A 42113-nucleotide genomic window follows, 5' to 3' on the forward strand; every position below is an offset into this window, starting at 1 on the left:
CCAATAATCAGCGCCCACATGATACCGTTGAGTAAGCCGATCGAAGCTTCTTTCATTAACAGTTCGCGTTTGTTTGAGTCACCGATATGACCAAGAGCAAGACCACGAATCACTAGTGCGACGGTTTGGTTACCAGCGACACCACCCATGGACGGAACAATCGTCATCAATACTGCAATGGCCGCCATTTGATCTAATGTGGCCTCAAACATATTAGAAACGGAAGCAGCAGCAAGGGCGGCTAATACGTTAGCGCCAAGCCAGATACTGCGTTTGCGAGCTGATTTTACAACAGGCGCGAAAGTATCTTCGTCATCGTCCATACCCGCCATACTCATCATCGAGTGTTCCGCGTCTTCACGAATAACATCAACCACGTCATCGATGGTGATACGACCGACCAAATGCAAGTTTTCATCAACAACAGGTGCAGATACCCAATTACGGCGTTCGAACAGACTCGCAACATCTGAGTCGCTAGTATCGACGGTGATGGCCTCGTCCGCGTCTTCCATTACATCAATGATTTTTACGTCTGGCTGAGTGGTAATAAGCGTCGTGATCGGCAGTTCACCGATGAGCTTACTCTCTTCATCGATCACATACAGGGCATCCGTAGCTTCTGGAAGCTCGCCTTTCATACGTAGATAACGCAAAACTACGTCCACATCGACGTCACCACGAATTGTGATGACGTCGGTGTTCATCAGTCCACCCGCAGTGTCTTCTGGGTAGGATAGGGCGGTTTCGACCCGTAGACGGTCAGAGGAGTCCATTTGCGACAGGACTTCGCGTGACAGGTTGTCAGGCAAGCTACGCAGTACGTAAGCCACGTCATCGGTATCCATGCCTTCTGTCGCTTCTGCAAGCGCTTCTGGTGCCATTTTGGATACGAGGCTGTCTTTGACGTCTTCGTTCAGCTCGTCAAGGATTTCACCATAATCTTCAGGGTCGGTGAGTTGCCAAAGAACTTCACGGCTCTTCCGTGGGGAGGCTTCTAAAAGGTGAGCGATATCCTCAGGTTCCATGTCCTGTAATTGACGACGAACATGGACGAAGCGACCATTTTCTAGCGCTTCTGTGACTTCTTGGAGGGCTTGGTGAGCTTGGTCGAATTCAATTTGCTCTGCCATTCATTCCTCCCAATTCCTGATATTTACAATGCGTTGAATAATAACTTAATTCTAGGCGCCTTTTAATAACAACTTATGATACTAAGCAAATTTATTTATTAGGTCAGGGAAGAGAAAGATAATGGGAGGTAAGAAAAAAGCGAGTAAACTACTCGCCTTCATCAAATTTATCTTCGATCAAGTGGCAAACGGCATCCAGTGCTTCTTCCGCTTGCCCACCCGTTGCGTGGATCGTGACGTATTGTCCTTGAGCGGACTCTAGCATTAACAGGCCCATTACGCTGTCTGCTGTGGCGGTTTTGTCTTCTTCATTGTCGATGGTGATGACCGCTTCAAAGCTCTGTGCCAGTTCGACCAGTTTGACTGCTGCACGAGCATGTAAGCCAAGGCGGTTTTGAATCAATACTTTACGACTTAACTCCACGGCTACTCCTTAGCGTTTTTCTCTAGTGAGGTATGGCGAATTTGTACTTGGTGTCCTTTGTTGGCGAAGTATTCACCGATTTGCTGAGTTAAGTACACCGAGCGGTGCTTACCACCAGTACAACCGATTGCAACGGTCAGGTAGCTGCGGTTGTTTTTCTCAAGCAGAGGTAACCAATTCTCTATAAAGCTTTCAATTTGATATTTCAAACTTAACACCGATTGGTGTTGCTCTAAAAATGCGGCGATAGGAGCATCCAGACCTGTAAGCGGGCGTAGTGCTGGTTCCCAATGTGGGTTAGGTAAGAAGCGAACGTCAAATACGTAATCGGCATCGGAAGGCAGGCCGTATTTAAAACCAAAAGACTCAAATACCATAACGAGCCCTTTGCGATCTCTGCCTTCAACGCGCATACGCACGGTTTCACTCAATTCATGCAAAGACTGCCCACTACTATTTAGGACCAGATCTGCATGCGCTTTGAGTGGCGTCAAAATTTGTTTCTCACGCTCGATGGCTTGATCGAGCGAGAGGGAGGTGCCACCTAAAGATAACGGGTGAATTCGGCGTGTTTCGCTGTAGCGTTTGAGTAGCGTTTCTTTATTGGCGTCCAAGAAAAGCATGGTCACATCAAGCTCAGTTTTTAACTGTTCTAGTGTACTCGTCAGTTCTTTTAGCTTTTTAGGAATATTACGAATATCAATGCTGACTGCAACATTCTGTTTGCTGTCAGCAACAGAATGAACAAATGCGTCCAGCAAGTTAACTGGCAGGTTATCAACACAGTAGTAACCTAAGTCTTCCAGTACACGAAGCGCAATACTTTTACCGGCACCTGAGTGCCCGCTAACAACGATTAGTCGCATGGAGTTAGTCCTGCTTATTGGTGAATCATGATGTCGTAAAGTTCTTCATCACTCTGAGCATTACGCAGTAGTTTTAATACTTGCTTATCGCTCAGACGTTCTGCCATAGAGGATAGAGTCTTGAGGTGCTCTTTGCACTGTTCTTCTGGTACAAGGAGCGCAAAAAGAAGATCGACAGGTCGATTGTCAATCGCATCAAATTCGATTGCTTCATCACATTGCAGTAAGACAGCAATGGCCTTGTCGCTTGATTGCATTCTCGCGTGAGGGATCGCAATACCGTTTCCGATACCGGTACTGCCCATTTTTTCTCTATTGAGCATGCATTCGAACAGCTCGGTAGAATCTTGGCCCGTTTGATCAGCCACGATACGGCTGATCATTTCAAGGGCGCGTTTTTTACTCGTGCAGTGGACCGCACTTTTGGTGCAGTCCAATGACAGTATTTCGCTCAGTTGCATGATTAATGACTGTTTAGTTTTTCTTTGTGCTTATTAAGTTGGCGAACCAATTTATCTACCAGCGAATCGATCGCGGCATACATATTTTCGTCATCGGCTGATGCGTGGATTTCGCCTTGATTTATGTGAAGCGTAGCTTCCGCGATTTGAGTAATTTTTTCAACTTTTAGTACAACATGCACTTGATTGATATGGTCGAAGAACCTTTCGAGCTTCTGAAACTTAGAATTTACATAGTCTTGCATTGAATCGGTAAGATCAACGTGATGGCCTTGAATATTGATTTGCATAGACTTTCCTTTTCAGTTAGTGCCTTATAATAGGCGTTTACGCTGACTTGAAGGGGCAATTCCCAAGGATTCGCGATATTTGGCTATCGTACGTCTTGCGACCTGAATCCCTTGGTCAGCCAGAAGAGCAGCAATCTTGCTATCACTCAGTGGTTTGGCAGTATTCTCTGCTGCGACCAGTTTTTTAATGAGTGCACGAATTGCTGTTGACGAACATTCTCCGCCGTTGTCAGTACTAACATGGCTAGAGAAGAAGTACTTCAATTCAAAAATACCACGTGGTGTATGCATAAATTTTTGCGTTGTTACACGAGAAATCGTGGATTCATGCATGTCCACAGCCAAAGCGACATCATTGAGTACCATTGGCTTCATGGCTTCCTCACCATACTCGAAGAAATCTTGTTGATGTTCAACAATACATCTTGCAACTTTGAGTAGCGTCTCGTTTCTACTCTCTAAGCTCTTAATTAACCATTTTGCCTCTTGCAAATTGCTGCGGATGTACTGGCTATCCGCGCTATTCCCTTTGCCTAATTGAGCATATTGTTGATTTACTTTTAATTTTGGCACGCTATCCGGGTTTATAGAAACGGTCCATTTGCCATTGTCTTTAAAAACGGATACGTCTGGAATTACGTACTCGGTATCATCAGGAGTGATGCGACTACCTGGACGAGGATCTAACTGTTGGATAAGCTTTAAGACTTCACGCAGATCGGCTTCTTTCAGCTTAGTCTCTTTGATGACGAGCTTGTAGTCACGGTTGCCTAGGTGATCAATATGATCCGCAAGTATCATTTTGGCTTCAGCAAGCCATGGCGTGTCTTCTGGGAAGGTCGTCAGTTGCAGTAACAAACATTCTTGTAAGTTACGCGATGCAACGCCAAGAGGATCGAATTGTTGAATGCGTTTACGAACGGCTTCTACTTCGTCTAACTCTATCTCTTCATTATCGAAGCTCTCATGAATCTCTTCAGGCGACAAAGTTAAATAGCCGTAGTCGTCAACAGCGTCAATAATCGCTAATGCAATCGTGCGGTCGGTTTCACTGAATGGTGTTAGGTCAAGCTGCCACATGAGGTAATCATGTAATGATTCAGTGGTTTCGCCCTGGTAGACGGGCATATCATCATCAAGAGCTAAGCCAGTGCTACCAGTATTCGCGCTGTAGACGTCATCCCAAGTCGTGTCGATTTCAAGTTCAGAGCTAATTTCTGATTTCTCTATCACATCGGAGCTATCTGGAACGTCAATTTCTGTTGGTTCGCTAGCACTGTTGCTATCAGCAGCCTCGACCGCTGACTTATCTTCACCGTTTGCTAGAGGCTCGTCTTGGCCTTCTTCAACTTCCAATAATGGGTTTGAGTCCAACGCTTCTTGGATTTCTTGTTGAAGATCGAGTGTCGACAATTGCAATAAGCGAATCGCTTGCTGCAACTGTGGCGTCATGGCTAACTGCTGACCTAGCTTGAGTTGTAATGAAGGTTTCATTCAGTGTTACTTACCTTGTAATGCTCAGAATCTTACCGTTCCTAATATAATCATAGACGGAATTGTTCGCCGAGATAAACTTGTTTCACCTGTTCATTATTGAGAACTTCTGCCGGAGTTCCCGATGCAATTAGGTGCCCTTGGCTCACGATATAGGCTTTTTCACATACGTCCAGTGTTTCACGTACATTATGGTCAGTGATTAACACTCCGAGACCACGATCGCGCAGATGCTCAATGATTTTCTTGATGTCATTAACCGAAATTGGGTCAACACCAGCGAAAGGTTCATCCAATAAAATGAACTGAGGGTTGGCCGCTAAAGCTCGAGCGATTTCCACCCTGCGTCGCTCACCCCCTGATAGTGCCATACCAGCACTGGTTCTGATGTGCTGGATGTGGAATTCTTCCAACAAATCTTCCAGTTTATCTTGGCGCTCTTCCCTCGTCATTTCTTGACGAGTTTCAAGTACGGCCATGATGTTATCTTCTACTGAAAGCTTACGGAAAATCGACGCTTCTTGCGGAAGATAGCCAATGCCAAGTCGTGAACGGCTATGCATCGGCAAAATACTGATGTCATTGTCGTCAATGGTAATGGTGCCTTCATCGCGAGGTACTAAGCCGACAATCATGTAAAACGAGGTGGTTTTACCCGCACCGTTTGGACCGAGCAGCCCAACAATCTGACCAGATTCAACTTCTAAGCTAACATCAGTGACGACTTTGCGTTTTTTGTAGCTTTTCGCCAAGTTTTTCGCACTCAGTACTGCCATATTAGTTCTCTATCTGATTGGGTTGCAAAATGGTCGTAACGCGCTCTTCCTTAGAGCTATCTGCGACTAGCTTTTGTTTACCAATTTGGTAACGAATCGAAGAACCTTTGATGGTGTTGTTGTCTTGCGCCAGCTGCGCTTGACCTTTCATGGTCAGTTCGTCTGTAGAAATACGGTAATCCAACTCCGTAGCTTGACCACTAAGTGTTTTACCATCGTCCATCAGCTGAGAAAACTTCGCAGGTTTACCAAATGCTTGAATCTGTTTAATTGCTTCGGTTTTAGGATCGCGAGTTACCACGATTCTATCAGCATCGATATTGATGCTCCCTTGCTTAAGAGATACATCGCCTTCAAAAACAACCTGGTTACTCTTCATATCCACCTGTTGGGTGTCAGAGTTTATGTAAACCGGCTGTTGAGTATCCGACTTGAGTGCCAGCGCTTGAGGCGCCGCCAATACCAGTGCCAGTAGGCTAAGGTGTAACGGTTTCATATCGACCTTGAACTTCATCTGTCAGAGTCGCAGTATGCTGTTTTAAGTTGCCTTGCATTGCGCCTCCAGTAGTTTCAAATTGTGGTCCAACCAACATCACTTGTTGGTCAGCTTTAAAATCACGATTGGTTAGATTAATGACCAATTTGTCTGTTGCCATGGTATCAAAACTCGCACCAGGCAGAAGATTTTGCATTAAGACTTTGTCATATAAAGTCAAAACTTGGTCTTCATCTAACACTGCTCTTGTGGCAGTCACCTTCCATTCAATGACGCTACCTTCACGGTAAACCATCAAAGTCGGGTTATTAAAAATAGTATCTCCACTCTTAGCATAATGGTCTAAGTTAGTGGAGCGAATGATGTAACTGCGGACACCATCTTCACCGTAGGTGATGTTTTCTAATCCAGAACCACTGAACATGGGCAGTTCAGAATCTGGTGCTACTTGAATTGCGTCGTTGCCTTTAGGGGTTAGTAGGTAATAACCGCACCACGCTACAACGAAGATCAAGAGCAAATAAATAAGGCGAGTAAAACTCATATAATGAAGGCCTATCGTTTAGCTCAGTACTTCCCTGACCATTGCCTTTATTCGTCTAATAAATGATTTAAATGTTTGTGCTGATATTACATCACGCCAGCTTTTAGTAAATCGTGCATGTTCAGTGCACCCACAATTTTTTCGTCTTTACATAAAATCAGAGCGTTAATGTTTTTATTCTGCATCAAGTTCAAACCTTCAACCGCCAGCATATCAGGGTGTGCTGTGGTTGGGTTTGTCGTCATGACCTCGCCAATTGCCGTCGTATGAATATCGATACGCTTGTCTAAGGTACGACGTAAATCACCATCGGTGAATATACCAAGCATAGCATCGTGCTCATCGACGATGGCTGTCATGCCTAACCCCTTTTCTGAAATTTCAAGAAGGGCATCGCGAATTAATGCGTCAGGAGAAACTTTAGGTAACGCTTCTCCAAAGTGCATAATATCAGACAACTTAAGTAGCAGTTTTCTCCCCAGTGCACCACCTGGATGAGATAGGGCAAAATCTTCGGCAGAAAAACCACGAGCTTGAAGCAGAGCTACGGCTAATGCATCTCCCATCACTAATGTGGCAGTCGTACTGCTAGTTGGTGCCAGGCCTAACGGACAAGCTTCTTGAGGTACCGTAATTTGCAGGTGTAAGTCAGACAGCTTGGCCATATTTGATTCTGGCTTACCTGTCATGCTGATGATCTTAATATTCAGGCGCTTTAATACTGGAAATAGAGACAGAATTTCGTTTGATTCACCAGAGTTAGAAATTGCCAGCACGATGTCACCAGGGCTGATCATACCCAAGTCACCATGTGCGGCTTCGCCTGGATGAACGAAAAACGCCGAAGTTCCAGTGCTTGCCAGAGTGGCGGCAATCTTGTTACCAATATGGCCTGACTTGCCAATACCCATAACGACAACTTTGCCGTTGTTGGAAAGGATAAGTTCACACGCTTTTTCAAATTGATCATCAAAGTAGGTATCTAGCTCTTGCAGAGCAGCAACTTCGATATCAAGAACTTGTTTAGCAGCAGCGCGAAAATCAAATTGATTGGACATATCAGATCTCTACTTATTGATCGTGGTAATTAAGCGGTCATGTTTGCGAATAAGTACACTTGGTAACCTAAGAAGCACACAAACAAGATGGCACCTTCAATACGGTTAATACTGCGTGATTTACCCAAACACATCGCGACAAGTAACAATGAAACGCCTAACATGACCCAGAAGTCACGTCCCATCGCGTACTCACTGAGCACCGATGGATTAATGATGCCAGGAATCCCCATTACCGCCAGAATGTTAAACACATTCGACCCGATAATGTTACCGACAGCCATGTCGTCTTCACCCTTTAAAACTCCCGCAAGTGATGCGGCTAGTTCAGGCAGGCTAGTGCCAATGGCGATAATAGTTAGGCCGATAACAAGGTCGCTCATACCAAAGTGTTTAGCAATGATTACCGCGTTATCAACCAGCATGCTGGCTGCCAAAGGAAGCAGTATCAAGCCAATAACCACCCACATGATTGCTTTAGGGTTACTGACGCCTTCTGGGATCTCTGACTCTTGGTCATCAAGAAAAACATCACCTGATTTTTGCTCTTTGCGGCTGATTTGCAACATAGCAAATAAAAATGCCCCAAAGAGTACAAACAATAAGACACCCTCATAAAAACCGAGATGGCTATTCCAAAGCAGAATACCAGCGAGTACGGTTACGGCTATCATGAGTGGAAGTTCTCGGCGGATGACGGCGGAGCTAATCGACAAAGGCTTGATCAGCGCTGTAATACCTAGGATTAACGCAATGTTCGCTATGTTTGAGCCTAATACGTTACCCACCGCTGTATCTGTTTTGCCATCCCAAGCGGCGGTTGCAGATACCATCATCTCAGGGGCGGATGAGCCCATCGCAAGGATTGTCATGCCGATGACAAGCGGGGAAATACCGACGTTGCGGGCTATCGCTGCAGAGCCAAAAACAAGTTTATCTGCACTCCAAACAAGCAAAACAAGACCGACTATAAGCAACGCAACGGCTTCGAGCATGAGAATTCCTAAGTATTAAATAAGTAAAATGAATAACCGCTAATTTTGACCTTTTGCGGCCTAAAATGGAAGATAAACGAAGAATAAATTAAAGGTTAGTAACGAAAATGTATGTAAATCTCACTCATTTAAATGAGCAATTCTGGTCTAGGATTTAAACACTTCGTGCTAATTAGGTCATAAACCATGAGAAATTGCAGGGATATAGTCGACTTTATTTAATTGAACAGTGCTTTAAATTCAACGCCAATGTGCTTATGATTGCAGCCTAATAAATGTACCGACGTTACTTTATTAAACGTAGAATTCAACTCCGATTAGTATCTGCTTGATGATTCCGTGAGTTGCAACGCTCCTACAGTAGAAGAGATGATATGTCGAACAACGATTTAGTCACCGTGAACAACCTCACTTTTTCACGGGGAGAACGCATGATCTTTGATGATATTGATCTGCATGTTCCTGAGGGCAAAGTGACGGCCATTATGGGACCATCGGGAATTGGTAAAACAACACTGCTGCGTTTGATTGGTGGTCAGTTGTATCCCGAGCAAGGAGAGATCTGGTTTGATGGCGACAATATTCCCTCTCTCTCGCGTAAAAAACTCTACCATGCTCGAAAGAAAATGAGCATGTTGTTCCAGTCAGGGGCTTTATTCACTGATTTGAATGTTTTTGATAATGTCGCCTTTCCATTGAGAGAGCATACCGATTTATCGGAAGATTTGATTCGCACCATGGTGTTACTCAAGCTCGAAGCTGTCGGTCTACGCGGCGCGGCGCAATTAATGCCGAGTGAGCTTTCAGGTGGTATGGCAAGACGCGCTGCTTTGGCTCGTGCAATCGCACTTGATCCTGACCTGATCATGTACGATGAGCCGTTTGTGGGGCAAGACCCAATCACTATGGGCGTTTTGGTTGAGCTAATTAGCAATCTAAACCAAGCGTTAGGTTTGACCTCTATTGTGGTTTCTCACGACGTACCTGAAGTCATGAGTATTGCTGACTGGGTATACCTGATGGCCGATGGAAAAATCATCGCCTATGGTACGCCAGAAGAGCTGACTCAAAACTCTGATCCTCGTGTCCAGCAGTTCTTACAAGGTGATGCCGACGGTCCTGTACCGTTTCGTTTCCCTTCTCAAAGTATCGAAAAGGACTTATTTGATGGTCGATAACTTCATTCACTTTGTCGCCTCGCTGGGTCGACGCACGCTTTCTATTTGCGGAGCATTTGGTCGTGCGACTTTCATGTTGATTGGGGCGCTATTTTCTAAGCCACAACCGATCAGAAGCTTTCCTCTGCTTGTTAAGCAACTTTATTCTGTTGGTGTTCAGTCGCTGGCGATCATCGTCGTATCTGGTCTGTTCATTGGAATGGTTTTGAGTCTACAAGGCTATGTTGTGTTGGTGGATTACGGCGCAGAAGGCAGTTTGGGGCAAATGGTAGCGCTTTCGTTACTCCGTGAATTAGGACCCGTTGTTACTGCACTTTTGTTTGCTGGTCGTGCCGGTTCTGCGTTAACCGCAGAGATAGGTCTAATGAAAGCAACGGAACAACTGTCTAGCCTTGAAATGATGGCGGTAGACCCATTGAAACGAGTGATTGCACCACGGTTTTGGGCTGGGGTTATCTCAATGCCTTTACTGGCTATGATTTTCATGGCTGTGGGAATTTGGGGCGCTCAGCTTGTTGGTGTTGACTGGAAAGGCGTTGATCACGGCAGTTTTTGGTCAGCGATGCAGTCCTCTGTTGAGCTAGGACAAGACATTGGTAACAGTATGATCAAATGTTTTGCGTTTGCAATTACGGTTACTTGGGTCGCTCTATTTAACGGTTATGATGCTATTCCAACATCGGAAGGGATCAGCCGAGCAACTACGCGCACTGTTGTGCATTCTTCTTTAGCAGTACTAGGATTAGACTTTGTACTGACCGCATTGATGTTTGGGAATTAATCATGCAACAAACACGTAAAACTGAATTATGGGTTGGCAGCTTTGTATTAGCGGGAATTTGCGCGATTCTTGTGATGATTTTTCAAGTTGCTGACGTAAAAAGCATTGGCTCTGGTGATACTTATACCCTCAAAGCCGAGTTCGATAATATTGGCAGTTTAAAAGTTCGTTCTCCCGTAAAAGTGGGGGGCGTTGTGATTGGTCGAGTAAGTAGTATTTCGCTTAACCCAGACAACTTATTGCCAGTTGTAACACTATCTATCAATAGCAAATACAATCAGTTCCCAGAAACGTCGAGCGTACAAATTTTGACATCTGGCCTGATTGGTGAGCAATACATTGGTTTAGTACCTGGCTTCGTTTTTGATGATGAAGTCATGCTGGTGGATGGTGATACCATCGAAGACACCAAATCGGCGCTTGTGCTTGAAGACTTAATTGGTCAAGTACTATACAGCGTAGGTGGTTCAGACGACTCAAGTAAGGAATAACTATGTTAGCGAGATTACTACTTTCAGTTTGTGCTGTGTTTAGCGTTTTTGGAGCAACAGCAGCAGAGGTGGATAAAACTGAACCTTATAAGATGATGAAGCAGGTAGCTGAAGTCACGTTCGAAAGATTGAAAGCCGAACAGCCGAAAATCAAACAAGATCCAAATTTACTTAAAGTGATCGTTGAAGAAGAGCTAATGCCTTACGTCAACTACCGCTATGCAGGGTTAAAACTTCTTGGTCCAAACTTAAAAGGTGCTAAGCGTGAAGATGTACTTGAGTTTATCGATGCATTTCGTGCGTACCTGATTGCGTCTTATGCACAAGTGTTGACGCAATACTCTGACCAAAAAATTGAGTTTGGTCCTGAGCCTAGCATTGATGACTCTAAGCGTATTACAAGCATTAAAGTTGATATCATCGATACTCCGCGTCCAAACATCAAACTTGAGTTTAAACTGCGTAAAGACAACCAGTCTGGTGAGTGGGAAGCATTCGATATGATTGCAGAGGGCATTAGTTTGCTTTCTAGTAAACAATCTGAATGGAACAGTAAAATTCGTCAAGAAGGTATTCTATCTGTTGCTAAAGACCTAGAAAAATTGGCCGCAGAACCGATCCGCTTCGAGGCGAAGAAATAATGGCCCAGACTCCCGCTCAGTGGCAATTGGATCAAAACATTCTTAAGCTAACAGGGGCACTTGATAGAGATACAGTGCCTTCATTGTGGGCGTATGCACAGCAATGGCAACCTGCTCAATCGGAGCTGGAATGCTCGCTAAAAGAGATAGAGCGCGTCGACTCTGCAGGAATGGTGATGTTAATCCACTTATTAGAGCATGCAAAAAAGCAAAACTGTCATATAATGCTCAGTTTCGTGCCGGCGCAACTGCGCACTTTGTTTCAACTGAGCAATGTTGAATCTTTAGTGGCCAAACACATACAGAATTATCAGGGGTAAATTGTGGATAGCGCAAAAGTACAACAGTTATTAGAAGAAGCACTAAACCTTCAAGAAGTGCATGTGAAAGGTGAAGGTAGCCACTATGAAGTGGTTGCTGTTGATGCTTGTTTCGATGGAATGAGCCGCGTTAAGAAGCAGCAGCTAATTTATGCTCCTCTGATGGAATACATCCAGCGTAACGACATTCACGCATTATCAATCAAAGCGTTCACACCAGAAGAGTGGGCTCGTGATAAGAAATTGATGTCGCTTTAAGGTTTATTGATGGAAAAGTTTCGAGTTATTGGGTCAGATAAACCACTAGTTGGTGAAGTGACCATTTCAGGTGCAAAAAACGCAGCACTGCCGATTTTATTTGCGTCTATCTTGGCGGAAGAGCCAGTAGAAGTGGCAAACGTACCACACCTTCGTGATATCGATACAACCATGGAATTGCTTAAGCGTTTAGGCGCGAAAGTAAGCCGCAATGGCTCTGTTCATGTTGATCCAAGCAGTATTACAGAATACTGTGCGCCTTATGACTTGGTGAAAACCATGCGTGCTTCTATTTGGGCTTTGGGTCCTTTGGTGGCGCGCTTTGGTCAAGGTCAGGTTTCTTTACCAGGCGGTTGTGCTATTGGCGCTCGTCCTGTGGATCTGCATATTTCTGGTTTAGAGCAGCTTGGCGCAACCATTACATTAGAAGATGGTTATGTGAAAGCAGAAGTGGATGGTCGTCTAAAAGGCGCGCACATCGTGATGGATAAAGTCAGCGTAGGCGCGACGATTACCATCATGTGTGCCGCAGCGCTGGCGGAAGGCACAACAACACTAGATAACGCTGCGCGTGAGCCTGAAATCGTCGATACCGCTGATTTCCTAAATAAGCTTGGCGCAAAAATCTCTGGCGCTGGCACAGATACCATTACGATTGAAGGTGTTGAGCGCCTAGGCGGTTGTAAACACAACGTGGTTGCTGACCGTATTGAGACGGGAACATTCCTTGTCGCAGCAGCAGTATCTGGCGGTAAAGTGGTATGTCGCAACACTAATGCTCATTTGCTTGAAGCGGTTCTCGCCAAGCTGGAAGAAGCTGGCGCGCTTGTCGAAACGGGTGAAGATTGGATCTCCGTTGATATGACCGACCGCGAGCTAAAAGCGGTAAGTGTACGTACTGCGCCACATCCTGGTTTTCCGACGGATATGCAAGCTCAATTTACGCTTCTGAATATGATGGCGAAAGGTGGCGGCGTGATCACAGAGACTATCTTTGAAAACCGCTTTATGCACGTACCAGAACTCATGCGTATGGGCGCTAAAGCTGAGATCGAAGGCAATACGGTTATCTGTGGTGATGTTGAGTCACTCAGCGGTGCGCAAGTGATGGCAACCGATCTACGAGCTTCGGCTAGTTTGGTTATTGCAGGTTGCATTGCTAAAGGCGAAACCGTCGTTGATCGTATTTACCATATCGACCGTGGTTACGACAAAATCGAAAATAAACTGGCTGCACTTGGCGCAAATATTGAGCGAGTGAGCTAGGCAAGTTAAACTGCACCGCAGGTAACTTGGATATCAAGAGAGCCGAAACCTGAGTTTCGGCTTTTTTATATCACTCTCATGACCATATTTTCCCTTTATGGAAAGAGAGATATTAATAGCTGTATCTGGCAAAAGCCGGTTCCTGGAGAACAAGAATGATTGCACTGTTACGTGTATTTGCTGTCGCTATCTTTGCGATTGTTATGTTTATTGGTGGTTGTGGTTACTGCCTATTAAGCCCTAGAAACCCTAAGCACGTTTTCACTTTTGGCCGTTTGTTTGCCAAGATGTCTCGTGTGTTTGGGATTAAGTTAGAGTTGCGTATCCCTGAAGATGCGTATTCACGCGGCCAACATGTTTACATTGCTAACCACCAGAACAACTGGGACATGTTTACTGTTTCTGCGGCTGTGACTCCGAAAGTTGTGACAGTAGGTAAAAAGAGCTTGGCTTGGATGCCACTGTTTGGTCAGCTTTACTGGCTTACGGGTAACATTCTGATTGACCGAGCGAATCGCTCTAAAGCAAAAGGTACTATCGATCAGGTCGTGAGCAGCATGAAAGAAAGTGATGTTTCGGTGTGGATGTTCCCAGAAGGCACGCGTTCTCGTGGGCGTGGTTTGCTGCCATTCAAAACAGGTGCTTTTCATGCGGCAATTGGTGCAGGTGTGCCAATCATTCCTATCGTATGTAGCTCGACGAATAAAATTAAGCTGAACCGTTGGAACAATGGTCATGTGATTGTTGAAATGCTACCTCCAATCAGCACTGAAGGCTATGGTAAAGAGGGCATTCGCGAGTTAGCGAATATCTGTCGTGAACAGATGAAAGAGAAGCTTGAATCGTTAGATGAAGAAGTCAAACAGCGCAACGCTGCTTAAGTTTTACTGCGATATCATCACGAGAAAACAATAAAAAACGGGTAGCCTGAGCTACCCGTTTTTTTATGTTTGTCAGCAAGTGCAATTATTTGCGAACAGCGATTGCTTCAATCTCGATGCCAACATCTTTTGGTAGGCGAGCCACTTCTACACAAGAGCGTGCAGGGTAGTTTGCTACGCCGTGCTCATCAAAGAACTTGCCGTAAACTTCGTTCACTGTGCCAAAGTCATTTAGGTCTTTAACAAAAACCGTTAGCTTTACAATATCAGATACTTTAAGACCTGAAGATTCAACTACAGCCTTTACGTTTTCTAGAGACTGACGAGCTTGTTCTGCGATATCAGCAGACACTTCACCTGTCGCTGGGTTTACTGGGATTTGGCCTGAAGTAAGAACCATGTTACCTAGATCTACGCCTTGAACGTAAGGACCGATTGCTGCTGGTGCAGACTCAGTGTGAAGTACTTTCGTCATTTGATTTTTTCCATCAGTTGTAGGGAATAAAGATTCTCAGTTTGCCTCTAAACCCTCGGTAGGTAAAGAGCAAAATACCCCGACATTGCAGGGTATTTTAAACGTATCAAAGCCTAGTCGTGCGGCGTGTTTATCGCTCGGTTACGATCTCGCGTGAGAACACTTTCTCGCAGTATTTACACTTTAGGCGGATTTCTTGTTTCTTCTCGAACACGCTAAAGCTGCTTTCTACTGGTTCATTATGAGAAATACAGTTTGAATTCGGGCATTCAAATACATCATTGATGCGCTCAGGAAGCTCTAACGCTAGCTTTTTCACCACTTCATAATTCTCGATTTGATTCACGGTCGCGTGAGGAGCATACAACGCTAGCTTGCTCGCTTGCTCTTCATTGATAAACACATTTTCGATTTTGAGTAGATCTTTATGACCGAGTGCTGATGATGGCAAGTTCAGTCCAATCGTTACGCGTTGTGATGAATTGTGCATATCGAACAGTCTTAATACTTTGATACCGAATTGCGCAGGGATGTGGTCGATGACCGTACCATTTTTGATTGCTTCTACCTGCAATTGAGTTTCTTTAGCCATGATTTTTCCCCTCGATTACAGTGTTTCGTTTAGAACAAGCGCCAGCAGTGCTTGGCGAGCATACACGCCATTTTGAGCTTGCTGGAAGAAGTAAGCATGAGGCGTTTTATCAACATCAGTTGTGATTTCATCCACACGTGGTAGTGGGTGCAGTACTTTCAAGTTCTCACGCGCGCCTTCTAGTAGTGCCGCCGTTAGGATGTAAGCCGACTTAATATGTGCGTATTCCGATTCGTCAAAGCGTTCTTTCTGTACGCGTGTCATGTACAGAATATCCAGTTCAGGAATCACACTTTCCATGTCTGTGTGTAGGCTATATTGAATGCCAGCTTCGTCTAGTTCTTCGCAGATGTAATCTGGCATTGCCAGCGCATCTGGTGCAACAAAGAAGAAGCGGATGTTGTTAAACTTTGCTAAGGCTTGAGTCAGTGAGTGCACTGTGCGGCCATATTTTAGGTCACCTACGAATGCGACGTTCAGGTTGTCTAGACGCCCTTGTGTTTCCGCGATGGTGTATAGGTCGAGTAGCGTTTGAGTTGGGTGTTGGTTTGCACCGTCGCCCGCGTTGATCACTGGCACGCCATTTGAAAATTCAGATGCCAAGCGAGCGGCGCCTTCTTGTGGATGACGCATCACAAAGGCATCGACGTAAGAAGAGATGACTTGTACTGAATCTGCGAGTGTTTCGCCTTTCTTCGCCAGAGAGGTATTACCATCATTATCAAAGCCAATCACGTCACCACCAATGCGCTGAATCGCTGTTTCAAACGATAAACGTGTACGTGTTGATGGTTCAAAGAAACAACTTGCAACGACTTTGTTTTTAATCAGTTCTGGTCGAGGTGCTTTTTTAAGGCTACCTGCTGTTTCTACGATAAGTTCCAGTTCTTCGCGTGAAAGCTCTGGAATAGAGATGATGTGCTTCTGGTAAAGCGAGTTCGCCATGATCTTCTTCCCTATAACATTGATGACTACATCCAAATAACCGAAAGGAATTTTGGACATAAAAAAACCTCCCCAATGGGGAGGTTTTAAAATTCAATAGAATTAACGAAAATAACACCACGTAAGCGTAGTCGCTTAGCGAGAGCAAATCGCGTTTTTACGTCAGCAATCAGCGTGGTCATTTCTTAATCCTCAGACAAATTGCCGAGCATTATACGCTTAACTTTCGTGAGCGCAAGCGATTACATCATGGTTTTTATCGGCTGTTTTTGCGCGCTGGTTTAGCTTCCTAGCGTCGCAACCATCACGGCTTTGATGGTATGCATACGGTTTTCAGCTTCGTCGAATACGATGGAGTATTCCGATTCAAATACCTCTTCTGTTACTTCAAGGCCTTTCATACCGTATTTTTCAGCGACTTCTTTGCCGACGGTGGTTTCATCATTGTGGAAAGCTGGAAGGCAGTGCATGAATTTCACATGTGGATTACCCGTTTGCTTAATCACGTCCATATTGATTTGATAAGGTGTCATTAACGCTACACGTTCATCCCATGCCTCGGCAGACTCACCCATAGACACCCAAACGTCGGTGTATAGGAAGTCACAACCTTTCACACCTTCCTCAACGCTTTCTGTTAACGTGATTTTTGCACCGGTTTGTTGCGCGATAGTTTGACAAGTTGCCACGAGATCTTCTTCAGGCCAGAACGCTTTTGGCGCGACAAGGCGAATATCCATGCCCATTTTCGCTGCGCCCACCATAAGTGAGTTACCCATGTTGTTGCGCGCATCACCTAGGTAAGCGAAGGTTACTTCATGTAGCTGTTTACCACGGCCGTGCTCTTGCATGGTCAGGAAGTCAGCAAGGATCTGGGTTGGGTGGAACTCATCCGTTAAACCATTCCACACTGGAACACCAGCATAAGTACCAAGCTCTTCAACAATGGATTGGCCAAAGCCTCGGTATTCAATCCCGTCGTACATACGACCAAGGACGCGAGCGGTGTCTTTCATCGATTCCTTATGACCGATTTGCGAGCCAGAAGGGCCGATGTAAGAGACTTGAGCACCTTGGTCAAAGGCAGCGACTTCAAACGCACATCGGGTACGAGTCGAAGATTTCTCAAAGATTAGTGCGATGTTTTTACCTTGAAGTTTCTTCTGCTCTGTTCCTGCATATTTAGCTTTTTTTAGCTCTGCAGACAGTTCGAGCAAAAACTGGATTTCTTTGGTTGAGAAGTCCAATAGCTTCAAAAAGTTGCGGTTACGTAAATTGAAAGCCATAGCTCGTCCCTTAGTACATGTGATTAGATTAATAGAATTCATTAAAACATATAAATGCTTTTATTGTGAATAATTATTTTTAATTAAAGCTAAAAAAGGTTGATGTATTCACATCAACCTTAGTTTTGATTCACCTAATGTAAAGGGACGAGTAAGTTATATATCGTCTCGTTCTATTGGACAGCTCATACAGCGAGCGCCACCGCGACCACGACCAAGCTCGTTACCAGGTACTGTCAGTACTTTGATGCCAGCTTTATCGTATTTTTCGTTGGTGTATACATTGCGTTCGTAACCAATTACTACGCCCGGTTTTACAGTTAGAACGTTATTGGCATCATTCCATTGTTCGCGTTCCGCTTCATAGCTGTCACCACCCGTGGTGATGATTTTCAGCTGATCTAAGCCAAGAGCGGACTCAATCGCGTGCAGATAGTTATGTGAGGCTTCAACATGCATTTCACCGTTGCCTTTTGGTGTTAAGCGCCATGTGTCGAGATCTTTGCGCATGATCTCTGGGTAGACAGAGAAAGTATCTACATCCATATGGGTCATCACAGTGTCTAAATGCATACATGAACGGTGTTTAGGCAGATCAATTGCAATAACTTCGGTAGCTTGGCCTGCTTTAAATAGGCTCGCTGCAAGGTTCTCTACACCTTGAGCAGTCGTACGCTCAGACATACCGATAAGAACTGCACCTTTACCAATAACCAACACATCACCGCCTTCGACATTCGCATTATCATAATGCAGATCATCGTCACCGAAGTATTTGATAAAATCTTGGCCAGCAAAAATTGGGTGCCAACGATAAATCGCACGTAAGTGGTTTGTTTCACGTTGGCGTGCAGGCATCATCATTGGGTTGAGCGATACACCACCATAAACCCAGCATGAGGTATCACGAGTAAAGAGGTGATTAGGCAGTGGCTCAATAACAAAGTCGAGAGGACGCTTCATTTTTGGCAGCATAGAAGATGAGGAGATCGGTAGCTCTGAGTAAGCTAAGCCACCTAAAAAGATGCAGGCAAGGTGTTCATCATCCATTTCTGAAAAGTATTGGCGTAGGTCTCGCGCAAAGGTTGGCCCGTAACGAAAGTCAGAAATCTGAGTGTTCAGCAGCCATTGTTTTGCTTCTGGAACGGCGAGGGTTTCGACCAGTAAATCGTGGAGGAGAAGCACTTCAACGTCTTGCTCGCGCAGCGTACGTGCGAATGCATCGTGCTCTTCACCTGCCGCTTCTACAGCAAGAACGTCATCAAATAGCAACTCATGACAGTTTGACGGAGTTAAGTGGGTTAGGGCGCGTTCAGGGCGATTTAATAGAACTCGTCGAAGTTGACCAACTTCTGATCCAACGTACAGCTTGCTCATTTTGTATCCTTACAAATTTTCCAGCCATTAGTTATGACAAGCTTCCTAGAAAGATGCAAGTTATCAAGCTTTGTTTATATTCTGGTGTTTCTGGTTTTGTGAGTTTTTTATTTTTATTTTGATTCTTATTAAATTTATTATTAGATATAAATGCTATTTTGCTAAAATTAGAGTGCGTGCGTTTTTATTCTAATTTTCCCGTTGAGAAAGAATACACGCACAGTGCATAAAACGTGCATTTTTATTCTAAATTATGCATTATTAAAGTGAATTTATTCGTTATGCTTCTTCGTTTTACACGTGAGTGTATTCAAGAAAGCATCATAAACACGCATAGAAAGAGAAAATAACCACATTAAGTGTCAATTAGGATGTTCTGAATATTAAAAAATGCCATTCTTTGTTAATTTTTTGTTTCTTTGTGTGGTCGGTTTAATATTTAGATTCAAATAACCGATAAGAATCGCAGTGGTATGATGTTTGTTTGTGGCTTTTCATCGCAATCCATGCCATATTTCACCGGATCAGCATACTCAGTATCGGGTATTGTGTTTCCATCAAGTAACTAATCTGGAGCCAAAACATGTCTCACGAAGATGAATATCTATCAGTAGAAGAATTAATTGAGATTCAAAAGGAAGAGACTCGCGATATCATTGCAGCATTGCTAGAAGATGGCAGCGATCCAGATTCGCTATACGAAATTGAGCACCACCTGTTTGCCGAAGATTTTGACACGCTAGAAAAAGCGGTAGTTGAAGCATTCAAGATGGGCTTTGAAGTTCTTGAAGCAGAAGAAACTGAAGATGAAGATGGTAACAAGTTGCTTTGCTGTGATGCGACTATGGAGTCCGCACTAGACGCAGAAGCGATTGATGCGCAAGTTGAAAAATTGATTCACTTGGCAGAAAAATACGACATCATCTATGACGGTTGGGGTACGTACTACGAAGGCGAAGATGCGCTTTACCCTGAAGAAGATGAAGACGACGAGTAATCAAAGCTCACTACTTTTGGAAAAACCAGCGTTTAACGCTGGTTTTTTTATACCTTGAAAAACTGACGAATGTGGAGGCGATAAATAATTCACATTGAGTTTATAGGGGGTTTCTCCCTATAATGCGTGAAAATTGATCTAGCTCAAGGTGTATATGCAACTCTCACTCGCCGGTTTATGGCAAGTCTCTCCACTGACGGACCTTTCTATCCCACAGGATGACATTACTTTCCCTGCTCCTTTGAGTCAGGTATTGCCAGCTGAACTGACAGAAGAAGCAATTCGTCAGCAAGAGTGGCACCTGATGCATGACATTGAAGTGGACGAATCCATGATGGCATTCCCAGCGGTAGAAATGGTGTTGGGTGGTGTGGATTACCATGCAGAAGTGCGTTTGAACGGAGTAGCATTGTTTGACTGTGACGGTTCTCAAAATGTCTACAAGAAAGACATTCGCCCGTTCATGCAGATGGGGCGCAACCGTTTTGAGATCCTATTCCTTGAGGAAGAAGAAGATCTTCTGTTGGATGAGGATAAACCGGAGTTGTGCTCTCTGTCCGATCATGAATATAAAAAAAGTGATGAGCGCTTAGGGGTATGGCAAGAACCGTATCTGCAGTTCATTCGCAATGTACGTTTAGACCGCGTGGCAACCGAGCAGATTTGGCACCACGGTGGTGGTTGCGAGTTTAAAGTAGACTTGTACTATCAAACTTTTGCGCCGGGTCTGGTCTCTGCATCGGTTAAGTTTAAGGGTATGACTTACCATATTCCTATTGATGTCCGAGCGGAGCATGCGAGCGCTTTATTCCAGATCGAAGCGCCAAAGTATGCCGATCTTACTGATCCTGATCCAAGTGATCTCTACCAGTTGTCTGTTGAGTTGGATGGGCAGCACCAAAACTTCACTGTTGCCTTGAGCCAGGAGCTTTGTGTTACCCATGTTGTGCTTTAACGTCTAATAATATTATCTATTACAGCATCTTAAGCATTACGACTTCACATGCATCATGCCCTGTTTGTCCAAGCGGGGCATCAAGATGCTCAAAGCCTAGCTTTTCATACAAGCTTACCGCTTCTCTCAGACATTCAGTTGTCTCTAAATAGCACTGCTGATACCCAAATTGTTTCGCCAATTGTAAGCTCAATGCGACGATGCGTTTGGCTAAACCGTGTCCTCGTGTTTGAGGTAAGAAGTACATCTTTTGTAGTTCACACACATTTGGCTCGCCAGCTAAAGGGGCAAAGCCACCGCCACCAACGATCTCTCCGCGATGTTCAATGACCCAATAGGCGGCCCTGTTTTGATTGTACACCGAATACATATCATCAAGCGTTGGATCGGCCACACCATAACCTTTGTCTGCGGTTAAGCCGTATTCAGCAGAGACTTTACGAATCACATCTGCGACTTGCGGGTTGTCTGCTTTAGTAAGAGGTCGAAGAACGTATTCCTCAGACTGACACACTTTTGTTAGCCCTTTTAGGTAAGTCTCTAGACCAAGTTTGAGTTGCTCTTGCTCGCTGTCATCGAGTTGGGTAAGCAGTTGTTCAAAGAAGTGGTTTTGCTGTTGGTCCAGTTGCGATAACGCCAGTTGGCCTTGCTCTGTAATCGCGACGAGTTGACTACGTTTGTCTTTTGGGTTTTCGATGCTCTCGACCAAACCTAATTTAATCAAACCAGTAACGGTTCGGCTCGCGTTGGACTTGTCGACATTAAGCTGCTGTGCCAGCTGATTGATGGTCAATGGCTGCAATTGGATTTCACCCAATGCGTGCGCTTGCACTGGAGTGAGAGCGACATCGCCGCATTGTTTATCAAGCATACCAAGCAATCGGACGGCTTGACGGGAGTAGTGTCGAAGTTGACGAGCGTTCATTATCACTTACCTCTAAAAATAAAGTTGCGTACCGCAATTAAATTAATTGCGGTGCGCAACCTTGTCAATGGTAAATGTCATTTTGCTCGTTAGGAGACGTAGTGAGCCTCCATGTTTAAGCGTGGTGATGTAAACAAAACTGCGGTGCTGGAGTTTTTTCTGATGATTTACGCATCCATACTTTCTCGTGGAAGTAGTAAGCCACCGTGTTCAAACTTGGCTCTAACATCGCCATTACGCCGCCGACAAATGCATCACCTGTTAGTAAGTAAACCACGGTAAAAGCGACGCTGAAGTGCACGGTCGCAAAGCTTGCGGTTTTTAATTTGGTCATCCACTGACGAGCTTTAAGTGCTGGGACTTTTGCCCATGCCTTTTCATGAAAGTAGAAGGCTACGGTGTTCACTGAAGGCTCAATCATGGCAATTAAACTACCAATTAGAATGTCGCCTGTGAGTACGTAAGCGACACTAAATGCGATAGTAAAATGCAGTGCTGCGAAAGTTAGTGTCTTTTTCATGATAATTACTCAATCGTGTTTGTTTCGATGAGCTTATTATCGATAATAATTCTCATTAATGCTAATGGGTAATGAGTATTGTTGTGATAGGGGGAAGCTATTGATGATGGTTTTGGTGAAATGTATACAAAAAAGGTTGGCCATGATGACCAACCTTTTGAACCAAAAAGTGAGAAGTGCTAATTCTTCTCTTTCACTGAGGCTTAAAGCGCAGCGATCGTTGTCTTCTGCTCTTCTAGCTTAGCTAGCGTTTCTTTGTAGCCTTCAAGCTTCTCACGCTCTTTAGCAACAACTGCTTCAGGTGCTTTCGCTACGAAGCCTTCGTTACCTAGTTTGCCTTCGATACGCTTGATTTCGCCGTGAGTCTTCTTGATTTCGCCATCTAGACGAGCAAGCTCAGCATCTTTGTCGATCAGACCTGCCATTGGGATCATCAGCTCAGACTTACCAACCAGTGCTGTCGCACATGCAGGAGTTTGTTCGCCAGCTTCAAGCACGCGTACTGCTTCTAGCTTCGCTAGTGACATCAGTACTTGCTTGCTTGCTTCTAGACGAGAGGCATCTTCTGCATTTGCTGCTTTCAGCATAACGTCAAGCGGCTTACCAGGGTTGATGTCGTATTCAGCACGTAGGTTACGGATGCTGGTAATGAACGCCTTCACCCATTCGATATCATCTAGCGCTTCTTGGTTGAAGTTTGCTTCGTCGAATTGAGGCAGTGCTTGAAGCATGATTGTCTCACCTTCTACACCTTCAACTAGTGGCTTGATGCTTTGCCAGATAGTTTCAGTGATGTAAGGAATCACAGGATGAGCCAGACGTAGAGTCTTCTCAAGTACCGTGATTAGTGTACGGCGAGTACCACGCTGTTGCGCTTCAGTACCTTTCCATAGAACGGGTTTAGTTAGCTCTAGGTACCAGTCACAGAATTGGTTCCAGATGAATTCGTAAAGCGTGTTCGCAGCCATATCTAGACGGAAGTTGTCGATATGGTTGTTGAACGCTTTCGCTGCAAGTTCAAACTGAGACTCGATCCATTTGTCTGCTAGTGAGTATTCAATCTCACCACCGTTGAAGCCACAATCTTGCTCTTCTGTGTTCATCATTACGTAACGGCTTGCGTTCCATAGTTTGTTACAGAAGTTACGGTAACCCTCAAGACGCTTCATATCCCAGTTGATATCACGACCTGTTGATGCCATTGCTGCAAGAGTGAAACGTAGTGCGTCTGTACCGTATGCTTCGATACCGTTTTCAAACGTCTTACGAGTGTTCTTCTCGATCTTCTTCGCTAGCTGAGGTTGCATCATGTTGCCACAACGCTTCTCTACTAGAGACTCTAGGTCGATACCATCGATCATGTCGATTGGGTCAAGTACGTTACCTTTCGACTTAGACATCTTGTCGCCGTTTTCATCACGGATTAGACCAGTAACGTAAACCGTCTTAAATGGTACTTGTGGTTTGCCGTTTTCGTCTTTCACGAAGTGCATGGTCATCATGATCATGCGCGCAACCCAGAAGAAGATGATGTCGAAACCAGTTACTAGAACGTCTGAAGGGTGGAATACTTTCAGGTCGTCAGTTTGCTCTGGCCAACCTTGAGTACCGAACGTCCATAGTGCAGAAGAGAACCACGTATCCAGTACGTCTTCGTCTTGGTGCAGTTCAATGACTGACTCTAGGTTGTTGTTCTTACGAACTTCTTCTTCAGTGCGACCTACGTAAACATTACCTTGGTTGTCGTACCAAGCTGGGATGCGGTGACCCCACCATAGCTGACGAGAGATACACCAGTCTTGAACGTCACGCATCCAAGAGAAGTACATGTTTTCGTATTGCTTAGGAACGAATTGGATGTCGCCGTTTTCTACTGCTTCAACTGCGGTTTTCGCTAGAGGCGCAGTACGTACGTACCATTGGTCAGTTAGCATTGGTTCGATAACTACGCCACCACGGTCGCCGTAAGGAACTTGTAGATCGTGATCTTTCACTTCTTCAAGTAGGCCTAGCTCGTCGAATTCAGCAACGATAGCTTTACGAGCGGCAAAACGTTCCATACCGTGGTATTTAGCTGGTAGCTCAGTGCTGTAAGCGTCGCTTGCTTCGCCGTTAGTGTTGAATACTTCTGCTGAGTCGCGGATGTTCGCGTCGAAAGTCAGAATGTTGATCATTGGTAGCTGGTGGCGCTTACCTACTTCGTAGTCGTTGAAGTCGTGCGCAGGTGTGATTTTCACACAGCCAGTACCTTTTTCCATATCTGCGTGCTCATCGCCCACGATTGGGATGCGACGATCAACGATAGGAAGGATGATTTCTTTACCGATAAGATCTTTGTAACGTGGATCTTCTGGGTTAACTGCAACACCCGTATCGCCTAGCACGGTCTCTGGACGAGTCGTTGCAACAACGATGTAGTCTTTGCCATCCGCTGTTTTAGCGCCATCTGCTAGTGGGTAGCGGAAGTGCCACATGTGGCCTTTAGTGTCTTTGTTCTCTACTTCTAGATCTGAAATCGCTGTGTGTAGCTTTGGATCCCAGTTAACTAGACGCTTACCGCGGTAGATTAGATCGTCTTCGTACAGACGTACGAACACTTCTTGGACGGCGTTAGATAGACCATCGTCCATCGTGAAGCGTTCACGATCCCAGTCTACAGATGCGCCAAGACGACGAAGCTGCTTAGTGATAGTGCCGCCAGATTCGCCTTTCCATTCCCAGATTTTGTCGATGAAAGCTTCACGACCGTAATCGTGTTTTGTTTTGCCTTCTTCTGCAGCGATCTTACGCTCAACAACCATCTGAGTTGCGATACCAGCGTGGTCAGTACCTACTTGCCAAAGGGTGTTTTTACCCTTCATACGTTCACAACGGATAAGCGTATCCATGATCGTATCTTGGAACGCGTGGCCCATGTGTAGGCTACCAGTGACGTTCGGTGGCGGGATCATGATGCTGTATGATTCTTTAGTAGTGTCACCGTGTGGCTTAAAGTAGCCTTTCTCTTCCCAAGTCTGATACAGAGCTTGTTCGATTGAAGTTGGGTTGTATGTCTTTTCCATAGCGCTCTTTTAATGGATACGTTGATGGTTGAATCTTAGTCAATCTTTATAAGTGAGGGATCTTAACAAGATCGCCTTAACTATAAGGATTGACCGTTAAGGATATTGAATTTCGATCGTTTGCAGCTGGTAACCTGCTTGACGGTAAATTTTATATCTTTCTCTTGCGAGTTGTTTAGCTTTTTCTTCGCAGGGCACGAAGTCTACCACTTGAGCAAACTTGTTCGCAAAGGTTGTCTCATTTTCCGCCAAATTAATTACCAGCTGGCGGTTCCAATTAGGTTTTACACCTTCATGGCCGATTTCAATATTGGTGGCGTATTTCGGTCCTTCGCCTACAAGATTATGTGCCATGAACTTGTCTGCATCAATTTGCCAAAAGGCTTCAGCGAGCTGCTCGGCATGCGGTTTGTCTTGGCAGTTCAGATACACTTTTGCGCCTTGACGAGCAAAGTGCTGAGCCAAAAACACGATGTATTCTTCAAAGCCAGTCACCGTTGCTTGCGGGCTCTCTTCATTAATGATGTAGAAGGTTGCTGTTTGCATCATTCTCTCACTTGCCGATGGTCTCTTCCAGAAACCATATTAAATCCGATTTTCAATCAAGAAAATCGAGGTAATAAAAAAGGGCCTTGCGGCCCTTTTAGATTCTGTTCAGAAATTACTCTTCTGTCTCTTGGCCGCTGCGGTTCAAAAGGAATTGGACAAGCATTGAGACAGGACGGCCCGTTGAGCCTTTCGCTGCGCCTGATTTCCACGCGGTACCTGCGATATCGACGTGTGCCCAGTTGTACTTCTTCGCGAACTTAGATAAGAAGCAACCCGCAGTAATTGTGCCACCAGGGCGACCACCAATGTTTGCCATATCCGCAAACGGGCTCTTCAACTGTTCGTGGTACTCGTCTGCCATTGGTAGACGCCATGCACGGTCACTCGCTTGCTCAGAAGCGTTTACTAGCTCATGAGAAAGAGGGTTGTGGTTAGAGATTACGCCGCTGATATGGTGGCCTAGTGCGATAACACAAGCACCAGTTAGCGTTGCAACGTCTACTACGCAGTCTGGTTCGAAACGCTCTACGTAAGTCAGTGCGTCACAAAGAACGAGACGACCTTCCGCATCCGTGTTCAGAACTTCTACAGTTTGACCAGACATGGTTGTAAGGATGTCACCTGGACGGTAAGCGTTGCTGCCAGGCATGTTTTCACAGCCCGCTAGAACACCAATAACGTTGATTGGTAGGTTTAGCTTCGCCAGAGCTTTCATTGTACCGAATACCGATGCCGCACCACACATGTCGTACTTCATCTCATCCATACCTTCGCCCGGCTTTAGAGAGATACCGCCTGAGTCGAAGGTTAGACCTTTACCTACGAGCACAATCGGTTTTGCATCCGAGTCAGGGTTACCTTTGTACTCGATGATAGACATCATAGATTCGTTTTTAGAACCACGGCCTACTGCTAGGTAAGAGGTCATACCCAGTTTTTCCATCTCTTGCTCACCAATGATTTTGGTGGTTACGGTTTCGTAATCGTCCGCTAGACGACGAGCTTGAGAAGCAAGGTAAGCTGGATTAGCTACGTTTGGCGGCATGTTGCCAAGGTCTTTTGAGGCTTTGACACCTGATGCGATAGCAAGACCATGAGTGATTGCTTTTTCACCCAAGTTCAATTCACGACGCGTTGGTACGTTGAAAACAAGCTTGCGCAGTGGGCGGCGAGTCTCAGGTTTCACGCTCTTGAATTGATTAAATGTGTATAGACCATCTTTAGTCGCTTCTACAGCCTGGCGCACTTTCCAGTATGTATCACGACCCTTAACATGCAGTTCAGTTAGGAAACATACTGCTTCCATTGAGCCTGTCTCGTTAAGTGTGCTGATCGTCTTTTGAATGATTTCCTTGTACTGGCGCTCGCCAAGTTCACGCTCTTTGCCGCAACCGACAAGTAAAACGCGCTCTGACAAAACACCTGGTACTTGATGCAGTAGCAGCATCTGACCAGGTTTACCCTCTAGATCACCACGGCGAAGTAGTGAACTGATGTAACCGTCACTGATTTTATCAAGTTGTTCGGCTACTGGAGAAAGGCGACGTGGTTCAAACACACCAACAACGATACATGCGCTACGTTGTTTCTCTGGACTGCCACTTTTTACACTGAACTCCATGCGTACTCCTACATCCTGAAGACAAATTGCTCTAAATGTTAGATAATGATCGCTTACTTGTTGAATTTTAGCTCCAAGCTTACATGCAGAGCTGATTAAGCGACTAACATCTAGTTTATAATTTTTAAAAAAATAAATGGTTCAACGGGAAACTATAGTGATTCGACCAAAAAAACAAGTTTTGTATAGGTAATTTCAGCGTGATTATTGTTAGATATTTGATCCGCGAAACACTCAAGAGCCAATTTGCGATTTTTTTCGTGCTTTTTTTGGTGTTTGTAAGCCAGAAATTCATAAGTGTTCTTGCTGATGCTTCTGATGGGGATATTCCTGCTGGATTGATTTTCTCTATTGTTGGTTTGAACATGCCAGCAATGGGTCTGTTAATGCTGCCTTTAAGTCTGTATATCGGCATATTGATCACATTTGGTCGTCTGTATGCAGAGAGCGAAATTGTCGTAATGAACGCGACAGGTATTGGTAATAAATTCTTGGTTCAAGCGGCCTTATACCTAGCGTTGATTACTTCAGCGGTGGCGGCTTTCAATGCGTTGTGGCTATCGCCGTGGTCTCAAGACCGCGTTGAGCAGCTTTATGAGCAGGTAGCGTCAGAAAACAGCGTTGACCTACTTAAAAAAGGTCAGTTCCAAGGTACACCAGACGGTTCATCGGTTGTGTTCATCGATGACATTAAAGACAATACCTTGAGCAACGTTTTTGTTGCGCAGATGCGCCCTCGAGATTCAGTGTTACCGAGTGTGATGTTCTCATCTTCTGGTGAAGTAAAAGAGCTTTCGGACGGTCGTCAGATCATCACTATGAAAGAAGGTACGCGTTATGAAGGTGTGCCTACTCGCGTTGAATATATGATCACGAAATTCGATGAATACGAAGGTGTTATCGGCCAACGTGAGGTCAAAAAGAAAGGGCGAGACTGGGAAGCATACCCAACGGTTGACTTGATAGGTCACCCAGATCCAGAGGCGCAAGCGGAGCTACAATGGCGAATTTCGTTATTTGTGTGTATTCCACTCTTAACAATGCTCGTTATTCCTTTGTCTGCGGTGAATCCGCGTCAGGGACGGTTTGCCAAAATGGGGCCTGCGATTCTGATCTACCTAGCGTATTTCTTGGCGATCAGTGCAACCAAATCTGCATTAGAAGATGGTGACATCCCGGCTGCTATTGGTATGTGGCCAATCAATGCGATGTTGCTGATTGTTGCTATCATGGCGAATATGATGGACAGCGTTGCTGCTAGACGAATAAAAGACAAATTCCGCAAGAAGAGGCTCGCGTAAGCTGTGTTCAAAATCTTAGACCTTTACATCGGTAGAACCATCATCTCTACCACTGCCTTGGTTTTAGCGACGTTTGTTGGCTTATCGGGCATCATCAAATATGTAGAACAGCTACGTAAAGTAGGGCGAGGTGTGTACGACCTCACTCATGCGTTGTACTTTGTGTTACTCAGTGTGCCGCGTGATATCGAAATGTTCTTTCCAATGGCGGCATTACTCGGTGCCCTGATCGGCTTAGGTATGTTGGCTTCAAGCTCTGAGCTGGTGGTGATGCAAGCTGCTGGTTTCTCTAAGCTGGATATCGGGTTATCGGTACTCAAAACGGCCGTCCCGCTCATGATTGTCGTTATGGCGTTAGGTCAATGGGGCGCTCCTGAGGCCCAGAAGATGGCCCGTGACTTACGTGCGTTTGCGATATCAGGTGGTAGCATTGTGTCTGTGCGCTCAGGTGTGTGGGCTCGTGACGCAAACGACTTTATCTTTATAGGTAAAGTCGAAGACGACAAACTTTATGCTTTAAATATGTGGCGTTTTGATGATGATAAGAATCTACAAAAAGTTATTTTCGCCGAAGAAGTCGACTACCAACAAGATAACAACTGGCTGATGCGCTACGTACAAATTACGGACATGGAAAATGAAAACGTAATTTCAAAGCAAGACATCGAACAGATGGAGTGGCACACCTCTTTGGCACCGGATAAGCTAGCTGTGGTGACCGTGAAGCCAGAAGAACTGTCACTGAGCGGTTTGTATGATTATGTGACTTACCTAAAAGCATCGGAACAAGACGCATCTCGCTATGAGTTGGCGTTTTGGCGTAAGTTGACTCAGCCGCTTTCAATTGCTGTGATGATGTTAATGGCGCTATCTTTTGTTTTCGGTCCACTCAGAAGCGTGACCATGGGGGCAAGGGTATTGTCGGGCGTGGTTGCCGGGTTTACTTTTTACATATCCAGTGAGTTCTTTGGTCCATTAAGCTTGGTATATGGCATATCCCCAGTGTTTGGTGCTTTGGCCCCGAGTTTGGTGTTCTTAGCTATTGCGATTGCACTGCTACGAAGAAAGCTATAACTGAAGCATCATCGAATAAACCAAGTTTTACCGAACCAAATGTAAAAGGAAGGCATTACGCCTTCCTTTTTTGTGTTCCCGGATAAGTTAGTTTGCCTTAGGCAACACAACAACCTCTGTTTTGGCCCAAATGTCGTGGAAACCACGTTTCTTCGGATCAATCGGTACAGTCAAATTTGCCAAGCCAAAGCCAGATGTCGAAATACGAATCAGAGCTTGAGTTACCGTAATTGGTGCTCCGTCTTTGGCATTGCGAACTCGAAGCTTCCAAGCGCGCATCCCAAGAGTTTGTCCTGCTCGCGTCCAGAAGAACACAAAGAAATATATCCACACACCCGCAAGATAAAGTGTAAATAGAGGGCTCAATACAGGGTGCTTTCCGAGCATATCTGCGGCATCAGCGTACTCGCCATAGCTCAACAATCCTGCTGCATTTAGTGCAAACACAACGGCCATAACAATACCAGCGGCCATCATTTCAATTGCGATAATAATCAATGTGTCGTAAATCAACGCTGCAAGTCGACGAAAGAGACCAGCAGGTGGAAGAGTTGTAGACGTTGTCATTATTCCATCACTTACCTTAAAAATTGTGCGTCAGAATATAGATTCCCTCACCAAGAGAAAAGAGACCTAACGCACAGAGTCTTTAATTGTGTATAAACGAAGAGACTTTTCTGCCCTACGTTATCAGCACATGTCATGATACACGAGGCCGTGCAGCAATATGTTTCGACTGAATTCGACTCTCTTAACCATTGGCTTTTTGGTCTGTGACCAGATTAGATAGCTGAGAGAGTTGGTGTTTCTCATCTTCGGTATAATGTTGGCTTAATGAAAGCTCTAAAGCTTTTTCTGACAGCTTGATTGCTGGTGACAAAAATAACTTAGGGTGCATACTAGAGAGAGCTAGCAAGGCCTTTTGTAGGCGAATCTGTATTTGGAGTTGCGCTGCACCATCGTGTGCTATCGGCAAAAAGACATCATCAAACAAATCCTGGTAGCTCAATGCGGGCACAAATAGTCTAGGATATCGAGTTTTGGCTGGCGGCTCACTGAGTAGGTCTCCCCATAATGAAAGTGCTCGTACAGAACGCCCAAGAACGTCAATCGCGGTGCCATTATCATTTACAGCCGGAGATAGTGCTCGTGAGGCGATTTCCGCCATAACGACTAAACCAAAGCGAGGGTCCTGATCATATGAACGCTCCGTTCGAATCGTGAAGGCTGCCGTTACTTCGCTTTCGTCTGGCAATTCTCCACAAACCCAAGCCAATGGTTGACCTACGTACACAAAACTTCCCGGTTGTCGCTCAAGGTAGATGGTGCATTGGTTTGCTTCAGCAATACTATCGAGGTGATGCATATCAACATGCTGTAAGTAGCCAATTTCTTGGCTCAAAATAGGTTTACTTCCTCTGGGCTTATGCTCTGGGTGGCTCCATGGGTGAGCACCTAGCCAGCGCTCTTTGCCCCGTTTTCTTATCGCATCTAACAAGGCTTGCTCTACGTATGAAGTGGTTTCACTGACCCTTCCTAGTACGGAAAGGTGCTGAATCCAACGTAGCAGAGTGAGTATGATCATCACGATTACGGCGATAGTCACGATGAATAGATAAATTTGTGCTTGTTGATGATAGGCCCCAATACCTAGCGCGATAATTCCTACCAAACTAAATAGAAAAGAGCCAAGAAAGGTTGCTAAGGCATTTTGTGTTGTGCTGTCTTCCATCAACAGTTTTGTCGCTCGCGGCGTTACCCCTGCACTAGCGGCACTGTACGCTGAGACCATAATATTGAGAGAGAATGTAGTCACTGCAAGCATGGAGGTTGCGAGGATATTTAATATGTTGTTCAACAAATCCTTGCTGACGTTGATGGCAGGGGGCAGAGTAATGAACTGGTTTAAAACAATCGACATTAAGGCGGTAGCAACAGCTAGTAATGCGTAGAGTGACGTCCGGACCCACAGTTTTCGTGTCATCTGTTTCAGTAACCACTGCCATTTTGCCCCAGTCATTCTTTGCTCCTATTCAGTTCTCACTAGAAAGTCGATAGAAAATTCAGAAAGTTATTCTTGCTTAAGCATAGGTTAAATGCCCGTCGTTCTGCTTGATATTTCATGCATCACGAAAGTAAGAAAGCTGCTTGCTTCAAAGAATGGTGCTCTTGAGGTGTGAATTACCACGATTCTGTTACCTTAATTGATAGATGAATTAAAAGTATGTGATTGAAAAGAGGTAGCGCATGATTGTAATTACAGGTGCAAGTAGCGGCTTAGGGGCGGAACTAGCAAAGCGTTATGATGCGGAAGGCAAAGAGACGTATGTAATAGGAAGAAATACAGAAAAACTATCCGCACTAGCAAAACAACTCTCTCATAACGTTGGTTATCAAGCTTGCAACCTCTCATTGCACCAAAATGTGAAACAGCTCTTTGATGGGGTGAAACAGTCCCCTGAAATGGTCATTCATAGTGCGGGAAGTGGTTATTTTGGCTTACTGGAAGAGCAGGAGCCGGAAGAGATTCAAAAGTTGATTGATAACAACCTGAATTCTGCGATTCATGTGCTAAGAGAGTTAGTAAAGCGTTACAAAGATCATCCAATAAAAGTGGTCATGATCATGTCCACAGCCGCGCAACAACCTAAAGCGCAAGAGTCTACGTATTGTGCAGTGAAATGGGCCATCAAAGGATTAATTGAGTCGGTTCGTTTGGAGCTAAAAGGAAAACCTATGAAAATTATCGCGGTTTATCCTGGTGGAATGGATACGGAATTCTGGAAAACAAGCGGCAATACGATGGACACGAGTCACTTCATGCAAGCAGAAGATGCCGCAGAGATGCTCTATAATGCGTTGTCGAGCATTGGGAATGGTTATGTTTCTGATATTACAGTGAATAGAATTTAAAAAGAGTTTCGTATACTCATTTTCATCTGGAAGAGTAGTAGAAAATGGAGCGTACGTTTCTTATGAGTACAGCTTTGTCACACTTTGTGGCGAAATTATCAGCAAACGATAGTTATTTAAGGTATTTCTGCTTGCGCAGGTCAAAAGCTTACGTATAATGCCAACCATCAAAGGGCAATAGCCCAAAGATGCCGGTGTGGTGAAATTGGTATACACGACGGATTCAAAATCCGTTGCCTTCGGGCGTGGCGGTTCAAGTCCGCCCACCGGTACCATACATAGAAAGGTCGCTTTTATAGCGGCCTTTCGTCGTTTTAGGTGCTCGTAAATATCAAAAGGAAGTTAGCGTTGCCTTCGCGGTGGCGGCAGGAATGCCAGTCCAATCAACTCCGTCCACCGGTACCATATTTTAAGACAGAGCCTCGATGAAAGTCGGGGCTTTGTTGTATCTGGATCTTCAAAAAAAAGCGCGAGGGGTATGCCTCGCGCAAACTACTACATGGTGATAGTAGGAACAGCCTATAGAGCTGTGAACAAGGTATTTTGAGTGTTCGGAGTCCAGTCTGCTTGGGACACGTGCGGTACATCAACTAGATAACGCAAACCTTGATAAGTCACCACATCACCTTGTTTATAGGAAACATTCTGAGTCCAGTTAGTGGCTGGGTCTGCATTTGTCCAAAGGCTAGAGGTTGGAGACGGTGCCCAATCTTGTTGCGCAGTATGGTTTGTTACAGCCTGGTATACAGTACCTAGGTGTAAGACGTAATCGCCAGCGTCGTAGTTATGACCAACTTGCCAGTTCGGTGTGTAGTTATCCATTGTGTCGAAGTCATAACCCGCTTGTTTTGCTAACTGTATAAACTTAGCGAGCTTAGGTAGGTTTTGCGTTGCACCCATGCCACGCTTACCATCTTCAAATAGGAACTCGTGAGTTAATACGATAACTTTATCGGCGTGTAAAGGTGTACCACATGGGAACTCTTGAGCTTTGGAGTTGATCGGGTTAATCGTTGTTGGTGCACAAGTGTTTAACGCGGAATCCACATATCCAAGAAATGCTTCTGCTTCTGTAAGGCTGTTTGCTGGCATTTCAATGCCCCAATTTTCAGGTGCCCAGTCCACATCCCAACCGTGAGTTTGATAGCCGTTATTCGCTAGGATATTTTGAACCTCGATAGCTGCTTTTACACTGTTGGATGGGTTGGATGTATCGCATACATATCCTGGTTCCCAAGGTTTCAGGTCATCAGACGTGGCACATAACCCATCTGCTTTGAAGTCTTTCGTCACTCGCCAACCGTTGGTGTAGGGCAGTCTAGCAAACTCTGTTGCCTTGTAGTTCGGGTAGCTTGTAATGTTCGGCAAATACTTTGCTAACACAGATAAGTTTTCCGTAAACATTGAGGCATCGTAAACAGGGTCTTGATACGAGTTTAGCTGGTGGTCCCCGGTCGCATTACACTCCGCAGCACTGTTCGGTCCAAATTCATCCACGCAGTTGTGCACCATGTGATCGTAACTGTGGTTCGCAACAATATGACCAGTGTCTAATGCGAGCTTTAAGGCTTCTAGGGAACGGTCTTCATTCTCATCACCAATTCCATCTAAATGCCAAGCATTAAAGTAAAACGTCGCTTTGATATCTTCCTGGTTAAGTACTTGAATAACGTCAATAGATGCATTGATTGGTCCATCATCAAACGTTAGATAAATTGTGCCTTTAGAGTCGGTTTGAGCAAATGAGTGTTGTGATAGTGCGGCACTTACAAGCGTTGCAATAGCCAATTTATTAAATTTCATTCTCTATTCCTTTTAAGAAATTAATAACGACGTTGTCAGTAGTAAAATATTGATAATTTGAAACTTAATGTGATGTCTTAAATTATTTTATGACTTTTATCCTAGACCTAAATAATTACAAAAAAATAGGTGGTATTTTCTAAATTGGGATTGTGTTCACGAATAATGCAACCGGTTGCGCTTTTTTGTCTTGGTTATTTTTGCTACAGTTTTTACAGGTTGAAATTTACACAACGGGAGTAAGGCTATGAAAAAGATCCTTTTATGCTGTAGCGCAGGGATGTCCACCAGTATGCTTGTTAAGAAAATGGAGCAAGCTGCTGAAAATAAAGGAATTGAGTGCAAAATTGATGCAATGTCAGTGAATGCGTTTGAAGATGCAATTAAAGAGTACGATGTTTGTCTTCTCGGGCCTCAAGTACGTTTTCAGCTAGAAGAACTAAGAAAAACGGCGCAAGAGCATGGTAAAAACATTGATGCTATTTCTCCTCAGCATTATGGAATGATGAAGGGAGAAGAAGTACTAGAGCAAGCATTAGAATTAATTAACTAAAATATAGTTTTAAATTAAAAAGATAACTGTACATCAAATATAAATATTTGATGCGGGATTCTTTTGCCTAAAATAAGGATGGACTCTATGAAGCTTTATGACGCAATTATAGGCGCAGTCGAAAAGCATATAGCCCCTATAGCAGCTAAAGTGGGGAATCAGCCCCATGTTCGCGCAATGAGAGACGGTTTTATTGTCGCAATGCCGTTTATTATTGTCGGTAGTTTCATTTTGATTTTTGCATTCCCCCCATTTGCCGAAGATACAACCTTTACTTTTGGTCGAATTTGGCTCGATTTCGCCACTACACATTTTGATACCATAATGATGCCCTACAACATGTCGATGGGGATCATGACCATTTTTGTTTCGCTGGGCGTTGCTTATAGTTTAGCGAAGGCTTACAAGATGGATGGGATCACGAGTGCTGTATTGTCACTAATGTCTTTTTTACTCATTGCGGCCCCAGCTAAAGATGGCGCGTTGTCTATGTCTCACATGGGCGGAACCGGGATCTTCACCGCAGTGATGTGTGCATTTTTCTCGGTGGAGCTCTACCGTTTTATGAAAAAGCACAATATTACGATTCGCATGCCAGAGCAGGTGCCACCGGCGATTGCGCGATCATTTGAAGTATTGCTACCAGTCTTAGCGATATTCATTACCTTATATCCACTTAGCCTTTTCGTACAAACCCAGTACGACATGCTGATTCCAGACGCTGTTATGGCTATCTTTAAACCGCTAATTAGTGCGTCTAACTCATTGCCTGCCATTATTGGCGCTTTATTGCTTTGCCAGCTACTTTGGTTTGCGGGTATTCATGGTGCTGCAATTGTTGTTGGACTGCTTTCTCCAATCTTTTTGACCAACATTGGTGCCAACATTGAAGCCTTTGTTGCAGGTGAACCGATTCCAAACGTATTTACTCAACCGTTCTGGGATTTTTACATCTTTATTGGCGGCTCTGGTGCAACACTTGCTCTTGTTATGCTGATGTCGTTTAGCCGTTCTGTTCACCTTAAGAGCATTGGTCGAATGAGTGCGGTGCCTGGCTTTTTCCAAATCAACGAACCTGTGATCTTCGGTAGCCCAGTTGTGATGAACCCGACCTTGTTTATCCCGTTCGTCTTCGCTCCAGTCATCAATGCTACGATTGCGTACTTTGCTGTGCATGTCGGCTTTGTGGGTATGGGTGTCGCTACAACACCTTGGACAACACCGGCACTGATAGGTGCTTCGTGGGGTAGCGGTTGGACCTTTGCGCCAGTATTGCTCGTCATTGGTTTATTAATTCTTGATCTAATCATCTACTTCCCATTCTTCAAAATGTTTGAGAAGCAAATGTTGGAGCAAGAACTACCAACGACGAAGGAAACTAAAGGTGACACGCAGCCGTCAGGCGAAGGCGTTACTGCTTAACTGTGCTTAATGGGCCGCAATTACCGCGGCCCGATTTTCGGAGAGAAAATGATGGAACAAGAATTGGTTGTAATGGAGATCATTTGCAATGCTGGTGAAGCCAGAAGTTTAAGCTACGAGGCATTGCGTTTATCTCGAGAACAAGATTTTGAAGCGGCTGATGAGAAGCTCTCTCAAGCAAGAGAGTGCATTAATAAAGCCCACTTAATACAGACTCAGCTTATTGAAGAAGATCAGGGAGAAGGGAAAGTCCCGATGACGTTAGTGATGGTGCATGCTCAAGATCACCTAATGACTACGATTTTGGCTCAAGAGATGGCTGTAGAAATCGTCGCACTGAACAAAAAAATCTCGAACAAATAAAGGGGGATGAAAATGTCTAGAGAGGCGATCAAACTTGCTATTATTGGCGGTGGTAGTAGCTATACCCCGGAATTGGTTGAAGGGGTTATTAAGCGCTTAGAATATTTACCCGTTAAGAAGATTCATTTTGTGGACATTGAGTCAGGAGCTGAGAAGCTTGAGATCATCAAAGGATTGGCTCAGCGAATGGTCGATAAAGCCGGAGCAAAAATTGAGATAAAAGCCGGTTTCGATCGCCGTGCTGCGATAAAAGATGCGGATTTTGTGATGACGCAGTTTCGTGTTGGTGGCCTTGCTGCACGCGCTAACGATGAGCGAATCCCAATCAAGTACGACGTCATCGGCCAAGAAACAACGGGCCCTGGTGGTTTTGCTAAAGCACTGCGAACCATTCCGGTCATTCTTGATATCTGTAAAGACATTGAAGAGTTGGCTCCAAACGCATGGATGCTCAATTTCACCAACCCAGCGGGTTTAGTTTCCGAAGCGGTCAGTAAGTACACCAAAGTAAAGAGTATTGGTTTATGCAATGTGCCCGTTTCAATGGAAATGATGATTGCAGAAATGATGGAGTGCGAGCCAAAAGAGCTGCAACTTGAGTTTGCTGGGTTAAACCATCTCGTGTGGGTACACAAAGCATGGTTCAATGGGGAAGATATTACTCAAACGGTATTAGAGAAAGTCGGTGATGGTGCCAACTTCAGTATGAAGAATATCTGGGAAGAGCCGTGGGATCCGGCATTTCTAAAAGCACTGGGGGCGATACCATGTCCTTATCATCGTTACTTCTACCAAACTGATGCCATGCTTGCTGAAGAGAAACAAAGTGCCGATGAAAAAGGCACTCGTGCTGAGCAGGTAATGGAAACAGAAAATGCGCTATTTAAGCTCTATCAAGATCCTACCCTCGATCATAAGCCGAAAGAGTTAGAGGAGCGGGGTGGTGCTTATTATTCTGATGCATCACTGAACCTAGTTGATTCAATTTATAACAATCGTAATAGTATTCATGTTGTTAACGTTTTAAATAATGGAGCGATCAACGGCCTACCTGACGATGCTGTGATTGAATGTAGTGCCGTGATTGGTAGCTGGGGGGCGAAACCTCTTGCGGTTGGCGAGTTGTCAAACAATATCAAAGGATTACTCCATCAAGTTAAAGCGTATGAGCAGCTAACAATAGAAGCTGCTGTCGAAGGTAATTATGACAAGGCGCTTATGGCATTAACCAATAACCCATTGGTGCCTGACATTGGCCGCGCCAAGTCAATCCTGGATGATATTCTGGCGGTGAACGCTCCGTATTTACCTCAATTTAAACTAACGACGTTGTAAGACTAAGGAAGGGCGCCGATGAAAGTCATTTTTAATGCTGATGATTTTGGTTTAACGAGAGGTGTAAATAGCGGCATCGTTAAAGCTCATCAGCAAGGTGTGGTTCATTCAACCACCATGATGGTGGGTATGGATGCTGAGCAACATGCCTTAGAACTAGCTCGCCATAATCCAGACTTGAAAATTGGCGTTCATCTTAGGTTTACAGCAGGTGTGCCTATAACGAAGCATCCTAACTTGACCAACGGCCGAGCGCACTTTATCAATTATGACGAACTTTGGAGTAAGCAGGACTTCGAAACTCAGGTCGTTTATGATGAAGCAAAAGCTCAGGTGGAACATTTTCTATCGCTTGGGTTGGAGCTAAGCCACTTAGATAGCCATCATCACGCGCATACTCACCCTCAAATTTTGCCCGTTATTAAAGAAGTAGCGAATGAATACCGAGTGCCACTGCGGGGCAGTGGCTTGTGTCAAGAATCGATGACAATCAGGTATATCTTTACTGATGAGTTTTATGATCAAAAAGTGAGCTTGGATGGCTTAATGGCACATCTATTGAGCTTAAAAGCTGACTATGACTTGGTTGAGGTGATGTGCCACCCGGCAGAGGCCGATCAGGCGCTTATCTTAAAGAGTGGCTATGCGCTTCAGCGAGAGCTAGAGTTACAAGTTCTTACCTCTCCCATTTTAAAAGAACAGTTAGCTCATCATGGTATAACTGTTACGGATTACTCTGAGCTTGTTTCTACCAATCAAATGGTCGGTGTATGATTAAAGGCTGCCAGCTTCGCCCCCTATAGCACCTTACGAATTGCTGGCAGCCGTTCTACACAAACGAATATTTAATAACAATTGCAGTTGGACCCAATAGCATTATGGCAAGGATTAAAGATGTAGCCGAACTCGCCGGTGTAAATCGCTCTACCGTTTCTCGAATTATTAATGGAGAGGGGAAATTTCGCGAGGAAACTCGAAAAAAAGTAGAGCAAGCTATGGCGCAATTGAATTATCGTCCTAGTGCAATTGCTCGTTCACTCGCAACCTCATCCAGTAATATGGTTGGGTTATTGGTGACTTACTATACGGGGGGCTTCTTTGGCGAGATGATGGAGCAGGTTCAGACCGAGCTGGATATTCATAAGAAGTTTTTGATTACAGCTCAAGGCCATCATTCTGCACAAGGTGAAAAAGAGGCAATTCAGCGTTTTAATGATTTACGTTGTGACGGCTATGTACTTCATAGTCGTTATTTGTCAGATGATGACTTACGTGAATTAGCTAAACAGCCAACACCTTTCGTTCTTCTGGATCGCTACGTGGAAGGAATAGAAGAGCGTTGTGTTACCTTTAACCATCATCATGCAAGCCGTATTGCCGTTGAGCACCTTTTAGCTGGTGGTCATCGAAAGATTGCTTGTATTGCCGGTCCATCCCAACGTCATAACAGTGTATTGAGAAAGCTTGGGTATATTGATGCAATGAAGGATGCTGGTATAGATATTGATGAAAGCTGGTGTGAAGAAGGGAATTATGGTCGGCAAAGTGGTTATGATGCAATGGCTGCAATTTTACAACGACACCCTGATGTGACGGCTGTCTTTTCGTGCAGTGAAGAAATGACGGTTGGCGCAATGCAGTACTTACACGAGCACAGTATTTCTGTACCAGAGCAAATCTCATTAACTAGCTTTGACAGTGTTGATCTTTGTGAAAGTCTTTACCCTACAGTATCAGCAGTGCACTTTCCTATCAGTGACATGGCCCGTGTAGCGGTACAAACGTTAATGGGGCTAGTCAAAGATCAAGAAGTAATAGACAAGCCAGTGTTCGAGGCCAAGCTTAAAATACGCAAAGCAGATCGCTCCTTAAAGTAGCTTACTTCTATCTAATTAAGTGAGTCGCTTAGAAATAACGGTTTGATGTTTTGATAGTTACTGATGAATTTATTCACAAAATTTACTAGTATTCTAACTCTCTTAAGAAATATAAATCAGTAGTGAATAAGTGGCAGCCATTAAACTAACGGTCGATCGTATTCAACCCGGATTACATATCCGTCTTCCGCTAAAGTGGAACGATCACCCCTTTCTACTCAATAGCTTTAAGATTAAAGACCAAGAGCAAGTCGAGATGATCCGCCACCTCGGCGTAAAGTTCGTTTACTTTAATCCAGAGCAAAGCGATGCCGTTCCACTCCCTGTTGATCAAAGACAAGCTGACAGAGTAACAAATGAAGCGTCGTTAGATCATGAAACTCAAAAAATGTGGCAAGAAAAACAGAACCGCATAGAAAAGTTAAGTGCATACCGTCGACGCGTGATTCAGTGTGAAAAAGAGTTTGAGCGCTCTCTGGCACGTATGCGTTCAGTCATGACTAAAATCCGTAACCGTCCGACAGCAGCAGTTGATGAAGCAAAGCTTCTTATTGAAGATATCGTCGAGAAGTTAATGTGCGATGATAATGTTACGTTACATCTGATGAACGGAAAAAATGAGTTTGAAGATATTTATTTCCACTCATTGAACGTGGCTGTTATCTCGATGATGATTGGCCGTGCTAAAGGGTACTCAGCAGCACAGTTGAAAGAGCTTTCCTTCTCCGCACTATTCCATGATATCGGGAAAATAAAAATCCCGACTGCAATATTAAGAAAGCAACTACCTCTAACAGAGCCAGAAACCAACTACTTAAAGTTGCACACTAAATATGGCGTCGATCTTGCGAGTCAAATCGAGGCTTTTCCCGAAGTCGCGAGAATTGTGATCGCGCAGCACCATGAGCTAAGAGATGGGTCTGGTTATCCTAAAGGCCTGAAAGGAGATGAGATCAACGAGTTTGCTCAAATTATTGCTGTAGCCAATGCGTTTGATAACTTGTGTCATACACCGATAGTCTCAGATCAAAAGATTCCTTATACCGCACTCTCTCATTTATATAAGAACTGTAAACACCTATATAAAGAAGAGAACCTGAACATCCTAATTAAGTTTATGGGCGTGTTTCCTCCGGGTACCGTAGTTCAGCTTTCTAATAATATGGTCGGCCTGGTTATCTCAGTGAATGCATCGCATTTATTATTCCCGAATGTCTTGGTTTACGATCCATCAGTACCAAGGACGCAAGCGCCAATCATTGATCTTGCCTCAAAAGATATAAAGATAGTTAACGCGATTCATCCGTCAAAATTACCGGATAAAGTAAAAGAGTATCTAAATCCGCGTTCGCGTATTTCTTATTTCTTTGATAGTGATGAGTAGTTATCCACAGCTTTTTGTGGGTAAATTGTATAAATCCTGAGTGTTATTTCTGGGTAATTTTAGGGTTGGATGGAAAGTATCCATTTGGCATGTTTTTTTAGAAAAAATGCATTTTTAGTATTGCCAAAGAAAATCTTCTCCCTATAATGCGCATCCATCGACACGGCAGACGCCACAAGGCTTTAGCAGGGTCGAAGAGGTAAAAAGCTTCTACAAAAAATTAGTTTAAAAAAGTGTTTGACACTAACGACTAAATCGCTAGAATGCACCTCCGCTTTGAGAGAAAAACTTCTCGCAAAGCAAGCTCTTTAACAATATAGACCTATCAATCTGTGTGGGCACTCGTTGATGATGATCCAATTCGATACTTCGGTATCAAATTAGGTTTCAATGAAACGAAGTGACCATTGAATCGAAAGATTCAGCACAGT

General features: G+C 44.5%; 45 protein-coding genes and 1 tRNA gene (1 of these 46 only partly in view). 21 read left to right on the plus strand and 25 right to left on the minus strand.

The window, feature by feature from the left end; all coding sequences use genetic code 11:
• The 11 genes from mgtE to MTF70_RS21235 all read right to left on the minus strand — a co-directional run.
• Positions 1-1133: the 5' portion of a magnesium transporter gene (gene mgtE, locus MTF70_RS21185; RefSeq protein WP_005381121.1), read on the minus strand. 226 nt of this gene lie to the left of the window's left edge; only the first 1133 of its 1359 coding nucleotides appear in the window; it begins with the start codon at positions 1131-1133; its stop codon lies beyond the left edge, outside the window.
• A 148-nt stretch (positions 1134-1281) separates the two neighbouring features.
• Positions 1282-1557 carry an HPr family phosphocarrier protein gene (locus tag MTF70_RS21190; protein ID WP_005381120.1) on the minus strand — a complete coding sequence of 92 codons (276 nt, stop codon included), beginning with the start codon at positions 1555-1557 and terminating at the stop codon, positions 1282-1284.
• Positions 1558-1559: 2 nt separating this feature from the next.
• The gene (gene rapZ / locus MTF70_RS21195) at positions 1560-2423 is read right to left on the minus strand and encodes an RNase adapter RapZ (RefSeq protein WP_005388424.1); all 864 of its coding nucleotides are present in this window, start codon (positions 2421-2423) and stop codon (positions 1560-1562) included.
• A gap of 14 nt (positions 2424-2437) precedes the next feature.
• Positions 2438-2884, minus strand: a complete 447-nt coding sequence (gene ptsN / locus MTF70_RS21200) for a PTS IIA-like nitrogen regulatory protein PtsN (RefSeq protein WP_005381116.1) — start codon at positions 2882-2884, stop codon at positions 2438-2440.
• Positions 2885-2886: 2 nt separating this feature from the next.
• Positions 2887-3174, minus strand: a complete 288-nt coding sequence (gene hpf / locus MTF70_RS21205) for a ribosome hibernation promoting factor (protein WP_005381114.1) — start codon at positions 3172-3174, stop codon at positions 2887-2889.
• 24 nt (positions 3175-3198) lie between these two features.
• Entirely contained in the window at positions 3199-4668 is a 1470-nt protein-coding gene (locus MTF70_RS21210; RefSeq protein ID WP_005381112.1) for an RNA polymerase factor sigma-54, read from the minus strand.
• Between the two features lie 50 nt (positions 4669-4718).
• Positions 4719-5444: an LPS export ABC transporter ATP-binding protein gene (gene lptB, locus MTF70_RS21215; protein WP_005381111.1), complete on the minus strand. Its 726-nt coding sequence runs from the start codon at positions 5442-5444 to the stop codon at positions 4719-4721.
• Between the two features lies 1 nt (position 5445).
• Positions 5446-5940: a lipopolysaccharide transport periplasmic protein LptA gene (gene lptA, locus MTF70_RS21220; RefSeq protein WP_005381109.1), complete on the minus strand. Its 495-nt coding sequence runs from the start codon at positions 5938-5940 to the stop codon at positions 5446-5448.
• Positions 5921-6484 carry an LPS export ABC transporter periplasmic protein LptC gene (lptC, locus tag MTF70_RS21225; protein ID WP_005381106.1) on the minus strand — a complete coding sequence of 188 codons (564 nt, stop codon included), beginning with the start codon at positions 6482-6484 and terminating at the stop codon, positions 5921-5923. The genes lptA and lptC overlap by 20 nt, the downstream gene beginning before the upstream one ends.
• Positions 6485-6570: 86 nt before the next feature.
• Positions 6571-7542: an arabinose-5-phosphate isomerase KdsD gene (gene kdsD, locus MTF70_RS21230; protein ID WP_005381104.1), complete on the minus strand. Its 972-nt coding sequence runs from the start codon at positions 7540-7542 to the stop codon at positions 6571-6573.
• A gap of 29 nt (positions 7543-7571) precedes the next feature.
• Positions 7572-8537 (minus strand): calcium/sodium antiporter, encoded by a 966-nt coding sequence (locus MTF70_RS21235; RefSeq protein WP_005381102.1) that lies wholly within the window; start codon positions 8535-8537, stop codon positions 7572-7574.
• Between the two features lie 374 nt (positions 8538-8911).
• On the opposite strand from MTF70_RS21235, the gene mlaF reads away from it, so the two are divergent.
• From mlaF to MTF70_RS21275, 8 genes are all read left to right on the plus strand, one after another.
• Entirely contained in the window at positions 8912-9715 is an 804-nt protein-coding gene (gene mlaF, locus MTF70_RS21240; protein WP_005388422.1) for a phospholipid ABC transporter ATP-binding protein MlaF, read from the plus strand.
• Positions 9705-10496 (plus strand): lipid asymmetry maintenance ABC transporter permease subunit MlaE, encoded by a 792-nt coding sequence (gene mlaE, locus MTF70_RS21245; protein ID WP_005381100.1) that lies wholly within the window; start codon positions 9705-9707, stop codon positions 10494-10496. Before mlaF ends, mlaE begins: the two co-directional genes overlap by 11 nt.
• Positions 10497-10498: 2 nt before the next feature.
• Positions 10499-10987 (plus strand): outer membrane lipid asymmetry maintenance protein MlaD, encoded by a 489-nt coding sequence (gene mlaD, locus MTF70_RS21250; protein ID WP_005381099.1) that lies wholly within the window; start codon positions 10499-10501, stop codon positions 10985-10987.
• A gap of 2 nt (positions 10988-10989) precedes the next feature.
• Positions 10990-11628: a phospholipid-binding protein MlaC gene (gene mlaC, locus MTF70_RS21255; protein ID WP_005381098.1), complete on the plus strand. Its 639-nt coding sequence runs from the start codon at positions 10990-10992 to the stop codon at positions 11626-11628.
• Positions 11628-11948, plus strand: coding sequence for a lipid asymmetry maintenance protein MlaB (locus tag MTF70_RS21260; RefSeq protein ID WP_005381093.1), 321 nt, complete (start codon positions 11628-11630; stop codon positions 11946-11948). Before mlaC ends, MTF70_RS21260 begins: the two co-directional genes overlap by 1 nt.
• Before the next feature lie 3 nt (positions 11949-11951).
• Complete coding sequence (gene ibaG / locus MTF70_RS21265; RefSeq protein ID WP_005381092.1) at positions 11952-12206, plus strand: BolA family iron metabolism protein IbaG; 255 nt, start codon at positions 11952-11954, stop codon at positions 12204-12206.
• A 9-nt stretch (positions 12207-12215) separates the two neighbouring features.
• Positions 12216-13472 (plus strand): UDP-N-acetylglucosamine 1-carboxyvinyltransferase, encoded by a 1257-nt coding sequence (gene murA, locus MTF70_RS21270; protein WP_005388419.1) that lies wholly within the window; start codon positions 12216-12218, stop codon positions 13470-13472.
• 155 nt (positions 13473-13627) lie between these two features.
• A complete protein-coding gene (locus MTF70_RS21275) occupies positions 13628-14353 on the plus strand; it encodes a 1-acylglycerol-3-phosphate O-acyltransferase (protein WP_005381088.1) in 726 nt (241 codons plus the stop codon).
• Between the two features lie 85 nt (positions 14354-14438).
• Here MTF70_RS21275 and MTF70_RS21280 read toward each other — a convergent pair whose 3' ends face one another.
• The 6 genes from MTF70_RS21280 to arcA form a co-directional block, all read right to left on the minus strand.
• Entirely contained in the window at positions 14439-14828 is a 390-nt protein-coding gene (locus tag MTF70_RS21280; protein ID WP_005381087.1) for a RidA family protein, read from the minus strand.
• 130 nt (positions 14829-14958) lie between these two features.
• The gene (gene pyrI, locus MTF70_RS21285; RefSeq protein ID WP_169628883.1) at positions 14959-15420 is read right to left on the minus strand and encodes an aspartate carbamoyltransferase regulatory subunit; all 462 of its coding nucleotides are present in this window, start codon (positions 15418-15420) and stop codon (positions 14959-14961) included.
• Positions 15421-15435: 15 nt separating this feature from the next.
• Positions 15436-16365 carry an aspartate carbamoyltransferase gene (gene pyrB, locus MTF70_RS21290; RefSeq protein WP_005381085.1) on the minus strand — a complete coding sequence of 310 codons (930 nt, stop codon included), beginning with the start codon at positions 16363-16365 and terminating at the stop codon, positions 15436-15438.
• An 86-nt stretch (positions 16366-16451) separates the two neighbouring features.
• Complete coding sequence (locus MTF70_RS21295) at positions 16452-16547, minus strand: hypothetical protein (RefSeq protein ID WP_005381084.1); 96 nt, start codon at positions 16545-16547, stop codon at positions 16452-16454.
• A 99-nt stretch (positions 16548-16646) separates the two neighbouring features.
• Positions 16647-17651 (minus strand): ornithine carbamoyltransferase, encoded by a 1005-nt coding sequence (locus tag MTF70_RS21300; protein WP_042523477.1) that lies wholly within the window; start codon positions 17649-17651, stop codon positions 16647-16649.
• Positions 17652-17807: 156 nt separating this feature from the next.
• Positions 17808-19028, minus strand: coding sequence for an arginine deiminase (gene arcA / locus MTF70_RS21305; protein ID WP_005381082.1), 1221 nt, complete (start codon positions 19026-19028; stop codon positions 17808-17810).
• Between the two features lie 583 nt (positions 19029-19611).
• On the opposite strand from arcA, the gene rraB reads away from it, so the two are divergent.
• On the plus strand, positions 19612-20025 hold the full coding sequence (gene rraB / locus MTF70_RS21310; RefSeq protein WP_005381081.1) for a ribonuclease E inhibitor RraB: 414 nt from the start codon (positions 19612-19614) through the stop codon (positions 20023-20025).
• Between the two features lie 154 nt (positions 20026-20179).
• The gene (locus tag MTF70_RS21315; RefSeq protein WP_205461578.1) at positions 20180-20980 is read left to right on the plus strand and encodes a hypothetical protein; all 801 of its coding nucleotides are present in this window, start codon (positions 20180-20182) and stop codon (positions 20978-20980) included.
• 19 nt (positions 20981-20999) lie between these two features.
• Here the strand turns inward: MTF70_RS21315 and MTF70_RS21320 are convergent, their stop codons facing one another.
• The 5 genes from MTF70_RS21320 to pepA all read right to left on the minus strand — a co-directional run bounded on the left by MTF70_RS21320 (position 21000) and on the right by pepA (position 27657).
• Complete coding sequence (locus MTF70_RS21320; RefSeq protein WP_080960120.1) at positions 21000-21905, minus strand: bifunctional helix-turn-helix transcriptional regulator/GNAT family N-acetyltransferase; 906 nt, start codon at positions 21903-21905, stop codon at positions 21000-21002.
• A 115-nt stretch (positions 21906-22020) separates the two neighbouring features.
• Positions 22021-22425, minus strand: a complete 405-nt coding sequence (locus MTF70_RS21325; RefSeq protein WP_169628884.1) for a DUF2061 domain-containing protein — start codon at positions 22423-22425, stop codon at positions 22021-22023.
• Between the two features lie 203 nt (positions 22426-22628).
• Positions 22629-25487: a valine--tRNA ligase gene (locus MTF70_RS21330; protein ID WP_025767623.1), complete on the minus strand. Its 2859-nt coding sequence runs from the start codon at positions 25485-25487 to the stop codon at positions 22629-22631.
• A 96-nt stretch (positions 25488-25583) separates the two neighbouring features.
• Positions 25584-26033, minus strand: a complete 450-nt coding sequence (locus tag MTF70_RS21335; RefSeq protein ID WP_009703970.1) for a DNA polymerase III subunit chi — start codon at positions 26031-26033, stop codon at positions 25584-25586.
• Between the two features lie 115 nt (positions 26034-26148).
• A complete protein-coding gene (pepA, locus tag MTF70_RS21340; protein WP_005381073.1) occupies positions 26149-27657 on the minus strand; it encodes a leucyl aminopeptidase in 1509 nt (502 codons plus the stop codon).
• 200 nt (positions 27658-27857) lie between these two features.
• Between pepA and lptF the strand changes: the two genes are divergently transcribed.
• Together lptF and lptG are read left to right on the plus strand one after the other, a co-directional pair.
• Positions 27858-28958, plus strand: a complete 1101-nt coding sequence (gene lptF / locus MTF70_RS21345; protein WP_005381072.1) for an LPS export ABC transporter permease LptF — start codon at positions 27858-27860, stop codon at positions 28956-28958.
• A gap of 3 nt (positions 28959-28961) precedes the next feature.
• On the plus strand, positions 28962-30032 hold the full coding sequence (lptG, locus tag MTF70_RS21350; RefSeq protein WP_005381071.1) for an LPS export ABC transporter permease LptG: 1071 nt from the start codon (positions 28962-28964) through the stop codon (positions 30030-30032).
• Between the two features lie 87 nt (positions 30033-30119).
• Here lptG and MTF70_RS21355 read toward each other — a convergent pair whose 3' ends face one another.
• Positions 30120-30599, minus strand: a complete 480-nt coding sequence (locus MTF70_RS21355) for an RDD family protein (RefSeq protein ID WP_005381070.1) — start codon at positions 30597-30599, stop codon at positions 30120-30122.
• Between the two features lie 184 nt (positions 30600-30783).
• A complete protein-coding gene (locus MTF70_RS21360; RefSeq protein WP_205461577.1) occupies positions 30784-32052 on the minus strand; it encodes a DUF2254 domain-containing protein in 1269 nt (422 codons plus the stop codon).
• A gap of 227 nt (positions 32053-32279) precedes the next feature.
• On the opposite strand from MTF70_RS21360, the gene MTF70_RS21365 reads away from it, so the two are divergent.
• Complete coding sequence (locus tag MTF70_RS21365) at positions 32280-32945, plus strand: SDR family NAD(P)-dependent oxidoreductase (RefSeq protein ID WP_025767626.1); 666 nt, start codon at positions 32280-32282, stop codon at positions 32943-32945.
• 190 nt (positions 32946-33135) lie between these two features.
• A tRNA-Leu gene (locus tag MTF70_RS21370) sits at positions 33136-33220 on the plus strand.
• 244 nt (positions 33221-33464) lie between these two features.
• Here MTF70_RS21370 and MTF70_RS21375 read toward each other — a convergent pair.
• A complete protein-coding gene (locus tag MTF70_RS21375) occupies positions 33465-34748 on the minus strand; it encodes a carbohydrate-binding protein (RefSeq protein WP_005381066.1) in 1284 nt (427 codons plus the stop codon).
• Positions 34749-34995: 247 nt separating this feature from the next.
• Here MTF70_RS21375 and MTF70_RS21380 point away from each other — a divergent pair, with 247 nt between their 5' ends.
• From MTF70_RS21380 to MTF70_RS21410, 7 genes are all read left to right on the plus strand, one after another.
• A complete protein-coding gene (locus MTF70_RS21380) occupies positions 34996-35301 on the plus strand; it encodes a PTS sugar transporter subunit IIB (RefSeq protein ID WP_025767645.1) in 306 nt (101 codons plus the stop codon).
• An 87-nt stretch (positions 35302-35388) separates the two neighbouring features.
• Positions 35389-36723 carry a PTS sugar transporter subunit IIC gene (locus MTF70_RS21385; protein ID WP_005381064.1) on the plus strand — a complete coding sequence of 445 codons (1335 nt, stop codon included), beginning with the start codon at positions 35389-35391 and terminating at the stop codon, positions 36721-36723.
• A gap of 51 nt (positions 36724-36774) precedes the next feature.
• Positions 36775-37086, plus strand: coding sequence for a PTS lactose/cellobiose transporter subunit IIA (locus MTF70_RS21390; RefSeq protein WP_031777269.1), 312 nt, complete (start codon positions 36775-36777; stop codon positions 37084-37086).
• A gap of 12 nt (positions 37087-37098) precedes the next feature.
• Positions 37099-38421, plus strand: a complete 1323-nt coding sequence (locus MTF70_RS21395; protein WP_064354316.1) for a 6-phospho-beta-glucosidase — start codon at positions 37099-37101, stop codon at positions 38419-38421.
• Positions 38422-38439: 18 nt separating this feature from the next.
• The gene (gene chbG, locus MTF70_RS21400) at positions 38440-39195 is read left to right on the plus strand and encodes a chitin disaccharide deacetylase (protein ID WP_025767647.1); all 756 of its coding nucleotides are present in this window, start codon (positions 38440-38442) and stop codon (positions 39193-39195) included.
• A gap of 104 nt (positions 39196-39299) precedes the next feature.
• Positions 39300-40298, plus strand: coding sequence for a LacI family DNA-binding transcriptional regulator (locus MTF70_RS21405; RefSeq protein WP_005381031.1), 999 nt, complete (start codon positions 39300-39302; stop codon positions 40296-40298).
• A gap of 130 nt (positions 40299-40428) precedes the next feature.
• Positions 40429-41682 (plus strand): HD-GYP domain-containing protein, encoded by a 1254-nt coding sequence (locus tag MTF70_RS21410; protein ID WP_005381029.1) that lies wholly within the window; start codon positions 40429-40431, stop codon positions 41680-41682.
• The last annotated feature ends 431 nt before the right edge of the window (positions 41683-42113 follow it).

The organism is Vibrio sp. 2CM40D, from assembly GCF_023161825.1.
GTDB lineage: Bacteria > Pseudomonadota > Gammaproteobacteria > Enterobacterales > Vibrionaceae > Vibrio > Vibrio alginolyticus.

Coding starts and splice junctions, on each gene's coding strand:
- rapZ (WP_005388424.1), bottom strand. CDS start 2,423: ATGCGACTAATCGTTGTTAGCGGGCACTCAGGTGCCGGTAAAAGTATT.
- ptsN (WP_005381116.1), bottom strand. CDS start 2,884: ATGCAACTGAGCGAAATACTGTCATTGGACTGCACCAAAAGTGCGGTC.
- hpf (WP_005381114.1), bottom strand. CDS start 3,174: ATGCAAATCAATATTCAAGGCCATCACGTTGATCTTACCGATTCAATG.
- MTF70_RS21210 (WP_005381112.1), bottom strand. CDS start 4,668: ATGAAACCTTCATTACAACTCAAGCTAGGTCAGCAGTTAGCCATGACG.
- lptB (WP_005381111.1), bottom strand. CDS start 5,444: ATGGCAGTACTGAGTGCGAAAAACTTGGCGAAAAGCTACAAAAAACGC.
- lptA (WP_005381109.1), bottom strand. CDS start 5,940: ATGAAACCGTTACACCTTAGCCTACTGGCACTGGTATTGGCGGCGCCT.
- lptC (WP_005381106.1), bottom strand. CDS start 6,484: ATGAGTTTTACTCGCCTTATTTATTTGCTCTTGATCTTCGTTGTAGCG.
- kdsD (WP_005381104.1), bottom strand. CDS start 7,542: ATGTCCAATCAATTTGATTTTCGCGCTGCTGCTAAACAAGTTCTTGAT.
- MTF70_RS21235 (WP_005381102.1), bottom strand. CDS start 8,537: ATGCTCGAAGCCGTTGCGTTGCTTATAGTCGGTCTTGTTTTGCTTGTT.
- mlaF (WP_005388422.1), top strand. CDS start 8,912: ATGTCGAACAACGATTTAGTCACCGTGAACAACCTCACTTTTTCACGG.
- mlaE (WP_005381100.1), top strand. CDS start 9,705: ATGGTCGATAACTTCATTCACTTTGTCGCCTCGCTGGGTCGACGCACG.
- mlaD (WP_005381099.1), top strand. CDS start 10,499: ATGCAACAAACACGTAAAACTGAATTATGGGTTGGCAGCTTTGTATTA.
- mlaC (WP_005381098.1), top strand. CDS start 10,990: ATGTTAGCGAGATTACTACTTTCAGTTTGTGCTGTGTTTAGCGTTTTT.
- MTF70_RS21260 (WP_005381093.1), top strand. CDS start 11,628: ATGGCCCAGACTCCCGCTCAGTGGCAATTGGATCAAAACATTCTTAAG.
- murA (WP_005388419.1), top strand. CDS start 12,216: ATGGAAAAGTTTCGAGTTATTGGGTCAGATAAACCACTAGTTGGTGAA.
- MTF70_RS21275 (WP_005381088.1), top strand. CDS start 13,628: ATGATTGCACTGTTACGTGTATTTGCTGTCGCTATCTTTGCGATTGTT.
- MTF70_RS21280 (WP_005381087.1), bottom strand. CDS start 14,828: ATGACGAAAGTACTTCACACTGAGTCTGCACCAGCAGCAATCGGTCCT.
- pyrI (WP_169628883.1), bottom strand. CDS start 15,420: ATGGCTAAAGAAACTCAATTGCAGGTAGAAGCAATCAAAAATGGTACG.
- pyrB (WP_005381085.1), bottom strand. CDS start 16,365: ATGGCGAACTCGCTTTACCAGAAGCACATCATCTCTATTCCAGAGCTT.
- MTF70_RS21295 (WP_005381084.1), bottom strand. CDS start 16,547: ATGACCACGCTGATTGCTGACGTAAAAACGCGATTTGCTCTCGCTAAG.
- MTF70_RS21300 (WP_042523477.1), bottom strand. CDS start 17,651: ATGGCTTTCAATTTACGTAACCGCAACTTTTTGAAGCTATTGGACTTC.
- arcA (WP_005381082.1), bottom strand. CDS start 19,028: ATGAGCAAGCTGTACGTTGGATCAGAAGTTGGTCAACTTCGACGAGTT.
- rraB (WP_005381081.1), top strand. CDS start 19,612: ATGTCTCACGAAGATGAATATCTATCAGTAGAAGAATTAATTGAGATT.
- MTF70_RS21315 (WP_205461578.1), top strand. CDS start 20,180: ATGCAACTCTCACTCGCCGGTTTATGGCAAGTCTCTCCACTGACGGAC.
- MTF70_RS21320 (WP_080960120.1), bottom strand. CDS start 21,905: ATGAACGCTCGTCAACTTCGACACTACTCCCGTCAAGCCGTCCGATTG.
- MTF70_RS21325 (WP_169628884.1), bottom strand. CDS start 22,425: ATGAAAAAGACACTAACTTTCGCAGCACTGCATTTTACTATCGCATTT.
- MTF70_RS21330 (WP_025767623.1), bottom strand. CDS start 25,487: ATGGAAAAGACATACAACCCAACTTCAATCGAACAAGCTCTGTATCAG.
- MTF70_RS21335 (WP_009703970.1), bottom strand. CDS start 26,033: ATGCAAACAGCAACCTTCTACATCATTAATGAAGAGAGCCCGCAAGCA.
- pepA (WP_005381073.1), bottom strand. CDS start 27,657: ATGGAGTTCAGTGTAAAAAGTGGCAGTCCAGAGAAACAACGTAGCGCA.
- MTF70_RS21355 (WP_005381070.1), bottom strand. CDS start 30,599: ATGACAACGTCTACAACTCTTCCACCTGCTGGTCTCTTTCGTCGACTT.
- MTF70_RS21360 (WP_205461577.1), bottom strand. CDS start 32,052: ATGACTGGGGCAAAATGGCAGTGGTTACTGAAACAGATGACACGAAAA.
- MTF70_RS21365 (WP_025767626.1), top strand. CDS start 32,280: ATGATTGTAATTACAGGTGCAAGTAGCGGCTTAGGGGCGGAACTAGCA.
- MTF70_RS21375 (WP_005381066.1), bottom strand. CDS start 34,748: ATGAAATTTAATAAATTGGCTATTGCAACGCTTGTAAGTGCCGCACTA.
- MTF70_RS21380 (WP_025767645.1), top strand. CDS start 34,996: ATGAAAAAGATCCTTTTATGCTGTAGCGCAGGGATGTCCACCAGTATG.
- MTF70_RS21385 (WP_005381064.1), top strand. CDS start 35,389: ATGAAGCTTTATGACGCAATTATAGGCGCAGTCGAAAAGCATATAGCC.
- MTF70_RS21390 (WP_031777269.1), top strand. CDS start 36,775: ATGGAACAAGAATTGGTTGTAATGGAGATCATTTGCAATGCTGGTGAA.
- MTF70_RS21395 (WP_064354316.1), top strand. CDS start 37,099: ATGTCTAGAGAGGCGATCAAACTTGCTATTATTGGCGGTGGTAGTAGC.
- chbG (WP_025767647.1), top strand. CDS start 38,440: ATGAAAGTCATTTTTAATGCTGATGATTTTGGTTTAACGAGAGGTGTA.
- MTF70_RS21405 (WP_005381031.1), top strand. CDS start 39,300: ATGGCAAGGATTAAAGATGTAGCCGAACTCGCCGGTGTAAATCGCTCT.